Source organism: Streptomyces sp. NPDC048506, from assembly GCF_040651315.1.
Classification (GTDB): domain Bacteria; phylum Actinomycetota; class Actinomycetes; order Streptomycetales; family Streptomycetaceae; genus Streptomyces.
Genome location: NZ_JBEZIX010000051.1, coordinates 1 through 57,671, shown reverse-complemented (window position 1 = coordinate 57,671; position 57,671 = coordinate 1). Strand labels below are relative to the sequence as shown.

Sequence of the window (57,671 nt, the reverse complement as noted above, 5' to 3'; positions counted from 1 at the left end):
GCTGCGGGTGGGCGGTGAGCTTCCGCTGGATCCGGCCGCCGGCCGGATCCAGGTGGGCCAGCGCCCGCAGACCTCGCCCGCCCAGCACCTCATGGAGCAACTCAAGCGGCTGGGCCGCCCCGTGGAGTGCCACGGCGCGGTCAACTTCGTCACGCCGCTCGCCGTGGTGCTGCCCGGTATGCTCCCGCGGCGCACCCTGCTGCTGATGGGGGTGTGGCGAGCCAACCGCCGGCGCCCGGCGGACCTGTGGCTGACCGACCTCACCTCGTCAGGGCACGGTGCGCTGCTGCGGTTGGCGATGCTGACCGAGCGGGTGGACGCCGACTTCGCCACGGTCAGTGTGGACGTCGGCATCCGCGACTTCGAGGGGCGCTCGTTCGAGGGCTGGCACCGGCATGTGACGCTGGCCTCGATCGCGCACGCGCTGCGGCTGTCGCAGGACGGGCAGTGGTGCGACTACCGGGAGCCCATCGCCGGGTGACCACGGGCGGTGGCGCGGCCACCGGGCGCCGGCCGGCAGGGCACCGGCCGGCCGCCGACGGTCACTCGGGCAGCGATCCGAGCGCGGCCCGGGGCACGGGTGGCGGGTGCGAGGAGAGCGCGGCGGACGCGGAACGCGAGGAGAGCGCCGAGCGCACCTGGTACAGCCGCAGGGCCAGTTGGATGTCCAGCACCCGCTCCGGGCTCTGCCAGTCCTCCCCCAGCAACTGGCCGATGCGCTCCAGTCGGCGCGAGACGGTGTTGGGGTGCACGCACAGCGTCTCCGCCGCCCGGGTGGGGCTCCGGCCCGACTCCAGATACACCCTCAGCGTGGGGATCAGATCCGTGAATCGGTGGGTGTCGTAGTCGACCACGGGCCCGATCGTGGACCTGATGTAGCCGGGGACATCGTTCTCCTCGGCCAGGAGCATGCCGAGGAAGCCCAGGTCGGCGGCGCAGGCGGTGGCGCCGCCGCCGCCGAGCGCGCGCAGGGTCGCCAGGCACTGGGCGGCCTCGCGATAGGCGTCGGCGATGCCGTCGACGGTCGAGGCGGGACCGGCGGCCCCCACGGTGATCGGCTGCCCCACCCGGGTGGTGAGTTCCCGGCAGGCGGCCTGCGCCACGACCACGGGGTCGTCTCCGGGCAGCAGCAGGACGACGGCGCCCTCCCGTACGCTGCACAGCCCGCCCAGTTCGGGCGCGTAGTCGGCGGCGCAGGTCTCCAACCGGGCCGAGGCCCCGTGGGGTCCGCTCGCCACCAGCACGACGTGCGGGCGGCGGAAGCTGAGGGAGAACATCAGGGCGCGCTCTTTGTGGAGCGCCGGCGAGCGCGGCGCGCCCACCAGATCGTCGAAGAACTCCTGGTGGCCCTGGGCCTGGGTGGAGTCGTTGTGCTGGATGCGCAGATGCAGCGCGAGCGCACGGGCGACGACGAGAAGCAGCGGTACGACGGTGTGGTCCGCCTCGGGGCCGACATCCGCTAACAGGAAGCCGGAGTTGTACTCCCCGGGGTACAGGGGCACCGTCCAGAGCCCTGGGTGCACGAGTGTGGGGCGGCCGGTCTCGGCGGCCCGGCAGCAGGCGGCGCGCAGCTCCAAGGGGGGAACGGGGCGCAGCTGACCGTACTCGGCGAGCGGCCGGCCCAGCGAGCTACAGATGGCGGTGCCGCCGCCCAGCGCCTCGCCGGCGACGGCCAGGAGGGCGTCGACCCCGCGCCGTTCGAGGACCAGAGCGATCAGGCACGACTGGAGGTCGGCGGACCTGCGGGTGACCGCGAGGGCGGCGCGGGCCTCGGCGGCGTCGTCGCGCATCCGCCCGATGTCGTTGCGGAGCTCCTCGACCAGCAGGATGCGTTCGATCGCGGCGGCGGCCAGATCGGCGAGCGAGCACAGCAGGGTGACCTCGTTGGGGGTGAGGTGGCGGACCTGGCGTTCGGCGACGTAGAGCACTCCCACCCCCGCCTCGTCCCCGACGCGCAGCGGCACGCCCAGGACGGCGCGCAGCCCCTCCGAGCGGACGACGTCGTCGATGCTCTCGACGTGCGTGAAGCTGGTGTCCGCGAGGTAGTCGGGCGTCCAGAAGGGGGCGCGGCAGGCGCGCACCATGCCGCCCAACCCACCGCCGGCGGGCAGCCGGAAGCCGACGGAGACCGAGAACGCGTTGCCGTCGGCGCTCTGCACCTCCGTGTCGAGCTCGCCCTCCCTTTGCAGGCTGACGTAGGCGACGTCCAGCTTGAGCAGCAGCCGCGCCCTGCGGGCGACCGAGTCGAGCAGGTCCTGATAGTGCTGGGCGCCGACGAATTCGTGTGCGGCGTCGACCAACGCGGCGAGCTCCGCCTCGCGGTCGCGGCGGTACTCGATCATCGACTGTGCGGTCAGGGCGAGCCGGTTGAAGCGCTCCAGACGACGCATCCGCTCCTCGCTGGCGCCTTCGCGTTCCGCGCGCGCCATGAGCCGGTCGTATTCGCCTCGCGGGGCCGAACGGGCAACGAATTCCAGGAAGGTGAGTGCGTCATCCGCCTGGTTTTCTTTGGTCGCGTCTTCACCCGAATCCAGGCCACTCATGCCACAGACGCCCCCGTCCCTGTGCTTTACCAAAACAATGGAAGGTTATTACATTCTCACTGCAAGCGTCTAGAGATCATTAGGCCACGGAGCGGGCCACCACAAGCCCCTTCGGGCGCTTCCGCACCACCCCCGTCACCATAAGCCTTCACCCCGTTCACCCCATTCCACCGGCTTCAATGGAGCGCGGGCCCCAAACCGACCGTAGGGCCGGTAAACGAGCGACGCGGGGGGTGTGGTCGGGCCATCATCCACAGCCCGCGGGGTGTTGTCGCACCACCACCGGCCACGATTCGTGACCTCCCGGGCGGGTCGCGGTCGCGTCCTTCCGACAAGACGTCACTTTCGGCCATGGGGCCCTGACTAGTCCGATTTCATATCCCACTCCTGTGGGCCGGGGGCCGGGGGCACCGGCGGCGCCCGGCAGACAAGGTCAAGTTTCCGTGGACGCCTCCCGGAGGGCTCGGCACGCTGAGCGGCACGCAGAAGGGAGGATGTGTGAAGCTCACTACCGAGTTGCTCAACCGGTCGCACGATCCGCGTGGGCCGTTGATCACGGTGCTCGGTGCCTCGGGATTCCTCGGGTCCGCCGTGGTCACCGAACTCGCCGCGCTGCCGGTGCGGTTGCGCCTGGTGGCACGCGGCGCCAGCCGTGTGCCGGCCGGGCCGGTGGCGGACATCGAGGTGCGCCGGGCGGACCTCGCCCGGCGGGACGCCGTCGCGGCCGCCGTCGAGGACGCGGACGCCGTCGTTCATCTCGCGGCCGGGATCGGCGGCCAGCAGTCGTGGCGCGCCGCCGACGCACACGCCGAGCGGGTGAACGTCGGCATGATGCGCGATCTCGTCGACGTGCTGCGCGGCCGCGGCGGCACCGTGCCGGCCGTGGCCTTCGCCAGCACGCTCCAGGCCGGATCGCCGACCGGTGGCACCGGCCCCCTGGGCGGCTACGCGGCGCAGAAGATCGCCGCCGAGGCGATCCTGCGCGAGGCCACGGCCGAGGGCGTGGTCCGCGGCATCGTGCTGCGGCTGTCGACGCTGTTCGGCCACAGCCCGCTCTCCGGCGGCGCCGGGCGCGGCGTGCTCGCGTCGATGGCCCGCCGGGCCCTGGACGGCGAGCCCCTGACGATGTGGCACGACGGATCGGTCGAGCGCGACTTCCTCCATGTCCGGGACGCGGCGGACGCGTTCGTGGCGGCCCTGGAGCACGCGGCGGAACTCCAGGGCCGGCCCTGGATCGTCGGGACCGGCCGCCTGGAGCGGCTCGGCGACGTCTTCACCTCTCTGGCCGGCCTGGTGGCCGAGCACACCGGCGCAGCTCCGGTCCCGGTCGTCTCCGTACCGCCTCCCGCCTACGCCGAAGCAGGCGACTTCCACAGCCCGGTGTCCGACCCCGCCGCCTTCTGCGCGGTGAGCGGCTGGGCTCCCCGGGTGCCGTTCCCCGACGGGCTGCGGGCCATGGTCGCGGCGATCGCCGCCACCCGCACCGCCACATCGGCGAGTTCTTGAATGGGTCGAGTTCGAAGGGTGGGACCGCGCGTGAGCGAGGGTCAGGAGCACGCAACGCACACACAGCAGCAGACGCGCCCGCCGCGGCGGACGCACACACGGCTCGGCCGCAGCGCGACGCTGGTGAGCCGGCTGTGGCTCGGCACCGTGAACTTCAGCGGGCGCGTCGAGGACGCCGACGCGCTGCGGCTGATGGACGAGGCGCTCGACCGGGGCATCAACTGCGTCGACACGGCGAACATCTACGGCTGGCGTCTGTACAGGGGGCACACCGAGGAGCTCGTCGGGCGGTGGCTGGCCACGCACCGCTCCCGGCGCGACGACGTGGTGCTCGCGACCAAGGTCGGCGAGGAGATGAGCGAGCGGGTCAACGACTCCGGCCTGTCGGCCCGGCACATCATCTCCGCCTGCGAGCAGTCGCTGCGCCGCCTGGACGTGGAGCACATCGACCTCTACCAGATGCACCGGATGGACCATTCGGCGCGCTGGGAGGAGATCTGGCAGGCGATGGACCGGCTGGTGGCCGACGGGAAGGTCCGTTACGTCGGGTCGTCGAACTTCGCGGGCTGGAACATCGCGGCCGCCCAGGAGAACGCGGCGGGCCGGCGCTCCCTGGGGCTGGTGTCCGAGCAGTGCCTGTACAACCTGGCCGACCGGCACGTCGAGCGGGAGGTGCTCCCGGCTGCCCGCGCCTACGGGCTGGGGGTCTTCGCCTGGTCGCCGCTGCACGGCGGTCTGCTCAGCGGGGCGCTGCGCAAGCTGGCGGCCGGTACGGCGGTGAAGTCGGCACAGGGCCGGGCGCAGACGCTGCTGCCGGGGATGCGGCCCGTCATCGAGGCGTACGAGCGGTTCTGCGACCGCATCGGCGAGCACCCCGCCGAGGTGGGCCTGGCCTGGGTGTTGTCCCGGCCGGGGATCAGCGGCGCGGTGATCGGTCCGCGGACCGCCGAGCAGCTCGACTCGGCGGTGCGCGCCCTCGATCTGGTCCTCGGTGACGCCGAACTCGCCGAACTCGACGCCCTCTTCACCGCCGCCGGTGGCGGCCGGGCCCCGGACGCCTGAGCCGCCCGAAACCCGCGGGGCGCCGACCGGCCGGCGGGCCGGCCGGCGCCCCCGTGTCATACGACGCTCAGCTCGGGCAGCGGGAAGACCAGCTTGCCGCCGGCCTCCCGGTAGGCCCGCTCCCGCTCCAGGAAGCCGTCGCGGTAGATCCACGGCAGCACCAGCAGTTGATCGGGCTTGAGGGCCCTGGCGTCGTCCTCGGACACGATCGGGATGCCCGATCCGGGGGTGAAGCGGCCCGCCTTCTCCTCGCTGACCTCGCCGATGCAGGGCAGGTCCCGCTCGGTGAGACCGCAGTACTGGAGGATCACATTGCCCTTGGTGGAGGCGCCGTACCCGACGGTGAGCAGCCCGGCCTCGCGGGAGCGGTCCAGGAAGCCGATCAGGGCGTCGCGCTGGTCCTGGACCCGGCGTGCGAACGCCTCGAACGGGGCCATCGTGTCGAGCTTGGCCTCGGTCTCGCGGGCCCGGATGCGGGCCAGGCCCGCCTCGTCCTTCGGGTACCGGGTCGCGCTCCTGGCGAGGGTGACACAGAGGCTGCCGCCGTAGACGGCCGTGAGTTCGGCCTTGATCACGGTCAGCCCGACCCGCTCGGCCATCCACTCGATCTGCTGGAGGGCGTAGTACTCCAAGTGCTCGTGGCAGACGACGTCGTAGGCGTCGGCGTCGAGCATGGCGGGCATGTAGCTCTGCTCCATCACCCAGACGCCGTCCTCGGTGAGGATGTCGTGGACGTCCCGCATGAAGCGCATCGGGTCCGGCAGGTCGTAGAACATCGCGATGGAGGTGACCACCTTCGCGCGCTGCGAGCCGAAGCGGTTCACGAACGCCTCGCGCGAGAAGTAGTCGACGACCAGCTCGACGTCCGCCGGGTACAGCTCGCGGAACTTCTGGCCGGTGGGGTCGATCCCGACCCGGCGCGGGCCGTCCGCGGGGTAGCCGCGCAGCAGCGTGGCGTCGTTGCTGCCGATGTCGACGACCAGGTCCTGGGGGCCGAGGTCGACCAGCTCGCGGATGGCCGCGACCTTGCTCCGGAGGTGGTTGACCATGAACGGCCGGATGCCCGAGCGGTAGCCGTAGCCGTCCCCGTACATCAGCTGGGGGTCCGGGGTGTGGCGCAGCTGCACCAGGCCGCACCCGGCCGGGGAACACTTGACGAGTTCGAGCGGCACCGCCGGGACGGCCTCGTCGCGGCTGGCCGGGAACACCCCGGTGAGCGCCTGTTCCCCCAGGTCCAGCACGGGGAGCAGCTCACGGTTGGCGCAGATACGGCACGCAGTTGTGATCATTTGGTCCTCTCGGGAGAGACAGGGGTGAACGACGACGGCCGATCGGGGCGACCCGCGGCCGGACGCGTGGGCCCCGCGGACCGGGCGCCTCGCCGTCGGAAGCCGGGGGCCGGCCTCGGACGGGGGTCAGCCTCGGGCGGGGGCCAGCCTCGGGCGGGGGTCAGCCTCGGACCGGGGCCAGTTCGGGGGCCTTCAGGCGGAGGGTGTCGGAGGCGGGCTGGGCGGACGGCACCAGATGCAGCCGGCTGACGCCCTCCGTCCCACCCAGGGCGGACTGGCAGGCGCAGACCTCGTCGGAGAACCCGGCGAAGCGGTAGGCGACCTCCATCATCCGATTGCGCTCGGTGGCCCGGAAGTCGGCGGCCAGATGCACCCCGGCCCGGTGGGCCTGGTCGGTCAGCCAGCGCAGCAGCGCGGAGCCCGCGCCGAGCGACACCACCCGACAGGACGTGGCGAGCAGCTTGATCCGCCAGGCCTCGACGGACCGTTGGAGCAGGACGACGCCGACCGCGCCGTACGGGCCGAAGCGGTCGGTGACCGTGGTGACCAGCACCTCGTGGTCGGGGTCGTCGATCAGGGCGAGCAGATCGGACTCGGAGTAGTGCACCCCGGTCGCGTTCATCTGGCTGGTGCGCAGGGTGAGTTCCTCCACCCGGGACAGTTCCTCGGGGGTGGCGCGGGCGATCCGCATCCGGATGTCCAGCGAGCGCAGGAAGTCCTCGTCGGGACCGGCGAACTCCTCGCGCTCGGCGTCACGCCGGAACGACGCCTGGTACATCGAGCGGCGGCGGCGCGAGTCGACCGTGATCGTGGCCGGGCTGAACTCCGGCCGGGTGACGAGCTCCAGGGCCTGTTCGGCGGTGTAGGTGCGGACCTCGGGCAGCGCGTGGACGACCTCGGCGCGCTCGAACGGCTGGTCGTCGATGAAGGCGATGGTGCCCAACGCGAAGTTGAGTTCGTCGGCGGTCCGGCGGACCGACTCCGACTTCGGCCCCCATCCGATCCGCGGGAGCACGAAGTACTCGGCGAGGCCGAGCCGCTTCAGCTGTGCCCATGCGTGGTCGTGGTCGTTCTTGCTGGCCACGGAGTTGAGGATGCCGCGCGCGTCCAGCTCGGTGATCGTCTCGCGCAGCCCCGGCCGGAGCCGGACCTCACCGTCCTCCAGCAGCGTGCCCTGCCACAGGGTGTTGTCCAGGTCCCAGACCAGGCACTTGACCGTGGTCGTGGCGCCGGCGTCCGCCATGGTGTTCTCCGGGTGCACTGTCGTTCCTTCCTTCCTGTGGCCGCGGCCCCGCGGGGCCGGGCGTCATCCCGCGGTCGCCAGGGCGTGCCGGGCCAGGATGAGTTCGCAGATCTCGCTGCTGCCCTCGATGATCTCCATGAGCTTGGCGTCGCGGTGGGCCCGTGCGACGACGTGCCCGTCGCGGGACCCCGCCGAGGCCAACACCTGGAGCGCCCGTGCCGAACCGCGCGCGGCGCCGGTGGCCGCCACGTGCTTCGCCAGCACCGCGGCGGTCACCATGTCGGGGCTGCCCTCGTCCCACAGGTCGCTGGCGTGCTCGCACGCCCGGCTGGCGCCCTGCTCGTCGATCAGCAGTTCGGCGAGGTGCCGGGCCACGAGCTGGTGCTCGGCGAGCCGGGTGCCGAACTGCTCCCTGCCGTTGGCGTGCCGGGCGGCCGCGGTCAGGCAGCCGCGCAGAATGCCCACGCAGCCCCAGGCCACGGACATCCGCCCGTAGCTGAGCGCGGTGGTCACGAGCAGGGACGGGGTGCGGTCCACGCCGTCGAGCAGGGCGTCGGCCGGCAGCCGTACGCCGTCCAGCCGGATGTCGGCGTGGCCGGCCGCGCGGCAGCCGTGCGGATCGGTGATCCGCTCGATGCGCACCCCGGGTGCCGTCGCCGGCACCACGACGGCACCCGCGCCGTCCTCCGTGCGGCCGAACACGATCAGCAGGTCCGCGTAGGCGGCGTTGGTCGTCCACACCTTGGCCCCGTCGACGACGATCTCGTCGCCGTCGCGGGTGATGCGGGTACGCAGGGCGGAGAGATCGCTGCCGGCCGCCGCCTCGCTGAAGGCCACGGCCGCCAGCTCCCCGCCGGTCAGCCGGGGGACGGTCGCGGCCTGCTGCCCGGCACCGGCCAGCCGGCGCAAGGTCCAGGCGGCCATCCCCTGTGAGGTCATCACGCTCCGCAGGGAGCTGCTCAACGCACCGACGTGCGCGGTGAGTTCGCCGTTGCGTCGGCTGGAGAAACCGAGTCCGCCGTGGGCCACCGGCACCTGCGCGCAGAGCAGACCCTTGGCGCCGAGACCGCGCAGCAGCTCCACCGGGATCTCGCCGGTGCGCTCCCACTCCGCGGCCGAGTCGCCGACCAGGTCGGTGAAGAGCTGCTCCTCGGCGCCCGGCTCGGTCGCCCCGGCAACGGCGCCGCGCGACGCCCCCGCGGCGGCGTCGGCCGCTCGGCCGGCCGTCGCCTCACTCACCGCCGGTGCCACCCGTGCCGACGGCGCCGGGCGCGCTCGGGCCCAGCCTGCGCACCAGGCGGACCATCGCGTCGACCGTGCGGAAGTTGTCGAGCATCAGATCGGCGCCGCTGATGGTGACGGCGTAGGTCTTCTCCAGGTGGACGACGAGCTGCATGGCGAACAGCGACGACATGCCGCCGACGGCGAAGATGTCCTGGTCGTGCTCCAGGGTCTTCTTGGCCTTCGCCGCCAGGAACTCCAGCAGCTCGGCGGCGACGTCGTGGTCGGCCGGCGCCAGGGCGGCGGACCCCACCAGGTCGGAGGTCTCGGTCATTGCGTGCTCTCCTCGTAGTCGTAGAATCCCCGGCCGCTCTTGCGGCCGAGCTCTCCCCGCCGGACCTTCTCCAGCAGCAGTTCGCTCGGGCGGAAGGCCGCGGAACCCGTCCGCGCGTACATCACCTGGAGCGAGTCGGCGAGGTTGTCCAGGCCGATGAGGTCCGCGGTGGCCAGTGGCCCGGTGCGATGGCCGATGCAGCTGCGCATGAGCCGGTCCACGGTCTCCGGGGCGGCGCGCCCCTCATGGACCACCTCGATCGCGTCGTTGATCATCCGGTGCAGCAGACGACTGGTCACAAAGCCGGGGCCGTCGCCGACGACGATGCCCTCGCGGCCCAGCCCCGCCAGCAGCTTCTGCACCTCGGCCGCCGCCGCGTCCCCGCTGCGCGGCCCGAGGACCACCTCCACCGTGGTGATGAGGTAGGCCGGATTCATGAAGTGCGCCCCGACGAGGTCCTGGGGGCGCGGCACGGCGTCGGCCATCTCGTCGATGGGGAGCCCGGAGGTGTTGCTGACCAGCAGCGTCCCGGGGCTCACCGCGGCGGCCAGGCCGGCCAGCACCGTGGCCTTCTCCCCGGGGTCCTCGGTGACCGCCTCGATCACGGCGCACGCCCCCGCGGCGGCGTCCGTCGTGCCCGCCATGGTCAGTTCACCCAGGGGCCGTCCGACGGGCAGTGCGCCCATCATCCGGGCCGTGCGCACCTGGAGTCCGACCTTGTCGGGGGCGGCCGCGCGGGCCTCGGGGGCATGGTCGATCAGGGTCACCCGGTATCCGTGGCCGACCGCGAGCGCGGCGATGGCCGTGCCCATGACGCCCGCTCCCACCACGACGATCGGGCCATCCGCGTTGTTGTCGGACACAGAACCTCCATGTTCCCGGGGGACGAGGACGGAAATCTGGGATGCCTTCGGCCGACCTCCATCGAGGCGCCATTCACGGCAACAATTCGAGATCCTCTCCCGAGGAATGCACGCAATCCATGAATTGCGGTGGACTTTGTCATCTAGTGCACGTCGAGCACTTTGTCATCTCGCGCTTGCCCCATTCCGGAGGCCACTCCTAGTGTGCGGGGGCCTCGAACTCCCCCGGAGTTTCTTTACGTTCGCGCCAAGACACACGATGTCATATGACCCCGAGCCCCCCACGAAGGATTTCGCAATGGCTCATATCGCGTTCTTCATCCTCCCGGTCGCCGGGCATCTGAATCCGACGCTGGGGGTGGCCGAGGAACTGGTGGCCCGCGGCCACCGGGTGACCTACGCACTGCCCGAGGAGATCGCGGACCGGGCCCGCCGGGTCGGCGCCGGGGTCGTCACCTATCCGATGGACAAGGAGCAGTTCCTCGCGAAGATGGTGCCGCGGCAGGACTCCGACGAGTACACCGACGAGGGCGAGTTCGTCCGGGTGCTGGAGTGGCTGCTGGACATGACCACCGCCACCCTCCCGCTGCTGGAGCCGCACTTCGCCGCGGACCGTCCCGATGTGATCGTCAACGACCCGTCCTCGCTGTGGACCGGCCGGCTGCTCGCCGACCGGTGGGACATCCCCGTCATCCGCAGCACCCCCACCTACGCCGCCAATGAGCACTGGTCGCTGCATCCGCCGGTCGACGCGGCCGAGCCGCCGGACGACCCCGCGCTGCACGATCTGCTCGCGCGGATCGGCCGGCTGCTGGAGGAGCAGGGCGCCAAGGGCGATCTCGCCGCGTTCACCGAGGTGATCCACGGCGGCCCCGCCCTGCTCTACATGCCCCGGTCCTTCCAGTACGCGGGCGACACCTTCGACGACCGGCACCACTTCGTCGGCCCCTGCTCGCCCCGGGCCGCCTTCCACGGCACCTGGCAACCGCCGGAGGGCGACCGGCCGCTGGTCATGGTGAGCCTGGGCACCCTCTACAACGAGCGGCCGGAGTTCTTCCGCACCTGCGTCGAGGCGTTCCGCGACGAGCCGTGGCACATCGTCCTGGTGCTCGGCGGCGGGGTGACCGAGCAGGAGCTGGGCCCGCTGCCCGACAACGTCGAGGTGCACGACTTCGTCCCGCACGGCGATCTGCTGCCGCACGCCGACCTGGTGGTCAACCACGGCGGGATGAGCACGGCCATGGACACGTTCTCGCACGGCGTTCCGGTCGTGGCGGTGCCGGTGATGCCGGAGCCGCGGGCCACCGCGCGCCGGATCGCCGAACTCGGGCTGGGCGCACAGCTCCTGACGTCCGAGGTGACGGCCGAGACGCTGCGCGAGACCGCGCGGCGGGTGCTGGCCGACGAGGGCGTCAAGGAGCGGGTGGCGGGGATGCGTGCACAGATTCGCGCCGCCGGCGGCGCCGCGGCGGCCGCCTCCGCCGTCGAGGGGCTGCTGCCCTGAGCGGCGGGGCCGGCAGGAGCGACCACATCATGCGCATCGACGAAATGGCGGTCCGCGACGCGTACCGCATCGACCCCGAACCCCTGCCGGACCACCGGGGCGTGTTCTACGAGGCCCTGCGTCATGAGGCGCTGCGCGAGGCCACCGGGCACGCGATCGAGATCCGGCAGGTCAACTACACCGTCTCCGGGCGGAACGTACTGCGCGGCGTCCACAGCACCACGGTGCCGCCCGGCCAGGGAAAGATCGTCACCTGTGTGCGGGGCGCGGCGCTGACCATGGTCGTCGACCTGCGGGTGGGATCGCCCACCTTCGGCGGCTACGACACGCTCCGCCAGGACCCGCGGTCGGCCACCGCGGTGTACCTGCCCGACGGGCTCGGCCTGGCCTACCTGGCGCTGACCGACGACACCTGCATGAACTATCTGTGCACCCGGGAGTACGTGCACGGCACGATCATCGACGTCGACGCCCTCGACCCCGAGCTGGACCTGCCCTGGGACCTGACGGCACCGCCGATCCGGTCCGCACGCGACGCCGCGGCACCCACCCTCGCCGCGGTGGCGGCCCGGGGACTGCTGCCCACCTACGAGGAGCTGTGTACGCGCTAGCAACCAGGGGCGTTCACCGGTGAAGTGTGCGGCTGCCGAGTGCGGTGTCACCTCGCATTACGGCAGTGGCGCGACGATCTCTTCTGGGCGGTAGACATGAAATGCGATCTCGGGGATCTCGCGCTGTTCGGAGGGCGCGCCAGTTTCCTCCAGCCCCTTCTCGTGGGGCGCCCGAATCCGGTCGACCGCTCCCGGTTGTTCGACCGGCTGGCCTGGGCACTGGACAACCAGTGGCTCACCAACGGCGGCCCCCTGACCCGGGAGTTCGAGGAGCGGGTGGCCGATCTGGCCGGCGTCCGGCACTGCGTGGCGACCTGCAACGCGACCGCCGCACTCCAACTCCTGGTGCACGCCAGCGAGTTGTCCGGAGAAGTGATCATGCCCGCGCTGACCTTCGCGGCGACCGCGCACGCCGTGCGGTGGCTCGGCCTGGAGCCGGTCTTCTGCGATGTCGATCCGCTCACCGGATGCGTGGATCCCCAGCGGGCCAGGGCCGCCCTCACCGCCCGCACCTCCGCCATCTTCGGTGTGCATCTGTGGGGCAGACCGTGTGACGTCGACGGCTTGGAGAAGCTGGCCGCCGACGCGGACATCCGGCTGTTCTTCGACGCGGCGCACGCGATCGGCATCACCTCGGAAGGCAGGCCCGTCGGGCGGTTCGGCGACGCCGAGGTCTTCAGCTTCCACGCGACGAAAGTCGTCAATTCCTTCGAGGGCGGCGCGGTCGTCACCGACGACGACGATCTGGCCCACCGGGTCCGCGCTCTGCACAATTTCGGGCTCGGCCTGGACGGAGGCAATTCCGCTGGGGGGACGAACGCAAAGATGAGCGAGGCCTCGGCGGCCATGGGGCTCACCTCCCTCGACGCATTCGAGGAGGTTGTGCGACACAACAGGACTAATTACCGGCATTACCGCACCGAACTCTCCGGAGTTCCGGGAGTGGCCGTCATCGCCTTCGACGAGAACGAGCAGAACAACTACCAGTACGTGGTCGTGGAGATCGACGAAGAGGTCACCGGGCTCCACCGCGACCTCCTCCTCGACCTGCTGCGCGCCGAGAACGTGGTGGCCCAGCGGTACTTCTCGCCGGCCTGCCACCAGCTGGAGCCGTACCGGTCCCGCCAGAGCGCGCACCTGCCGCACACCGAACGCCTCTCGGCGCGGGTCATCGCCCTGCCGACCGGATCCACGGTCTCCGGTGAGGACATCCGCCGGGTGTGCGACATCGTGCGGCTGGCCGCCTCCCGCGGGCCCGAGCTGACCGCCCGCTGGCGCCGGGCGCGCCGTAGTGACCAGTCGACGGCCCCGCCGGTGCGGGGCAGTTCCGAACAGACGAGGGTTGGTTGATTCATGAGGCAAGGAGCCGTGGCGAACACCGTGGCGTCGTGCACGCTTCCCGACAGCGATCCGGCGGCCGCGGCCGGGGTCCTCCGACACGAACTGGTCACCGCCGGCCATCTGACGGACGGCGAGGCGAGCGGCGCCGCGGGCCATCTGGTGCGGCTGGCACGGATCTACGGCGCCGCCCCCTTCACCCCGCTGGAGAAGGCGCGTCGGGAACTCGGAGTCGACCGGCCCGCCTTCGGCCGCCTCCTGGACGTCTTCGCGCGCGTCCCTCAGCTGCGCTCGGCCGTGGAGAACGGCCCCTCCGGCAAGTACTGGACGAACACACTGCTTCCGCTGGAACGGAAGGGGGTGTTCGACGCCGCTCTGCACCGCAGGCCGGCGTTCCCGTACTCGGTGGGGCTGTATCCGGGACCGTCCTGCATGTTCCGGTGCCACTTCTGCGTACGGGTCACCGGTGCCCGCTATGCGCACTCCGCGCTGGCCGACGGCAACGAGATGTTCGCCGCGCTCATCGACGAGGTGCCGACCGACGACCCCGACGCCATGTACATGTCGGGCGGCCTGGAGCCGCTCACCAACCCCGGACTGGGCCCGCTCGTCCGCCGGGCCGCCGACCGGGGCTTCCGTCTCACCCTCTACACCAACGCCTTCGCACTCACCGAGAGGACGCTGGAACGGCAGGACGGCCTGTGGAACCTGCACGCGGTGCGGACCTCGCTGTACGGGCTGAGCGATGACGAATACGCGGCGACCACCGGGAAGAAGGCCGCGTTCGGACGGGTGAAGGCCAACCTCGAACGGTTCCAGCGGCTGCGCTCCGAACGCGACGAGACGGTGAAACTGGGCCTCAACTACATCGTCCTGCCGGGGCGGGGCCGACGCCTGCTCGACCTCGTCGACTTCATCGCCGAGTTGAACGCGGCGGCGCCGGACCGGCCCCTGGACTTCGTCACCCTCCGCGAGGACTACAGCGGCCGGCCCGACGGCCGGCTGTCCGCCGACGAGCGGGCGGAACTCCAGGAAGCGCTGACGGCCTTCCAGGAGAAGGCCGCGTCCACCGCGCCCACGCTGCACGTCGACTACGGGTACGCGCTGAACAGCCTCACGACCGGAGCCGACGCCGAGCTCGTCCGCATCCGGCCGGACACCATGCGGCCGACCGCGCACCCACAGGTGGCGGTGCAGGTCGACCTGCTCGGCGACGTCTACCTCTACCGCGAGGCCGGCTTTCCCGGTCTGCCCGGAGCGGACCGCTACAGCATCGGCAGGGTCTCCCCCGGGACGACGCTCGCCGAGGTGGTGGAGCGCTTTGTGACCAGCGGCGGGCAGGTGCCTCCGGCCGAGGGCGACGAGTACTTCATGGACGGGTTCGACCAGGTCGTCACGGCACGGCTGAACCAACTCGAAGCCGATGTGGCCGACGGCTGGGCGGACCGGCGCGGCTTCCTTCGCTGAGTCCGGCCCATCTGCCTCGGCGACCCCTTGTCCCTTCTCGCTGCTCGGAGGAAACATGACGCGACGGCGCCTGGTGCGCGACATGGTGCGCATTCGGTGTGTGGAGGAAGAACTGGGCGATGTCTACCGCGACGAACAGGAAATGCGCACGCCCGTCCACTTCTCCATCGGCCAGGAGGCGACCGCGGTGGGCGTGTGCGCGGCCCTGCGCCGTACGGACGTGATCTACGGCGGCCACCGCTGCCACGCCCAGTACCTCGCGAAGGGAGGTGATCTCACCGCCATGGTCGCGGAGCTGTACGGGAAGCAGAGCGGTTGCGCGGCGGGTCGCGGCGGATCCGTCCATCTCGTCGACAGGGCCGCCGGGTTCGGTGCCTCGTCCGCCATCCTCGGGGAAATGATCTCCGTCGCCGTCGGGGCGGCCTGGTCCTTCGCCCTGCGCGGTGAGCCCCGGGTCGCCGCCACCTTCTTCGGCGACGGGGCCTCCGAAGAGGGGGTCTTTCACGAGTCGCTGAATTTCGCCGCTCTGCACCGCCTCCCGGTCGTCTTCGTGTGCGAGAACAACCAGTACTCCCTCTCCTCGCCGCAGGCCGCTCGTCAGCCGGCGGGCACCAGCATCAGCGGGCGCGCGCGGGGCTACGGGATGCCGGCCCGCCGGGTCGACGGGAACGATGTGTTCGCGGTCTTCGAGGCGGCGGAGGAAGCCGTGCGGCACTGCCGCCAGGGGAACGGACCGTACTTCCTGGAACTCGACACCTATCGCTGGCGCGAGCACGTCGGCCCCCACTGGGACTACGACGTCAGCGGCCGCTCGAAGGCCGACGTCGACTCCTGGGTCGCCCGCTGTCCGATCCGCCGCGCCGTGGAAACCCTGAGCGATACGGATCCCGGCATCACGGAGCAACTCGCCGTGTGGCAGCGGGAGTTCCGCGCCGAACTGCACGAAGCGGTGGCCGCGGCCAGATCGAGCCCGTTCCCCGCCGTGGCGGACCTGCTCACCGGCGTATACGAGAGCTGAGCGGAGAGAACAGCGACATGCGGAAGATCACCTACTGCCAGGCGATCAGTGAAGCCACGGTGCAGTGCATGGAGGCCGACCCCGAAGTCATTCTCGCGGGGCAGGGCGTCGACGACTACAAGGGGGTGTACGGGACCACCGGAGAGGCCTTCCGGAAGTTCGGACCGTCCCGCGTGATGGACATCCCCAACGGGGAGAACGCCTTCGCGGGAATCGCCATCGGTGCCGCTTCGATGGGAATCCGGACCGTCGTCGTGCACACCCGGGACGACTTCATGTTCCTGGCCATGGACGCCATCTTCAACCTGGCCGCCAAGTGGCGCTATATGTACGGCAACGACGGCAGCGTGCCGGTCGTCATGCGCGGCATCGTGGGTCGCGGCTGGGGGCAGGGCGCCACGCACTCGCAGAGCCTCCAGTCGCTGTTCGGGCACTTCCCCGGGCTCCACGTCGCCACCCCCGCCTCGCCCGCCGACGCGAAGGGCCTCCTCGTCAGCGCCCTCCGGGCCGAGACCCCGGTCGTCCTCCTGGAGAACCGCGGTCTGTACGGAATCGAGGGAGAGGTACCCGAGGAACCCGTTGCGGTCCCGTTCGGGACCGGCAGGATCGCCCGCACGGGAGACGACGTCACCGTTGTCGCCGCGTCCCTCATGGTCCACGAGGCGGAACGCGCGTCCGACGCCCTGCGGGAACAGGGAATCGGCGTCGAGGTGATCGACGTCCGAAGCATCCGCCCTCTGGACGACGCGCTCATCTGCGCGTCGGTCGCGAAGACCGGCCGCCTCGTCGTGGCCGACACCAGCTGGGCCCGCTACGGATTCGCGGCGGAAGTCGGCGCCGTGGTGGCCGAGAACGCCCATGACGCACTCCGGGCACCGGTCCGCAGGGTGACCCTGCCCGACTGCCCCGCCCCCGTGTCCTGGCCGTTGGAGGAGGCGTTCAACCCGAAGGCGGAGACGATTGCGCACGCCTGCCTGGAAACCCTGCACGCCGGCCGACGCTCCGTGCCGAGGATGCGCGACGTCATGTCAGGTTTCACCGGCCCGTACTGAGCGGTGTCCGACGGCCTGGGCGAGGGGCTTGTGCCCCCAACACCCTGGCCCAGTCCCGCAGTTCGGGTTCGGCCAGACTGGTACCCAACCAGTCGTGGTCGAGGTCGACTCCGGGGAGGGACGGTACGACCGCGACGTAGAGCCCGGCGGCACGCGCCGAGGCGATGCCCGTGGCCGAGTCCTCGAAGGCGACGGAACGTTCCGGGGCCGCGCCGAGTGTCTCGCATGCCGTGAGGTAGAGCTCCGGTGCGGGCTTGGGGGAACGTACCTCGTCGGCGGCGAACGAGTGGCGGAAGCAGTCGGCGAGGCCGGCCGACCACAGCGCCGCGTCCAGCAGTTCCCGGGGGCTGTTGCTGGCTACGGCGATCGGTACGGCCGCCCGGCAGGCACGCACCAGTTCCGCCGCCCCGGGGAGGGCTGCGGCGCCTCGGGAGAGCTCTTCGCGGACCCCTTCGAGGAGTTCCGCGGCGAGTTCGGCACCGTCACCGGGGCGCCCGAGGTACTGGGCCATGGCCTCTCCGGCGGCCTCCACGGTGCGGCCGATGACCAGGGCCTTCTGTTCGGGACCGAAGGGATGGCCGTGCGCCGCGAAGATGGCCGTTTCCGCAACGGTCCAGCAGGCTTCGGTGTCGACCAGCAGACCGTCGCAGTCGAAGACCACGGCCTCGGTGCTGGTGGGGAGCGCATGCATGGATGGTCCTTTCGCTTCGGGTGGTGCGCGGGTCACGCGTCGGCAGCTGTCCCAGGGTGAGCGCGAGGAGTCCCACTATCAGGGCGAAAATCCCCATTGCGTCCAGGGCGATCATGAGCGATCACCCTAGGTCGGGAGCCGTGGAACGTCCATGATTTCTGCCCGACATCGGGCAGGAACGGCGATGTTCGCCTCGTACCCCGTGGAAAGGGGCGGGCTCCCGGGGGATTCCGGGAGCCCGCCCCTTCGCGTCGCCCTCGTCGGGGTCAGCGCGTGACCTCGCGGTTGAACACGGCGCGCGACCACAGGTAGCCGACCAGGCTGAGACCCGCGCACCAGGCCAGCGCGATCCAGCCGTCGTTGCCGATCGGGGTGCCGAGCAGCAGGCCGCGCAGGGTCTCGTTGATCGGCGTGAAGGGCTGGTACTCGGCGAACCACCGCAGGCCGGTCGGCATGGATTCCGGGGTGACGACCGCGCTGCCGAGGAAGGGCAGGAAGGTCAGCGGCAGCGGGGCGTTGGACGCGGCCTCGGGGGTCTTGGCACCCATACCCATCGCGGCGGACACCCAGGCCAGACCGAAGGCCAGGAAGGCCAGCAGACCGAACGCGGCGATCCACTCGACAGGTGAGGCGTCGGGCCGGAAGCCGATCGCGAGGGAGACGCCGGTGACCAGGACGAGGACCGCCGCGACCTGGATGACACTGCCGAGGACATGTCCGGTGAGCACGGAGCTGCGTGAGATCGACATCGTACGGAAGCGGTTGATGATGCCTTCCGTCATGTCGGTGCAGACGGACACGGCGGTCGCGACGGCCCCGGAGGTCGCGGACATCAGGATGATGCCGGGGACCACATAGTTGATGTAGTCGCCGCGGTCGGCGCCCGCGCCGATGCCGGTGCCGAGCGCCCCGCCGAAGACGTACACGAACAGCAGCAACATCAGGATCGGCATCACGACGATCGAGATCGTCATCGACGGGTAGCGCCGCATGTGCTTGAGGTTGCGGCGCAGCATCGTCATGGAGTCGCGCAGGGCGTACGAGCGGGTGGGTGTGGCCGGTGCGGTGGCGGTCGCGGTGCTCATCGAGCCGACTCCTTCTGCGGGTTGGGGAGGGTGGGGGCGTTCTGCCGGCCGGTGAGGGTGAGGAAGACGTCGTCGAGGTCGGGGGTGTGCACGGTGAGCGACTCGGCCTGCACGCCGGTGCTGTCGAGGACGTCGAGGACGGCACGGAGATGGGTGAGGGTGCCGTCGCTGGGGATCTTCAGGGTGAGCGACTCGTCGTCACGGGCGGCGATGCCGAAGAGGCCGGCCGCCGTGGCGAGGTGGGCCTCGTCGGCGAGCTGGAGGCGGACATGGCCACCGGGGATCTTGCGCTTCAGTTCGTCGGCGGTGCCCTCGGCGACCAGCTTGCCGTGGTCCAGCACGGCGATGCGGTCGGCGAGTTGGTCGGCCTCGTCCAGGTACTGCGTGGTGAGGAAGATGGTCACGCCCTGATCCGCCACCAGGTCCCGGATGAGCTCCCACATGACGCGGCGGCTGCGCGGATCGAGGCCGGTGGTCGGCTCGTCGAGGAAGATGATCCGTGGCCGGCCGACCAGGGTCATCGCCAGGTCGAGCTTGCGGCGCATACCGCCGGAGAAGGTGGCGACGTTCTTGCGGGCCGCCTCGGTCAGCTCGAACCGCGCCAGGAGCTCGGCGGCGCGGCGGCGCCCCTCGCGCTTGCCCAGGTGGTGCAGGTCGGCCATCAGGAGCAGGTTCTCCTCGGCGGTCAACAGCCCGTCGACGGCGGCGAACTGACCGGTGACGCCGATCCGGCGGCGTACCGAGTCGGCGTCGGAGGTCACGTCGTGGCCCGATACGTGCGCCTGGCCCGAGTCGGCGGTGATCAGCGTGGAGAGGATCTCCACGGTGGTGGTCTTGCCGGCACCGTTGGGGCCGAGCAGGGCGAAGATCGTGCCCTCGGGGATCCGCAGGTCGATGCCGTCGAGCACCACCTTGTCGCCGTACGACTTGCGCAGGCCGATCGCGGAGATCGCGGCTGCTCGCGCGGCAGTGGGCACCTGGGTCGCGGTGTGCATGGTGGGCGGGCCTTTCTTCTTCAGGTAATCCGGGGGACAGGAGGAAGCGGCCGATGGGCCGTGGTGCATGAGTGGGTGCATGAGTGGGCGCATGAGTGGCAGGTGAGCGGCGTGTGAGCGGCGCAGGTCTGACGCAGGTCACGGAGCGTCGCGCCGTGCGGCTCGGCCGGGGCGTCAGCCGACCAGGGCGTGTTCCCGCGGTGAGTGCGGCGCGGGGGCGGCGTGCCGGTCGAGCTTCTCGCCCTCGACGTCCACCCGGGGCAGGATCCGGTCCAGCCACTTCGGCAGCCACCAGGCGGACCTGCCGAGCAGGGCGAAGAGCGCGGGCACGAGCGCCATACGGACGATGAAGGCGTCGAAGAGGACGGCGATCGCGAGGGCGAAGCCGATCATCTTGATGAAGTCGTTGTCCTCCATGATGAAGCCGGAGAACACGCTCATCATGATGACCGCGGCGGCGGAGACGACCCGGCCGCCGTACCGGAAGCCGTCGACGACCGCCTCGGCGGGGCGCGCCCCGTGGACGTACGACTCACGCATCCGGCTGACCAGGAAGACCTCGTAGTCCATGGCGAGGCCGAAGACCACGCCGATCATGAAGATCGGCATCGTGCTCATGATCGGGCCGGTCTGCTCGATGCCGAGGACGTCCGCGAACCAGCCCCACTGGAAGACCGCCACGACGGCGCCGAGGGCCGCGGTCACCGAGAGCAGGAAGCCGAGGGCCGCCTTGAGCGGGACCAGGAGGGAGCGGAAGACCACCATCAGAAGCAGGAAGGCGAGGCCGACGACCAGGCCGAGGTAGGGCAGAAGCGCGTCGTTGAGGGTCTGCGAGAAGTCGATGAACATGGCCGTCTGGCCGGTCACGAGGATCCGGGACGCCGTGCGCTGCTCCAAGTCGCCCGCGGTGGCCCGCAGTTCATGGACCAGCGCCTCGGTCCTCTGCTCGGTCGGACCGGTCTTCGGGATGACGTTCAGGATCGCGGTGTCGTCCGCCTTGTTGGCGACGGCAGGGGAGACACCGGCCACGCCGTCCGTCGTGCGGAGGGCCTCGCCGACCTTGTCGCCCGCGGTCTTGGCGCCGTGCGCCTGCACGGTGACCATCAGCGGTCCGTTGAACCCGGGGCCGAAGGACTCCGAGAGCATGTCGTACGCCTTGCGCTGAGTGGTCTCCTTCGACATCGAACCCTCGCCGGGCAGCCCGAGTTCCAGGCTCGCGGCCGGTACGGCGACCGTGCCGAGGCCGACCACGCCGATGAGCAGGACGGCCACGGGGTGGCGCAGGACGTAACTCGCCCATCGGGCACCGAGGTTGGGCCTGCCGCCCTTGGTCGACTCGGCGGCGTGCTTGGCGGCCTTGCGCTGCCGGCGCTCCGACAGCGGCTTGACGGCGTACTGAAGGCGCCCCTTGCGCGCCATCACCTTGACCGGTGCGAAGCCCAGCAGGGCGGGGACCAGGGTGATCGCGACGAGCACGGCGACCGCGACGGTACCGGCCGCGGCGAGGCCCATCTTGGTGAGCATCGGGACGTTGACGACGGCCAGTCCGGCGAGGGCCACGATGACCGTCAGCCCCGCGAAGACCACCGCCGAACCCGCGGTGCCGACGGCCCGGCCCGCGGCCTCTTCGGGGGTGCGCCCCTCGACCCGCTCGGCCCGGAACCGGGACACGATGAACAGCGCGTAGTCGATGCCGACCGCGAGGCCGATCATCATCGCGAGTGTCGAGGTGGTGCCGGACAGGCCCAGGGTGGAGCCGAGCGCGGTGATGCCGGAGATTCCGATCCCGACTCCGATCAGCGCGGTGATCAGCGGCATTCCGGCCGCGATCATCGAGCCGAAGGTCAGGACGAGGACGATCGCGGAGACCAGGATGCCGACCTTCTCGCCGGTGCCGCCCATCGCCTGGTCGACCTTCACGGCGTCACCGCCGGCCTCGACGGTCAGACCCGCCCTGCGGGCCTTCTTGACGGCGGCGTCCAGCGCGTCGTGCGCCTTGTCACTGATCTTCAACGCGGGGACCTTGTACGTCACCACCGTGTAGGCGGTCGTACCGTCCTTGCTGATGCTGACCGCGGGGGTCCGGTACGGGTCGGCGGCGCCCACCACCTGCGGGGACGATGTGCCCAACTCGGCGACGAGCCGGCCGACTTCGGCCCGCTGCCCGGCGTCGGTGATCTTCTGGCCCTCGGGCGCCCGGACGACGACCCGGGAGCTGGCGCCATCGGCACGCGCGTCCGGGAACTTCTTCATCAGCAGGTCGAAGGCTTCCTGCGACTCGGTGCCCGGCATCGAGAAGGTATCGGCGGGCGGTGGCGGAGCGGAGGAGGCGGCGAAGCCCATGCCGCCGAATATCAGCAGCCAGAGCAGCAGTGTCACCCCTCGGCGGCGGAAGGCGAGGCGGCCGAGTCTGGAAAGGAACGTAGCCACGGTGGGGCTCCCGTTGGGTCGGTTCGGTCGGTGTGTGGTCGGTCGGGTCGAGCCGGGTCGACGCTTCGGACACCCGGGCAGCGCGACATGGCGCCTTGATGGCGCATGACTGACCCTTGCCTGGTGCACGAATGGCGCCGGATGAACGGTGCGGGACCTGGGGTTTTATGCCCGCGATCCCGCAATGCGAGCGCCGCACCGATGCTGCGGCGTTCGCGCACCGCCATCATGACATACACATGGCACCATGGCGAGCCAATGTGGCGCCACGTGACGCCACGGCGCCATCCCCCTCCCCTTCGGGCGCCGGAACTCCGACCTGTTACTCCGACTCGACCCGTTACTCCGGCTCGACCTGTTACTCCGACTCGACCTGTTACTCCGACTCGACCTGTTACTCCGACTCCCGCCCGCGCACGCCTCGCCGCCTTCGCCGTCTCGGGCGTCGCCGGCCGGGCTCGTCCTTCAGCAGGGCCACGTACCGGAGCACGTCGGAGCGCCTGGCCGGATCGCGGGACAGCGCGAGCACACAGAGACAGAGCGCCGTGGCCAGTGGGCGGGCGGCGACGCGGATCGCGCCGATGGCCGCGAGGGTCACCGCCACGGAACCGGTGGCGTTCGGAAGCGACAGCAAGGAGAGGAGGCCGCTCATCGGCAGACCACCTCCCTCCCCGTCCAGGTGGTCGAGTGCGTGGTGCACACCGTGCGTGGGGACCCCGGGCGGTCCCATCCCCTCTGCTTCGTCATCGCCCCAAACCTCGTGATCGTGGCCGCCGACTCATCGCCGTCGCACCCCGTGCGAACGGGCCGCTGCGCGACGGACGGTGGTAGCCGGAGAACGGGTTCGTGGTCGTACCGACCGTGCCGAGGTGCGGGCCGCCCACGTCCTCCACTGTCCGGCGGCCTGCGCGGTGGGAGTCATGAAGTGACGGAAGTCCAGGTGTTGTTGACGGAAGTTCTGGTTGCGGACCGTGCATGACTCCGTGAGACTGACGGAAGTTGACGAACCTTGACGGGGGACGGACCGGTTGGCAGAAATCCCCATGCTCGGTGTGGAGGAACTCCCCGAGAGTCCGCACCGCGATCTCGTGCACGCTCTTCAGGAGCTCCACCGCTCGGCGGGATGGCCCGGACTCCGTCTCATCAGCGACGCGATCAGGCAGGGCGATTTCCGCAGCACGCTCAGTCATGAGCGCCTGCGCGGGATCCTTCAGGGGCGTGGCGGGCTTCCCCGCTGGCTCAACCTGGAGCCCGCCGTCCGGGTTCTCGCGGCCTGGTGCCAGCCTCGACGGGACCCCGATGACGAGGCCCGGCGCATACAAGCCTGCTGGCTGGCGGCGGCAGAGCACGCCAACCGCGGCCGCGGCACCCCGACCTCGTCCGGCCCGGCAGGGAGTGCAACGCCGACCACTGTCGCGGCACCGCCGGTCACGGCACGACCGGCCGCGGCACCACGGGTCTCAGCACCACCGGCCGCGGCGACAACCGGCACCGCAGAGCGAGCCCAGCCGTCGTTCGCACCCGGGTCAGGCGCCACTGGCGCGCCTCGGGACACCGACCGGTACGAGCGCCTCGTCGGGCGTGCCGCCGCCCTGGAGCACCGGGGGCGGCACGGCGAGCTCCGCATCGAGCTGAGCAGAGCCGGTTCGCAGTGGGACCTGGAGGACGTGTGCGGGGTGGTCGGCTACCTCCGCCTCCATGAGCGCGCGGACTACCTCCACGCCCTGTTGAACTCAGCCGGCCGGTTACGCCCCGTCGCGGAGATCGCGATGCTGACGGAACGGCTCACGGAGACCGAGCAGGCCCGTGACGCCGCGATCGTGCTCAGGGCCGCCGGCCTGCGGCGACCCACCGACGTCCCGCTGGCGCTCGTGGAGCGGCTCCGCGCATCCGGCAGGCGCCACCACGTGCGGGACGTCATGGTCGGCGCCGGCGAACAGCGCCCGGTCGTCCTGTTGGCAGAGCTGCTCGCCATGCTGGAGGAACACGGCTACGGCGACGAGACCCGGATGGCTCTCAACGCCACGGTCCACAGCCGCTCACCGCACGAGTTGCGCGAGCTCGTCGACCTCCTGGACGGTGCCGGCCGAACTCCCCAACTCCAATGGCTGCTGGACCGCATCGCCCGCGAACGGCCGGCCGAGGCGATCGCGCAGTTCGTGCACGCACTCGGACCCGCCATGCGGTTCCACGAGGTGCGCACGGTCCTGGACATCGTGGCCCGGCACGCCACGGTGAACGCGCTCATCACCTTCATGGAGGCGCTGCGCGATCAGGGCCGGGGCGTCAGCGCCGACCACACCCTCGCGGCCGCCGGCCGGCACCGATCGGTCCCCGATCTGCTGCTCCTCATGCGGTGGTGCGACCGGCACGGCCGGGAGGCCTACCTCCGCGTCATGCTCGACGGCGCCGACGAGCGGGGACGCAAGCGGTTCGCCCAGGCCGCACAGCACCTTCGCGCCGCGCCCCGGTCATACGGCATCGACGTGGACGGCATGCTCCACCGGGCGGGTATCACGGGGGAAACCCTCGCCGCCCATGAGGGCCCGGAGTCGCGCACCCTGGCCACCGTCGACCGGGGCGTCCTGGCGAACGGACCGCAGATGCCGGCGCCCGGGATCGCCGGGGAGGGCGAACGGGCCGCCGACGCCGGCCCGGTGCGGACGCGGACGTTCCTCGGGCCGTCGGACCCCGGCGTCACAGCGTCCCCTCCGGAGTGAGGACCACGAACTCCGCGCCCGCAGGGTCGTTGCAGACGGCCAGCCGGCCGACGCCCTCGGCGGTCTCCGGCCCCATGGAGAGCGTGCCGCCGTTGCCGGTCGCCAGGCCGACGCTGGCATCGCAGTCCGCGGAGACGAACACCGGGTGCCAGTAAGGCTTTCCGCCCGGCCCGAGCAGGTCGGCGGGGACGCCCATGAGGCCGCCGTGCATCCGGTCCTCACCGCAGTTCGCCGGGTGGAGCAGGGTGTACGTGCCGCCACCGCCGGGGAGCGGGACGTCCTGGGTGCCCCAGCCGAAGACGCTCTTGTAGAAGGTCTGGGCGGCGGCCGGGTCGGTGGTGTAGAGCTCCGTCCAGCCCAGCGTGCCGGGGCCGTCAGCGGCCTCGATGCCCGGATACCGCGCCGGCTCCCAGACCGCGAAGGCCGCGCCCTGCGGGTCCGTGAACCGGGCGAACCGGCCGTCGTCGGCGCCGACCCGGGCCGGCGCCGAGCGGACCGCGCCGCCCGCCCGCGCCACGGCCTCGACCGTGGCGTCCGCGTCGGGGGTGTGGAAGTAGAGCGTCCAGGCGGAGCGGGCGCCGTCCTCGGTGAGCGGGCCGGCCGCGGCGACCGCCTTTCCGTCGAGCCGGAAGAGGGTGTATCCACCCGCGCCCTGGTCACCGTACGGCTCGGCCCGCCAGCCGAACACCGCTCGATAGAAGGCCGCGGCGACCTCGACGTCGGGAGCACCGAGGTCGAGCCAGCAGGGCGAGCCGGGGACGAAGTCAGTGGTGATCATGGCGTTTCCCTTCGCGGATCCTGCGTGGTTTCAGCCTGACACCCGGCACTGACAATCGCCCGTCGGTCGCCCGTCGGTCGCCCCCGGACGGCATTCGGCCGCCGCGCCGCCGCTTGCCGGCCTGACGTGCGCTCGTCAGGCCGGCATCCGGTCGGCCGTCCGAGCGGCCATGCGCCTCGGTGGGAGAGAACGAGAGTTCAGCTCCGATAGAGCTCCTTGGCGATGATCGAGCGCTGTACCTCGGTCGCGCCCTCGTAGATGCGCGGCGCCCGGACCTCCCGGTACAGGTGCTCCAGGAGGTGGCCACGGCGCAGCGCCCGGGCCCCGTGGATCTGGACGGCGGCGTCGACGACGTACTGGGCGGTCTCGGTCGCCAGCAGTTTGGCCATGGCCGAGCGGCGGGCGATGTCGGGCGCCCCGGTGTCGTAGGCCGCGGCCGCCGCGTACACCAGCAGACGGGCGGACTCGACCCGGGTGGCCATCTCGGCGAGCTGGTGGCCCACGGACTGTAGGTCCTTCAGCGGCCCGCCGAACGCGGTGCGCGCACCGGCGTGCGCCAGCGCCGCGTCCAGTGCGGCCTGCGCCATGCCGACCGCGAAGGCGCCCACGCTCGGCCGGAAGAGGTTCAGCGTGGCCATCGCGACGGCGAATCCGCGGCCCACCTCACCCAGGACGTCCGCCCTGGTCACGGGCGTGCCGTCGAACTCCAGCGTGCCGATGGGGTGCGGGCTGAGCATGTCCAGGTGTGCTCCGGTGAGCCCGGGCCGGTCGGCGGGGACGAGGAAGGCGGTGACGCCCCGCGCGCCCGCGCCCCCGGTACGGGCGAAGACGGTGGCGAAGTCGGCCTCGGGCGCGTTGGAGATCCAGCACTTCTGCCCGGTCAGCCGCCAGCCGTCCGCGCCGTCCGGCTCCGCGGCCAGGGACAGCGCGGCGGCGTCCGAGCCGGCGTCCGGCTCGCTCAGCGCGAAGGACGCGACCGCGCGCCCGGCGGCGACCTCGGGCAGCCAACGGACGCGCTGGGCCTCGGTCCCCGACTGGAGGACCGGGTAGGCGCCGAGGCCCTGGAGCGCCAGTGCGGTCTCGGCCTCGGTGCACTCCTGGGCGAGGGACTCGCGCAGCAGGCACAGGTCCAGTGCGCGCAGTGTGCCGTCGGCTGGGAACAGGCGGCGCAGCAGGCCCAGTTCGCCCAGTGCGGTGACCAGCGGCCGGTTGACCCGGCCCGGTTCGCCCTGCTCCGCCAGTGGACTCAGCCGTTCGGCCGTCATGGCGCGCAGCGCGGCGCACCACTCCCGTTCCTCCGGTCCCAGCGCGAATACGGTCACGAGGCGGCTCCCTGGTAGCGGTCCTCTATCGCGGTCTGTTGACTGCCGTCACGAACACGTTACGCTGGCGAAGGATCCGAACGGCAGTCCTCGAACCTCGTCGACCGGTCCCGGCCGGGCCGTACGAGCAGCCAACCGCGTCGGCCACCCGGCCGCCCTAGGGGGCGCATCCGCCATGGAGCTACGGTCCTCGGCCCACACCGACACTTTCGCGCGCGACCGACTGCCGCCCCGTGAGCAGTGGCCGCACCTCACCGACTTGGGCTATCCCGACCGCCTGAACTGCGGTGCCGAACTGCTCGACGGCACCATCGAGCGGCTCGGCGCGGACCGGCCCGCGCTGCGCGATGCCGGTGGACCGGTGTGGACGTACGGGCAGCTGCGCGCGCAGGTCGACGCGATCGCCCGTGCGCTCACCGAGCGGCTGGGGGTGCGGCCGGGCAACCGCGTACTGCTGCGCGGCCCCACCACCCCGTGGCTGGCCGCCTGCTGGCTCGCCGTGATGAAGGCGGGGGCGGTCGCGGTGACCGTGCTGGCCACCCAGCGGCCGAAGGAACTCACCACGATCTGCGAGATCGCCCGGGTGCGGTACGCGCTGTGCGACGTCCGCTGCGTCGACGACCTCGCCGAGGCCGACGTCCCGGGGCTGCGGATCACCCCGTACGGCGGGGCCGGCCCGGACGACCTGCGGCAGCTCGCCCGACCCGGCGGCGCACCGTACACCGCGGTGGCGACCGCGGCCGACGACGTCGCGCTGATCGCCTTCACCTCGGGCACCACCGGCCGCCCCAAGGGCTGTCTGCACTTCCACCGCGATGTGCTCGCCGTCGCGGACACCTTCTCGGCACAGGTGCTGCGGCCGGGACCTGACGACGTGTTCGCCGGCAGCCCGCCGCTGGGGTTCACCTTCGGCCTCGGCGGGCTGGTGATCTTCCCGCTGCGGGTCGGCGCCTCGACCCTGCTCACCGACTGGGGCGGTCCACAGCGGCTGCTCGACGACATCGCCACGCACCGGATCTCGGTGCTGTTCACCGCACCGACCGCCTACCGGGCGATGCTGCCCCACCTCGCCGGCCACGACCTCTCCGCACTGCGCCGGTGCGTGTCGGCCGGCGAGAACCTGCCCGCCGCCACCTGGCACGCCTGGCACGAGGCGACCGGTCTGCGGATCATCAACGGCATCGGTGCCACGGAGTTGCTGCACATCTTCATCTCGGCCGCCGACGAGGCCATCCGGCCGGGCACGACGGGGCTGCCGGTGCCGGGGTTCCAGGCGCGGGTGGTGGGCGCGGACGGCGCCCCGCTGCCGGACGGCGAGCCCGGCCTGCTGGCCGTCCGCGGGCCGACCGGCTGCCGCTACCTCGCGGACGCCCGACAGGCGCAGTACGTACGGGACGGCTGGAACCTCACCGGGGACACCTATGTCCGCGAGGCCGACGGCTACTTCCGCTATGTCGCCCGCGCGGACGACATGATCATCTCGGCCGGCTACAACATCGCCGGCCCCGAGGTGGAGGACGCGCTGCTGCGGCACCCCGACGTCACCGAGGCGGCGGTGGTCGGCCGGGCCGACGAGGAGCGGGGTCAGGTCGTCGTCGCCCATGTGGTGCTGCGGCCCGGCGTGCCCCACGACGAGGAGACCGTCGCCGCGCTGCGGGCCTTCACCAAGACCAGGATCGCTCCGTTCAAGTGCCCGCGCGCCTTCGTCTTCCACACCGCTCTGCCCCGCACCCCCACCGGCAAGCTCCAGCGCTACCGGCTGCGTGCCGCCCCTCTAGAGTGATCCGGTGCCCGACCAGCAGACACAGCGCACCCCACGGTCCCTGATCGTCACGTTCTACGGCGCCTACGGGCGCGACCAGCCCGACGGCGGGACGGCGGGACCGGTACCGGTCGCCGCGCTGGTCCGGCTGCTCGGGGTGCTCGGGGTGGACCCGCCGTCGGTGCGCTCCGCGGTCTCCCGGCTCAAGCGGCGCGGGCTGCTGGTACCCGCGCGCACCGCCTCCGGCGCGGCCGGGTACGGACTGTCCGATGCGGCCCGTCAGCTGCTGGAGGACGGTGACCGGCGGATCTTCGGCCGGCCGCCCGCCCGGCCGGCCGACGGCTGGGTGCTGGCCGTCTTCTCCGTTCCCGAGGAGGAACGGCACAAGCGGCACCTGCTCCGCTCCCGGCTGGCCCGGCTCGGCTTCGGCACCGCCGCGCCGGGCGTGTGGATCGCCCCCGCACAGCTCTACGAGGAGACCCGGCACACCCTGGAACGACTGCAACTGGCCCCGTACGTCGATCTGTTCACCGGTACGCACGCCGGCTTCGCCCCCACCTCGGACGCGGTGGCGCGCTGGTGGGACCTGGACGCCATCGCCGCGCAGCACCGCGCCTTCCTGGAGGAGCAGGAGCCGGTCCTGCGCCGCTGGTCACGACGGCGCACGGTGCCTCCCGAGGAGGCCTACCACGACTATCTGCTGGCCCTGGACGCCTGGCGCCGTCTCCCGTACGCCGATCCCGGGCTCCCCTCTCCCCTCCTGCCCGAGGACTGGCCGGGCGGTCGCGCAGCGGAGGTGTTCGCCCGACTGCACGGCAGACTCCGGGCCGCGGGCGCCCGTTACGCGCGAGAGGTGACGGCCGGTCCGTAGGACGTGCCGGCGGACGACGCGTCAGCGGCGCCGCTGGGCCCCCACCACCGCGGCGGCCGGCCGCGGCCTGGCGGCGGCGATCACCGACACCACGTCCTTGAACGAACTGCACATCCGGGTACCGGCGACTCCGGCGAGTTCGCCGAACGTGCCGACACCGTAGGTCACCGCGACCGGCTCCATCCGTGCGGTGACCGCCATCCGCATGTCCCCGACGGTGTCCCCCACATACGCGCTCTGCCACGCCGGGACGCCCAACCGGCCGGCCGCCCGCAGAACCATCTCCGGATGCGGTTTGCCGCGCCGGACCATGTCCTGGCCGATGACCGGGCCGACCAGGTCGCGGATCCCCATGACGTCGAGCAACGCTTCAGCGCTACGGGTGCTCTTGGAGGTGGCGACGGCCAGCTCGACGCCGTGCGCGCGCAGCGCGGACAACCCGGCGGACACACCGGGGAAGAGCAGCTGGGGTCCCTGGCACAGCACTTCGTAGGCGAACAGCTCGCGGTAGCGGGAGATGGCGGCCTGCACCCGGCCGTCGTCCTCGGGCTTGCCCAGCAGCCGGCCGAAGGCGGGGCCGGGCGGCTTGCCGATGGCGGCGGCCGCCTGCCGCGCGGTCACCGAACAGCCCTGCTCCGAGGCCACCTTGACCAGCAGTTTGCTGATTGCCGGCAGGGTGTTGGCGAGGGTGCCGTCCAGATCGAAGACGGCAGCCCTGATCGTCTCGGTGCCGGCGCCCCGTGCGCCTCTCACAGGACGGTCGCGGACTTCCGTTGCTACGCGCATGGCTGGAGACCTTTCCGGATTCCGATGGGGGTGCGAGGGGTTCGGATGACCTTGCTGGCTCGGCTGGTTGGGCGGCCTGCGTTCGACGACTGATGAGGGAGGAGGGCGGTCTCGCCATGGCGCACCGCTGTCCAACGCGGTACGCGACCGTCGCGGTGGCTGCAACGGAAGGGATCGTCCCGTTTACCGCCTTCGGAGATTTAAAAACCGCCTGCGCTGTTTGTCAATGTGCCTTTGTCACATCCTGACGGGTCGACAACGCTACTCCCCAAGGCCAGACTGGGGACACACGGCCCCCGCACACCGCTACAGGCCCGGCATCGCGCGGGCGAACGTCGTCTTCACGACAACGCATGCCAGTTCCGGCCATTCCCCTTGAGCATATCGAACCGCATGGTTGGTTTTCTATGTAGACTGCAATCAGCTTGCAGCCGTACTAGAGACGGGACGGACACCGTGCCCACCCAGCATCGCGCCATCCAAAGCCGCCAGGCACTCATCCGATCGGCCGCAGAGACCTTCCTGGAGAAGGGAGTTCCCGCTGCCGGCATGGTCGAGATCAGTCGGCGGGCCCGCCTGAGCAAGGGAGCCCTCTACTTCCACTTCACGTCCAAGGACGACCTCACCCTCGCGGTGCGGGACACCGCGTTGGCCACCCTCCAGGAGATCGAGGACGCCTTCACCCGCTCCCCGGAACCGCTGCCGGTCGCCGTACGGAACTTCGCCGTTGAGCTGTTCAGCCGGGTCGGGTCGGACGCGGTACTGCGCGCCGGGCTGCGGCTGCGGCCGGAGACCGCACCGGGCTTGGGAATCTACGCCCTGGAGCAGCGCTGGTACGCGCTCTTCCTCGACAAGGCGGTGACATGCGGGACCGGTGAGCCCGGTGGGCCGATCGCGGCCGCCGCCCCGGACGCCGAACCGCGGCGCACCGCCCAGCTGTTGACCTCGATCGTGGTGGGTCTGCTGCACCTGGGCGGCGAGGACGGGACGTGGTGGGACAGCGAGGCCGTGGTCGGCCTGTGGTCGCTGCTGCCGGCCGCGCCCGACCCGGTGCCGGCCGTCGGCATCCCGACGCCGGCACAGCTCCCGGCGGCCGGCTGATCCGTCGGACCGCTACGGCCGGACGCTTCCGTGCGGCGCGCCCGGCATCACAACTCCACCAGCACGGCCCCGATGTGGCACCCCTGTGTGAGCTCGCACAGCGCCCGGGGTGCCTGCTCGATGCCCTTCAGCAGAGCGTGCGGGAAGGCCAGGGACCCGTCCCGCAGGCCCCGACCGAACTCCTGCGTCCACTCCTGCGGCAGATCGGGGTGCGCATGCAGCCCGAAGCCGCGCAGCGCCACCCGCCGCGTGATGATCAGCCCCGCGTCGAGCTCCACCGGGGCGGTCGCACCGCCGTTCCCGCCCAACTGGCTGGAGAGCGCGCCGACCAGCGCGAACCGCGCGTCGGAGCGGGCGACCGTGAGCGCCGCGGCCAGCTGCTCGCCGCCCACGGTGTCCAGCAGTACGTCGATGCCGTCCGGGGCCGCCCGGCGCAGCTGTCGCTCGATCGGGCCGGCACCGCGCACGATCGTGGCGTCGTACCCCAGCTCGGCGCGGAGCCGGGCGGCCTTGTTCTCCGAACCGGTGCTGCCGATGACCCGGCCGGCCCCCAGCCTCCGGGCCAGCTGCCCGGCCAGGCTGCCCACCCCACCGGCGGCGCCGGTGACGAACACGGTGTCCCCGGGCCGGACCTCCGCGGCCCGGCGGAGCGCGCCCCAGGCGGTCGCCCCCTGCGACAGGTGCGCGGCGGGGGTCGGCAGCGCGTCCGGGTCGATCCGGCGTATCCGTGACGCCTCCACGACGGCGAACTCCCGCCATCCGTAAGGGTGATGAACGAGTTCGCCGGGGGTGAGGCCGCCGTCCGGCGCGGCCACCACCTCACCGACCGCGGAGCCCCACAGCGCCCCGCCCGGTACGAACGAGGGCATCGGCAGCGGGGCCGCGGTCATCTGCGTCCGCATCGCCGCGGTCACCGCCATCACCCGGGTCCGCACCAGGACCTGTCCGGGCCCCGGCTGCGGCACCGGGACCTCCGCGATCGTGAAGTGCCGGGTGCTCAGCTCACCCTCGACGCGGGTGGCGAGCCGGACCTCCCGCTGCATGGTGGGCAGGTCGGGCGCGGCGGTGGGGGACATGGGACTGCTCCTGGCTCGTAGTACACGCGGCGGCGACGTTCAATACCGCATGGTTGGCTTCTTTATGATGCGGAAGGAGACCGCGCGGCCACAGCAGCGGGGCGCACTCGGCTACAACTCCAAGAGAGCATACGGAGGATGATCGGTGGTCAAGCAGGAACGCGCAGTGCGCACCCGGCGCGCCGTCCTCGAAGCCGCGGCCCACGTCATCGGCCACCGCGGGTACCAGGCCGCCACGATGGCCGAGATCATCCAGCGCGCCGGGGTCACCAAGGGAGCCGTGTACTTCCACTTCACGTCGAAGGACGCGCTGGCCCGTGCGGTGATCACCGAGCAGACCGACCCCTTCGTGCCGCGGGTCAGTGATTCCCGGCTACAGGACGCCATCGACTTCACCCACCAGGTGGCGTTGGCCCTGCGCAGTGACCCGCTGTTGCAGGCCGGCACCCGTATCGCGGTGGAGACGACGTTCAGCGAGGAGCCGTTGGCGCCCTACCAGGCCTGGACCGACATCATCACCAAGCTGTTCAGCGAGGCCCGGGACAACGGTGAGTTGCTGCCCGGCGTGGCGCCGGACCGGGCCGCCGAATTCTTCGTCGCCGCGTACATGGGCGTGCAGCTGTTCTCGCGCGCCGCGAGCAATCGGGCCGATCTCCCCGAGCGGGTCACGGCGTTGTGGAAGCACACTCTGCCCGGCCTCGCCTCGGCCGGTGCGATGGGCCATCTCGACCCGCACGGCCGTGGTGTGCAGCTCTCCGTCTGACAGCGCGACCGCCCGCCGTTCCGTCCCGTCGAAGAACGACCCTTGGCACTAGTGAACAAACCACATGGTCCGTATCTTAGTGCCGCGGGGCCTCCAGCGAGGCTCGGCCCGTCGGGTCGAGGTTCGCAGATCAGAAAGGGTTGCCTATGGCCAGCGCCACCCTCATGCCGTCCTGGCGCGATCAGCGCCGAAACGGCGGAGGCCGGTTCGGCGACGGAAACCGACGGTCCGTTCTGACCACGACGGTGCAGCGTGAGTACGTGCACCGCGCCGCCGTTTCCGAGGTGTTCCTGACCAACTGGCGGCGCGGCGCGGCCGGCAGTTGGGTGGTGAGCGCGCAGTGGCCGCGTGCGCACAGCTTCTACGCTCCGGTCGGCGGGCTGCACGATCCGCTGCTGCTGATCGAGACCATGCGGCAGGCCGGGATATTACTCAGCCATGTGGCGCAACGGGTGCCACTGGACCGGCCGATCATCTGGCAGCGGATCCGTTACGACCTCGTCCCCCGGGCGCTGCGCGCGGCCGAGGAACCGGCCGAGGTGGAGCTGCACATCACCGACCATGACGTGGTCCGCCGCGGCAAGCGGCTGGCCAGCGCCCGCCAGGAGTTCCGCGTCCTGTGCGACGGCGCCCACCTGGCCTCGGCGGTGCTCGACTACTCCTGTCACAGCCCTGCGGTCTACCGCCGGCTGCGCGGCAGGTACAGCGACCTGACGTTCGCCAACGCCCGCCGGCTGCCGCTGCCGGAGGCGGTCAGCCCGCGATTGGTCGCCCGGGACCGCGACCGCGATGTAGTGCTCTCCCCCACCGGCCGGCCCGACCACTGGCAGTTGCGGGTGGACACCTCCCATCCGGTGCTCTTCGACCACCCCGTCGACCATGCGCCCGGCATGTTGATGATCGAGGCCGCCCGGCAGGCCGCGCAGGCGGCGACGCCCGGGGTCACCGTGCCGGTGGCGATGGACTGCACCTTCGAGCGGTACGCCGAACTGGACGCGCCCTGCTGGGTGCGGGCGCGGACCACGACTCCGGTGGCCAGACCGGCCGCCGACGGCCGCCGGCAGGTCGAGATCGGCGTGGAACAGCACGGCAAACCGGTGATCGCGGCGCGGATCACCAGCGTATCGACCGCCTGAAACACCACCGGGCCCCGGCCCGGACCGCCCCGGAACCGCCCCGCCCCGCTGCCCCTGCCTCCCCGTCAGTGCAGCGTGAGGCGGGGCTTCGGTGCGTCGGTGCGGCCGGTGGGCGGGGTGCGGCTGCCCGCTTGGTAGGGCAGCGGCCAGGGGGCGCCGGGCCCGGCGTACCCCTGCTCGGCGGCGGCGTGCAGCGTCCACTGCGGGTCGTACAGATGCGGCCGGGCCAGCGCGCACAGGTCCGCGCGCCCGGCCAGCACCAGGGAGTTGACGTCGTCCCAGGAGGAGATCGCACCGACCGCGACGACCGGCACGCCCAGAGTGTTGCGGATGCGGTCGGCGAACGGCGTCTGGTAGGAGCGCCCGAAGTCGGGGTGTTCCTCGGGGACGACCTGTCCGGTGGAGACGTCGATGGCGTCGGCGCCGTGCTCGACGAAGGCCGCCGCGATGGCCACCGCGTCGTCGGCGGTGGTGCCGCCGTCCGCCCAGTCGGTCGCGGAGATGCGGACGGTCATCGGCCGCCCGGTGGGCCAGGCGGCCCGGACCGCGTCGAAGACCTCCAGCGGGAAGCGGAGCCGTGCGGTGAGGTCGCCGCCGTAGGCGTCGGTGCGGTGGTTGGTGAGCGGGGAGAGGAAGCCGGAGAGCAGATAGCCGTGTGCGCAGTGCAGTTCGAGCAGATCGAAGCCGGCGCGGGCGGCGGACTCGGCGGAGCGCACGAACTGTTCGCGCACGGCGGTCAGTTCGGGGACGGTCAGGGCGTGCGGGACCTGGTTGACGCCGGGGCGGTAGGGCAGTGCGGAGGGCGCCACGACCGGCCAGTTGCCGTCCGGGAGCGGCTGGTCGATGCCCTCCCACATCAGTCGGGTGGAGCCCTTGCGACCCGAATGGCCGAGCTGTACGCCGAGGGCGGTCCCGGGCGCCGCGCGGTGGACGAAGTCGGTGATCCGGCGCCAGGCCGTCTCGTGGGCCGGCGCGTACAGCCCCGTGCAGCCGGGGGTGATCCGCCCCTCGGGGCTGACGCACACCATCTCCGTCATCACCAGCCCGGCACCGCCCAGCGCGCGGGCGCCGAGGTGGACGAGGTGGAAGTCGCCCGGGGTGCCGTCCACGGCGGAGTACATGTCCATCGGGGAGACCACGACCCGGTTGCGCAGGGTCAGTTCGCCGATGCGGAGCGGGCTGAACATCGGCGGGGTGTCGGCCGGGTGGCCCGCCTCGTCCTCGACGGCCGCGACGAACGCCGGGTCGCGCAGCCGCAGGTTGTCGTGGGTGACCCGGCGGCTGCGGGTGAGCAGGTTGAAGGCGAACTGGCGGGGCGGCTGGTCGACGTAGGTGGCCAGCTCCTCGAACCAGGCGAGGCTGGCACGGGCTGCGCGTTGGGTCGAGGCGACGACCGGGCGGCGCTCCGCCTCGTACGCGGCGAGCGCGGCGGCGGTGTCCGGCTGTTCCTCAAGGCATGCGGCGAGCGCCAGGGCGTCCTCGACGGCGAGCTTGGTGCCGGAGCCGATGGAGAAGTGCGCGGTGTGCGCGGCGTCGCCGAGCAGCACCGTGTTGCCGTACGACCAGCGGTCGTTGACGACCGTGCGGAAGGCGATCCAGCTGGAGTTGTTGGACCGCAGCGACCGGCCGCCGAGGGCTTCGGTGAAGACCTTGGCGCACCACTCGGCCGACTCCCGCTCGTCGGCGCGGTCCAGCCCGGCCGCCCGCCAGACCTCCTCGCGCATCTCGACGATGACGGTGCTGGCGTCCCAGGAATAGGGGTACGCGTGGAGCTGGGCCACCCCGTGGGCGGTCTCGGCGATCTCGAAGCGGAAGGCGTCGAAGGCGACGTCGGCGGCGAGCCAGATGTAGCGGCAGCGGTGGGTGGTCAGCTGCGGGCGGAAGGCGTCCGCGTGCGCGGTGCGGGTCGCGCTGTGCACCCCGTCGGCGGCGATCACCAGGTCGTGGGTGCGGGCCAGTTCGGCGGCAGGCGGTGCCTCGGTGCGAAAGCGCAGCTCGATGCCGAGGTCGCGGCAACGCCGGTGCAGTACGGCCAGCAGCCGTCGCCGGCCGAGAGCGGCGAAGCCGTGTCCGCCGGAGGTCAGGGTGCGGCCCCGGTGCACGACGTCGATGTCGTCCCAGCGGACGAACTCCTGCTGGAGCGCGCGGTACACCTCCGGGTCGGCGTGTTCGATGCCGCCGAGGGTCTCGTCGGAGAGGACGACACCGAAGCCGAAGGTGTCGTCGGGGGCGTTGCGCTCCCACACGGTGATCCGGCGGGTGGGGTCGAGGCGTTTGAGGAGAGCGGCGGCGTACAGTCCGCCGGGCCCGCCGCCGATGACGGCGACCCGCATGGCTACTTCCCCTGCCACTTGGGGTTCCGCTTCTCGGTGAAGGCGGCGTGGAACTCCGCGTAGTCGGCGCTGTTCATCAGCAGCGCCTGGGTGGCGGCGTCCATCTCGACGGCGGCGGCCAGCGGCATGTCGAGCTCCGCCGTCAGCAGCGCCTTGGTCTGGGCGTGTGCCAGCGCGGGTCCCTCGGCGAGCCGCCCGGCGAGTGCGGCGGCCGCCTCGTCGACCCGGCCCTCCTCCGCCAACTCGCTGATCAGGCCGAGCCGTTCGGCCTCCGGCGCCCGTACGGTGTCGCCGAGCATCAGCAGCCGGGTGGCATGGCCGAGCCCGATGACGCGGGGCAGCAGGTAGGCCGCGCCCATGTCGCCGCCGGAGAGCCCGACCCGGGTGAAGAGGAAGGCGAACCGGGCCGAGGGGTCGGCGACGCGGAAGTCCGCGGCCAGCGCGAGCACCGCGCCGGCGCCGGCCGCGACGCCGTGCACGGCCGCGATCACCGGGAACGGGCACTCCCGCACCGCCCGGACGACCTGGCCGGTCATCCGGTTGAAGTCCAGCAGCTGGGCGGTGTCCATGCCCAGGGTGGCGCCGATGATCTCGTCGACATCGCCGCCGGAGCAGAACCCGCGCCCCGCACCGGCGAGGACGAGGGCGCGTACGGAGCGCTCCCGGGAGAGCTCCGCCAGCAGGTCGCGGAGGTCGGCGTAGGCCTCGAAGGTGAGCGCATTGAGCTTCTCGGGGCGCGCCAGGGTGACGGTGGCGACGCCGTCCTCCCTGGTCACGCGGAGGTGCTGCCAGGAGTCGGTGGCTCGGGCGGATCCTGCGTACGGGCTCATCGGACTGCCTGCCCCCTTTGACGGGTCGGCCGGTGGATGTTCTCCGGATGCCTTTCGAAGTTATCACCGATCGGTGACTGTCGTCACGAGAGCGCGACACTCGGCGCGCCGGTGCGGACGGGCCCGGTACCTGCCGAAGGTCCCGGTCTGCGCATGACCTAGGTCACGGCGACGCCGGACCCTCGCCCCTGCCGCGGTCTCCCCCGCGCTCCCTACGGTGGAGCCATGCAGGAGCCGTCCGCCCCTACGACCTGGCACGTCGCGCTGCCCCACGGCGCCACCGCGGTGCCCATCGCCCGCGCCATGGTCAGGACCGCCCTTCAGGACCTGCGGGCCACCGCGGACCGGACCACGGCTCAGCTGCTGACCGCCGAGCTGGTCGCCAACGCCCTCAAGCACGCCCGCGCCACCACCCCCGTCGAGCTGGTGGTGCGGACGTCACCGGCGGGCTGCCGGGTGGAGGTGCACGACGGCGACCCGGCGCTCGTCGAGGGGCTGGGCGCGCCGGACCCGGACCCGGTGTCGCTCGACACCGGGCCGCGCCGCATCGACGGCCGCCGCGGTCTGCTGCTGGTCCGGTCCCTGAGTTCCGCCTCCGGCTGCCGCCCCACGAAGGGCGGCAAGGCGGTCTGGTTCACCCTTCCCGAGATGCCTCGGGTGCGCCGGCGCTGACGGTCACGGCGGGCCGGACGGGCGCGTCCGCGGGCTGCTCCGGGGCCGCGCCGAGCCGCGAGCGGCGCCGTCCGTAGCACGCGTAGACCAGGGCGCCGACCACCAGGAACCCGGCGAACTGAAGCCAGGTGGCCGGGCCGGTGCCGTAGATCAGGTAGCCGCAGAAGCCGATGCCGAGGACGGGGCTGATCGGGAAGAGCGGGACGCGGAAGGGGCGGCGCAGGTCGGGGCGGCTGCGGCGGAGCACCAGGACGCTGAGGTTGACCACCGCCATGACCGCCAGCGTGCCGATGGTGGTCAGGTTCATCACGACGTCCAACGGGACGACCGCGGCCGGGACCGCGAAGACGGCCGCGACGATCCAGGTGTTGGCGACCGGCGTCGACGTGCGGGGCGAGATCCGCTCGAAGACCCGCGGGACCAGCCCGTCCCGCGACATCGACATCAGGATGCGGGTCTGGCCGTACATCACCGCGAGGACGACCGAGGCGATGGCGACGACCGCGCCGAAGGCGATCACCCCGCCGCCGATCGTGGAGTGGGTGACGTGGTTGACGATCAGCGACAGCGCGGCGGGCTGGCCGGCTACCTGGTCGGCGGAGAGCGCCCCGATGGCGGAGAGCGCGACCAGGCAGTACAGGACGGTGACCACGCCGATGCACACCATGATCGCGACCGGGATGTTCCGCCGCGGGTTCTTCACCTCTTCACCGGCCGTGGTGATCGCGTCGAAGCCGATGTACGAGAAGAAGGCGACCGAGGCGCCGGAGGTGATGCCGGCGACGCTCTGCGGCGCGAACGGCGAGAGGTGTCCGGCCCGGAAGGCGCTGAAGCCGACGGCGCAGAACAGCACCAGGATCGCCAGCTTGAGCACCGCCATCGCGGCGGTCGCGCGGGCGCTCTCCCGGATGCCGCGGACCAGCAGCAGCGCGGCGAGCAGCATCACGACGACGGCCGGGACGTTGACGATGCCGCCCTCGCCGGGCGGGTTGGAGAGCGCGGCCGGCAGCTGCCAGCCGGTCAGGCTGCCCAGCAGCTCGTTGAGGTACTGGCCCCAGCCGACGGCGACCGCGGAGATCGAGATGCCGTACTCAAGCAGCAGGCACCAGCCGACGAGGAAGGCGGTGCGCTCGCCGAGGGTGGCGTACGCGTAGGAGTACGAGCTGCCGGAGACCGGGATCGCGCCGCCCAGCTCGGCGAACGAGAAGGCGGTGAAGACGCAGGTGACGGCCGCCAGGACGAAGGAGACGACGACGGCGGGGCCGGCCTCGGCGACGGTGTCGGACAGGCCGACGAAGATGCCGGTGCCGACGATGGCGCCGATGCCGAAGCAGATGAGCTGGAACAGGCCCATGCTGCGCTTCAGGCCGTGGCCTTCGAGGTCCGCCCCCGATTCGGCGACGAGTTGGTCGGGGGACTTGATGCGCAGTCCGGACGGACCTGAGCGGGTCATGCGGGTGGTTCTCTCTCTGGTGGTGCGGTGCGCGCGGCGGGGGTGGGCCACGCACGCAGCGGGGTCCGGACCGGTGGGTCCGAACCCCGCAAGCGGCTCGATGGTAGCCGCTGATGCCGCATGATCGCCCGTCGAGGCGCATGACTATGCAGCGTGACGTTCCTTACTGCGGTGCCGCGCCGCGCTCCGCCGGCCGCGGGCCGCGCCGGTCGGCGAGCGTGGCGACCAGCACCGCCTTGATCGTGTGCATCCGGTTCTCCGCCTCGTCGAAGACCACCGAGTGCGCGGACTCGAAGACCTCGTCGGTGACCTCCAGCGAGCCGAGCCCGTGTCGCGCGTGGATCTCGCGGCCGAGCGCCGTGCCCAGGTCGTGGTACGCGGGCAGGCAGTGCAGGAACCTCACCTCCGGCTTGCCGGTGGCGCGCAGCACGTCCATCGTCACCGCGTACGGGGCGAGCAGTGCGATCCGCTCGTCCCACACCTCCTTGGGCTCGCCCATGGAGACCCAGACGTCGGTGGCGACGAAGTCCGCGCCGCGGACGCCCTCGGGGACGTCCTCGGTGAGGGTGATCCGGGCGCCGCTGGTCTCCGCGAGCGCCCGCGCCCGGTCGATGACCGCCTCCTCGGGCCACAGCTGCTTCGGCGCCACGATCCGGACGTCCATGCCGAGCAGGGCGCCGGTGACCAGGTAGGAGTTGCCCATGTTGTTGCGGGCGTCGCCGAGGTAGGCGAAGGCGGTCTCCGCCAGCGGGCGCCCCCCGCCGTGTTCGATCATGGTGAGCACATCGGCGAGCATCTGGGTCGGGTGCCAGTCGTCGGTCAGCCCGTTGAAGACCGGTACGCCGGCGTGCTCGGCCAGCTCCTCGACGTCGGACTGCCGGCTGCCGCGGAACTCGATGCCGTCGAACATCCGGCCGAGCACCCGGGCGGTGTCCTTGACCGACTCCTTGTGCCCGATCTGCGAGCCGGACGGGTCCAGGTAGGTGGTCGAGGCACCCTGGTCGGCGGCCGCGACCTCGAACGAGCAGCGGGTCCTGGTCGAGGTCTTCTCGAAGATGAGGGCGATGTTCCGGCCCTTCAGGCGGGGGATCTCGGTGCCGGCGCGCTTGGCCGCCTTCAGCTCGGCCGCCAGGTCGATCAGTCGGCGGAACTCCTCGGCGCTGAAGTCCAGCTCCTTGAGGAAGTGGCGACCGGTGAGGTCTATCGCCATGGGTGGGCTCCTGGTTCGCGGCGGTCGGGACGGGGGCGTGCGGACGCATGAGAGGGTCGCACAGACCCGCACCCTGGAAGTGTATACGAGGCACCGTATCCCTATACGGACGGTGGGGCGGCCCTCCGCGGCGTCCCGCCTCAGGCTGCCCCGGGCACCGCCTCCCTCGCCACCGGGCAACTCATACAGCGCGGTCCACCGCGCCCCCGCCCCAGCTCGCTCCCCGGGATCGTGATCACCTCGATGCCACGCTTGCGCAGGAAGGTGTTCGTGGTGACGTTCCGCTCGTAGGCCACCACCACGCCCGGCTCCACCGCCAGCACATTGCACCCGTCGTCCCACTGCTCCCGCTCGGCGGAGTGCACGTCCTGCGTCGCGGTCAGCACCCGGATGTCGGACAGTCCCAACGAGGCCGCTATCGCGCGGTGCATATGCTCCGGCGGATGGTCGGTGACCTTCAGGTCCTGCTCGCCCGAGCCCGGTTCGATGGTGTACGAGCGGAGCATGCCGAGCCCCTCGTACTGGGTGAAGGTGTCCCCGTCGATCATGGTCATCACGGTGTCCAGGTGCATGAACGCCCGCCGCTTGGGCATGTCGAGCGCCACGATCGTGCGCGCCGACCCGGCCGCGAACAGCCCGCGCGCCAGCAGTTCGACGGCCTGCGGCGTGGTCCGCTCGCTCATCCCGATCAGCACCGCGCCGCTGCCCAGCACCAGCACGTCACCGCCCTCGATCGTCGAGGGGAAGTCCGCCTGTCCCTCCGACCAGACGTGGAAGTCCTCACCGCGGAAGAGCGGGTGGTGGCGGTAGATCGCCTCGTAGTGCACGGTCTCGCGCTGCCGGGCCGGCCAGCGCATCGAGTTGATCGACACCCCGTCGTAGATCCAGGCGGAGGTGTCGCGGGTGAAGAGGTGGTTGGGCAGCGGGCCGAGCAGGAAGTCGTCCAGGTCCATCACGTGGAAGCGGACCGAGGTCGGCTCCGGATGGCGTTCCAGGAACTCGCGCTTGGTCATGCCGCCGACCAGCGCCTCCACCAGCTCCGGGACCGGCAGCTCGTCGAAGGCGGCACGCAGGTGGTCGGTGGCCAGCGGCCCGTACTCCTTCTCGTCGAAGACCCGGTCCAGGACCAGCTCCCGCGCCTCGGGGATCTGGAGGCTCTCGGCCAGCAGATCCCCGAAGAGGTGCACCTGCACACCCCGGTCGCGCAGCACGTCCGCGAAACCGTCGTGCTCGGCCCGCGCCCGGCGCACCCACAGCACGTCGTCGAAGAGCAAGGCGTCCTTGTTCGACGGCGTGAGCCGCTTCAGCTCCAGATCGGGGCGATGCAGGATGACCCGGCGCAGTCGCCCGGCCTCTGAGTCGACATGGAATCCCATCTCCCCATCTTGGCCGCTTCCGGGGCCCGGTGGAGGGAGTCCGGACGATGTGGGGGTGGCGGGTCGCTGCGGGGAGCGCGGAGCGCCGGTCAGCTCCCGGCCGTCCGCCGGGCCGTCGGCCTGCCGGGGCGCAGGGCCGTCGCGGCGGTGACCGCGGCGGCCGCGGTCACCGCCGCGATGACCCACCCGACGCGCAACTCGGCCATGCCCGGGGCCCGTTGCCCTCCCGACACGGCGATCAGCACGGCCACCCCGAGCGCCGTACCGGCCTGCCGGGAGACCATCAGCACGCCCGATCCCAGCGACAGGCGGCGTGCGGGCAGCAGACCGGCGGCGGCGAACATCACCGGCTGGTAGAGGCCGGTGCCGAAGCCGGCGAGGACCAGACCGGGCAGGAAGTGCACCGCGTAGTGCGGGCCGGCGCCGTCGCCGTCCGCGAACAGCAGCCACCACAGGGCCGCCGCCACGAAGCAGAGCGCACCGATGACGCCGGTGCCGCGCTCCCCGGCCGCCCGGACGATCCGACCGGAGAGCACGGAGACGACCAGCACCGTGAGCGGCCAGGGAGCGAGCGCCAGACCGGCCGTCCGGGCCGAGTAGTGCCAGACGTCGGTGAACAGCAGGGTCGCGCCGAGCATCATGGCCGCGTACGCCACGAAGTAGCCGAGCAGTCCCAGCGTGGCGGCCGTGAACCCGGGCGTCCCGAAGAGCGCCGGATCGACCACCGGCTCCGACGCGCGACGCACATGACGCACCCCCAGCGCTCCGGCGAGCAGCCCGACGGCGAGCACCGCGAGCGTGGCCGGAGCGGTGTAGCCCCAGTCGGGGGCCTGGACGCACGCGGTCACCAGCGCGCCGATGCAGACCAGCACCAGTGCCACCCCCGGCAGGTCGAGGGCCTGCCGCTCGCCGCGCACCGACCGGGGCAGCAGCCGGACGCCCGCGCCGACCGCGAGCAGCACCACCGGCACGTTGATCAGGAAGATCAGCCGCCAGTCGGTGGCGGCGAGCAGTCCGCCGAGCACCGGGCCGGAACCCGCCGCGACGGCGCTGACCGCCGTCCAGACGCCGACCGCCGTCGCCCGCTCCCGCTGCGGGAAGGCGGGCAGGGCGAGGGAGAGCGAGGTGGGGATCAGTACGGCGGCCGCCGCGCCCTGCACCACGCGGCCCGCGACCAGCAGCGGGAGAGTGGGCGCCACCGCGCAGGCCGCCGAGGCCAGGCCGAACAGCACCATGCCGAGCAGGAAGCAACGCCGCCGCCCCGCCTCGTCGGCGATCCGGCCGGCCGGGATCAGCAGCGCGGCGAGCACCACGGTGTAGCCGTTGAGCACCCAGGACAGTGCGGAGGCGGGCGCCGGCGCGAAGTCCCGGCCGATCGCCGGGAACGCGATGGTGACGGCGAGGAGGTCGAGGACGGCGAGGAACTGCGCCGCGGACGCAATCGCCAGGACGAGCCAGCGGCGGGGGTCTGAGGCCGGGGCTGAGGCTGGGGCCGGGGCTGAGACCGGGGCCGGGGCCGGGGCCGGGGCCAGGGCTGAGGCTGGGGCGGGGGCCGCCGTGCCGGACGGATCGTCACGTTCACACAGTTCAGGGGCGGTTGCGGGCGCGCCTGTCGGTCGGTTCTCGGAGACTGGAGTGGTCATGTCGATCAAGCATCGGCGCTCCGCCCCGCCGCCACGAGTGGCAGTTCTGACAACACCCGCTACATTACTGCCGCTCGTCCTGCCATACTCGCCGGATGCCCTCCCTCGCGGTCGCCGTCACCGACGGCATGCCGTTCTTCGAACTCGCCATCCCCTGCCACATCTTCGGCTTCGACCGGATCCAGACCCCGCCCGACTGGTACGACCTGCGGGTCTGCGCGATCGGCACGGACGGCGCCGGACCGGCTCGCACCGGCCCCTGGTTCCGCGCCGACACCCCTTACGGGGCAGCGGAGTTGGTGACCGCCGACACGGTCCTGGTGCCGGGGTCGGCGGACGTGCACGGCGATCCCCCGGAGGAACTCGTCACGGCGCTGCGCGAGGCGCACCGCCGCGGTGCCCGGCTGGTCTCCCTCTGCTCGGGCGCCTTCACCCTCGCCGCGACCGGCCTCCTCGACGGGCGGACGGCCGCCACCCACTGGATGTACGCGGCGCTGCTCGCCGAGCGCTACCCGGCCGTCACCGTCGACCCGTCGGTGCTCTACGTCGACCACGGCGACGTGCTCACCGGCGCGGGCTCGACCGCCGCCGTCGACGTCTGTCTGCACCTGGTGCGCGAGGACTTCGGCACCGAGACCGCCAACTCGCTGGCCCGCCAACTGGTCGCCCCGGCGCACCGCCCCGGCGGCCAGGCCCAGTACATCGAGACGCCGCTGCCCGAACGCCGGGACGACTCGCTCGCGCCGGTCCTGCAATGGGCCGCCGAACGGCTGCGGCAACCGCTGACCGTGGCCGACCTCGCCCGCCGGGCGCACACCAGCCCCCGCACCCTGGTCCGCCGCTTCCACGCCGCCACCGGCACCACGCCGATGCAGTGGCTCCAGACCCAACGGATCGGCCGGGCAAGGGAGTTGCTCGAAGGCAGCGACCTGCCCGTGGAGCGGGTGGCGGAGCTGGCCGGCCTCGGGACGGCGGCCAACCTCCGCCGGCACTTCACCCGGGTGGTGGGCGTTCCGCCGATCGACTACCGGCGGTCCTACCGCGCGGCGCGGACGGCGTGAGGCCCGGGGGACTCCTCCCCCGGGCCTCCGCGGGGACTCCTCCCCAGGCCTCCGCTACAGCCGCGGATCCACCGGCTCCGACTCCAGCGCGAGCACCGCGAAGACCGCCTCGTGCACCCGCCACAGCGGTTCGCCGTCCGCCATCCGGTCGAGCGCCTCCAGGCCGAGCGCGTACTCGCGCAGGGCCAGTGAGCGCTTGTGCCCGAGGTGGCGGACCCGCAGCCGCGCCAAGTTCTCCGGGCGGGTGTACTCCGGACCGTAGATGATCCGCAGATACTCCCGGCCGCGACACTTCACACCCGGCTGCACCAGCCGCCCGTCGGCCCGGCGCACCAGCGCCTGCACCGGCTTGACGACCATGCCCTCACCGCCGTCCGCGGTCAGCTCCAGCCACCACCGGATGCCGGCCGCGACCGACTCCTCGTCCTCGGTGTCGACGACGATCCGGCGGGTCGTCACGAGCAGCCCCGGATGCTGCGATGCGCCCCCGGCGGGCGGCGCACCGTCCCGGGACGCCACCGCGCCCTCGGCCGCGACGATCCGGTCGATCAGGGCCAGCTGCTCGGTGTGCGGCAGCCCGGCGAGGCTGCGCCCCCGCACCGCGAGGATCTGGAACGGCGCCAGGCGGACGCCGTCCAGCCGCCCGAGCCCTTCGGCCTCCTGGGCCGCACCGGCCGCACCGGTGCCGGGGTCCTTCGGGCCCGCCGGGTCCGCACTGGTGCCGGGGTCCGCAGCGGTGACGGGGTCCGCACCGGTGCCGGGGTCCGCACTGGTGCCGGGGACCGCGGGCGCGGGCATCCCCGGGCGCGCCGGGTCCGTCCCGACGCGCCAGCAGTAGCGCCGGTACGCCTCGGTGAACGCCGCGGCGTCCGCGGCCCGGTCGCGCTGCCGGTCGAGCAGCGGCCCCACCTCGACGCCCCGCGCGGCCGCCGCCGTCAGCGCACCGAGCACACCCGGGAACGCCGCCCCGGACGCCGCGCCGACGGCCGCGTACTGCTTGCGCAGCAGCCCCGTCGCCTTCAGCGACCACGGCATCAGTTCGGCGTCCAGAAGGAGCCAGTCGGTGTCCAGCTCCTCCCACAGACCGGCCTCTTCGACACACGTCCGGACCCGCCGCAGGATCCGCTCGGTCGGCTCCGGGTCGTCGAAGAACGGCCGCCCGGTGCGGGTGTACAGGGCACCCGACACCCCCTTCGGCACGCCGAAGAGCTCGCCGGCCACCGATGTGTCACGGCAGACCAGGACCACGGCCCGGGAGCCCATGTGCTTCTCCTCGCACACGACCTCCCGCACCCCCTCGGCCCGGTAGTCGGCGAACGCCTCCGCCGGGTGCTCCAGGAAGCCCTCCTCCGACGAGGTCGCGCAGGGCGCCATCGTCGGCGGGAGGTACGGCAGCAGCCGCGGGTCGATCGCGAAGCGGCTCATCACCTCCAGCGCGGCCGCGGCGTTCTCCTCCCTGACCGCGAGCCGGCCCATCGCACGGGTCTCCACCACCCGCCGGCCGGCCACGTCGTTCAGATCGAGCGGACGGCCGTCCGCCCCACCCGGCGCCTCGGTGGCGAGCGGCCTCGCGGGCTCGTACCAGACCCGCTCCGCCGGTACGTCCACCAGCTCGCGCTCCGGCCAGCGCAGCGCGGTCATCGCGCCGCCGAAGACGCACCCGGTGTCCAGGCAGATGGTGTTGTTGAGCCACGTGGCGCGGGGGGTGGGCGTGTGACCGTAGACGACGGCGGCGCGGCCGCGGTAGTCCTCGGCCCACGGGTAGCGGACCGGCAGGCCGAACTCGTCGGTCTCACCCGTCGTGTCGCCGTACAGGGCGAACGAGCGCACCCGGCCCGACGTCCGGCCGTGGTACTTCTCCGGCAGTCCGGCGTGGCACACCACCAGCCCGCCGCCGTCCAGCACGTAGTGGCTCACCAACCCGTGCAGGAACTCCCCGACCTCGGCGCGGAAGGCGTCGTCCTCCCGGTCCAGCTGCTCGATGGTCTCGGCGAGCCCGTGGGTGTGCTGGACCTTGCGGCCCTTGAGGTACCGGCCGAGCTTGTTCTCGTGGTTGCCGGGCACGCACAGCGCATGCCCGGCCCGCACCATGCCCATCACCAGACGCAGCACTCCGGGACTGTCCGGCCCCCGGTCGACGAGGTCCCCGACGAAGACCGCGGTACGGCCCTCCGGGTGCACCGCGTCCACGGGCCGGCCGAGCGCATCGCGCGCCAGCGCGTAGCCCAGCCGGCCGAGCAGGGTCTCCAGCTCGGAACGGCAGCCGTGGATGTCGCCGACGATGTCGAACGGGCCGGTGAGGTGGCGCAGGTCGTTGAACCGCCGCTCCCGGACGACCTCGGCCGCCGCCACCTCCGCCGGACCGCGCAGGAGGTGCACCTTGCGGAAGCCCTCGCGCTCCAGATGGCGCAGCGAACGCCGCAGTTCCCGCTGGTGGCGCTGGATGACCCGCCTCGGCAGCCCGGCCCGGTCGGCGCGCGCCGCGTTGCGCTCGGCGCACAGCTGCTCGGGCACGTCCAGCACGATCGCCACCGGCAGCACGTCGTGCTCCCGGGCCAGCCGCACCAGCTGGGCGCGCGCCTCGGACTGCACGTTGGTGGCGTCGACGACGGTCAGCCGGCCGGCCGCCAGCCGCTTGCCCACGATGAAGTGCAGCACGTCGAACGCGTCGCCGCTGGCGCTCTGGTCGTTCTCGTCGTCGCTGACCAGTCCCCGGCAGAAGTCGGAGGAGATGACCTCCGTCGGCTTGAAGTGCCGGGCCGCGAACGTGGACTTGCCGGAACCGGTGGCCCCGACCAGCACCACGAGCGAGAGGTCCGGCACCGCGAGCGGACGTCGCGCCGCCTCGGACGGGCCGTCGTGCTCCCGCCGGCTCCCGTCCTCGTACTCCATACGGTCACCGCCCGTCATGCCGCGACCTCCTTCCCTCGTGCCGAACCGGTCCGGTCCGCACTGCTGTTGCTCTGCTCTTCGCCGACGTCGCTCTGCCCGTGGCCGTCATTGCTCGGCTCGTAGCCGTCATTGCGTGGCTCACCGCGGCCCGCGCCACCGTCGCCCTCGCCCGCCTTGCGGAAGTGGGCCAGCTGGGTGGGCGGGCCTATCTCGGGGTCGTCCGGGCCCACCGGGCCGAAGGCCACCTCGTAGCCGTGCCGTGCGGCGACGCCCTGCGCCCACTGCCGGAACTCCTCGCGGGTCCACTCGAAGCGGTGGTCCGCATGGCGTACGTGGCCGGCCGGCAGCGACTCCCAGCGCACGTTGTACTCGACGTTCGGCGTCGTCACCACGACGGTCCGCGGTGCGGCCGCCCCGAACACCGCGTACTCCAGCGCCGGCAGTCGCGCCGGGTCGACGTGCTCGACGACCTCGCTCAGCACCGCCGCGTCATACCCCTTCAGCCTGCTGTCGGTGTACGCCAGCGACCCCTGGACGAGCCGTACCCGCGCCGCCTGCCGCTCGGGCATCCGGTCCAGCCGCAGCCGGCGCCGGGCCTCGTGCAACGCCCGCATCGAGACGTCCACTCCCACGATCTCGGTGAACTGTCCCTCCGTAAGCAACGCGCCGACCAACTGCCCCTGGCCGCAGCCCAGATCGAGCACCCGCGCCGCCTTCTCCGCGCGCAGCACAGCCAGGATCGCCTCCCGCCGCTGGACGGCGAGCGGCACCGGCCGCTCCTCGGTGTCCACCTCCTCGTCCACCGCGTTGTCGATCTCCTCGGCGGCCACGTCGTCCGACTCGGCCAACCGCTCCAGCTCCAGCCGCTCCATGGCCCGTCGTGTCAGCGCCCAGCGCCGGGCGAGATAGCGGCCGACGATCACCCGCTGCTCCGGGTGGTCCTCCAACCAGCCCTCGCCGGCCCGCAGCAGCTTGTCGACCTCGTCCGGCGCGACCCAGTAGTGCTTGGCGTCGTCCAGCACCGGTAGCAGTACGTACAGGTGCCGCAGCGCCTCGGCGAGGGTGCGCTCCCCCTCCAGGACGAGCCGTACGTAGCGGGAGTCACCCCACTCCGGGAACGTCTCGTCCAGGGGCACCGGATCGGCCAGCACCGTCCAGCCCAACGGCTGGAACAGCTTGCGCACCAACTCCGCACCGCCCCGGGCGGGCAGTACCGGTACCTCGATGCGCAGCGGCAGCGGCCGCGCCACCAACTCGGGCCGCGCGGCGCACTGCCCCTTCATGGCACTGGCGAAGACGCTCCGCAGGGCCACCGCCAGAAGCGAGGACGCGGCATACGGCCGGTCGTTCACATACTGGCCGAGCGCCGAATCCGGCGCGCCGCCGCGGCCCTTCCCCCGGCCCCGGCGGACCAGGGCGATGGGATCGACCTCCAACAGCAGCGCCGCCGTGCAGCGTTCCGCGTCCGCCTCGGGGTAGAGGACGTGCGCGGTGCCGTGCGATGTGGAGAACTGCTGCGCCTTGTCGGGATGCTTGTGCAGCAGGAATCCGAGGTCGGTCGCAGGACGGTCGGCGCTGCCGGTGGTGGTTATCGTCAGGAACACACGTCCGAGTATCGTCGCACCGCGCCCCGATCCCCACCGGTTTTCCCCGGCAGCGCCCCGACCCCTTGGCTCGGCACACCCCGTCGGCCCAACCCAAGCCCGCGGCTCTGCTCAACCCTGCGGCTCAGCCCAGCTGTGACTGCACCTGCGCCGAGATCAGCTCAAGGTGGTCCAGGTCGTCAAGGTCCAGCACCTGAAGGTAGACGCGGGAGGAGCCGAGGGCGGCATAGCGCCCGATCTTGTCGACGACCTCGGCGGGCGACCCCGCCAGGCCGTTGGCCTTCAGTTCGTCCACGTCCCGCCCGATGACCGCGGCCCGCCGCGCCACCTCGGCGTCGTCCTTGCCGACGCAGGCCACCAGCGCGTTGGAGTACACCAGGTCGTCGCCCCTCCGACCGGCGGCTTCGGCGGCCGCACGCACCCGCCCGAACTGGCGCTCGGTGTCTTCGAGCGAGGCGAAGGGGATGTTGAACTCATCGGCGTACTGCGCCGCCAACCGCGGGGTACGCGACGCACCGTGTCCGCCGACCAGCACCGGCACCTTGCGCTGGGCCGGCTTGGGCAACGCCGGGGAATTCTCCAGCTGGTAGTGGGTTCCGTCGTAGCTGAACTCCTTTCCGGTCTCGGTGGCCCACAGGCCGGTGATGATCGCCAGCTGCTCCTCCAGCCGCGCGAACTTCTCCTTGGGGAACGGGATGCCGTACGCCCGGTGCTCCTCCTCGAACCAGCCCGCGCCAAGACCGAGTTCGACCCGCCCCCCGGACATCTGGTCGACCTGGGCCACCTGGATGGCCAGCACCCCGGGCAGCCGGAAGGTGCCCGCCGTCATGAGCGTGCCGAGCCGGATGCGCCGGGTCTCCCGGGCCAGACCGGCCAGCGTGATCCAGGCGTCCGTCGGACCGGGCAGCCCGTCGACGTTGCCCATGCTCAGGTAGTGATCGGAGCGGAAGAACGCGTCAAATCCGAGGTCCTCGGTGGCTCTGGCCACCGTCAGAAGCGTGTCGTAGGAAGCCCCCTGCTGGGGCTCGGTGAAGATGCGTAGGTCCATACCTCCATCCTGCACTCCGAGCAGCGGACCAATCCTCAGGGCGTGTCGATGCATCAGGTCGGGTCCACGGCTCGGGCGCCGGGGTGAGAAGCCACGTCGGACCGGCCCCGGCACCTGGGCCGACTGCAAGGGCACGAACCGCGACGGGCGGTGACGGATGAGACGGTGACGAGGGGACGGTGACGAGGGGACGGTGACGAGGGGACGGTGGATGCCAGGGAATGTCAGTGGGTGTCCGGGGTGCGCGCTCGTCGGCGGGCGTACCCCTCATCTCTCGCCGGACGGTGCGGCGGAGGCTGCGCTGGCGACGTTGGCAGCGGCAGTGGCAGTGGCAGTGGCAGGGCCTTGAGCGGCGATCCGTCGTGTGGTGCGCCGGTGTGGTGGGCGTGCGGTCGTTGCCGAGGCGTGGTTCCCGAGCCGTGGTTCCCGATGCGTGAGTCGGGTGCCCCGCTCGCCGTGCCGCCTCGTCGTTCCTCCTTCCTAGGCGGGGTTCGGGTGTCGCACTTCCAGCTTCTCCAATATCCCGCCCACGCGGTCCCTCGATTCGTCGACCGTGTCCATCGCCTCGACACAGGTCCAGTACATCCCCTCCTCGTCCGCGAGCAGCACCACTCCGACCAGCGCTTCGCACACTTCCCGTAGCAGCCAGCACAGGCTCGTCAAGGCCGCCCGGACATCACTCACTTCGGTCAGCTGAGCCGCTCGTAGCCCGCCGGTGGCCGATGCCGTGCACAGCGGCCCCCCGCTGAACCGCCCGCCCGCGTCGCCCAGCCCTCGGGCACGGGACCGCACTTCGTACGGCCCGAGTATCGCGAGATGGCTACCTATCGCTTCCGCCAAGGCCTGCGCTTGCCACGCCTCGACGATCACATCCTGAACGGTGGTCGCGTCCGCCAGACTGCGCCGACTGGCCGCGATGATCCGCACCGCGTCCATCCGGGCCCCTCCTTCCTCATCGCATGCATGCACCCCGCACTTCTTCCACTACCCAGAGTGAGGGTCAACAGCCAAAAAAGCCAGGGGAATTCGCAAATCTGTGGACAAGCAAGGCGCTGTGGAGAGATCAATAACTCCATAGAGTGATGAATGGCGGGTATGGACTCTCCCCATTCCTCTCACGCCACAGCAACCCCACCCCTCACGCCACCGGCACAGGTCACGGAAAAGACCGGAAAGTCCGGAACAGACCCGCCGGCGCGGCCCCGACGAGCCGGAGCCCGGCCCCGGGCCCGAGGCGCGCCAGGAGCGGGCCGGACACGGGCGGGAGCGGTTTGGACGCCAGCGGGAGCCGGTCGGATGCCCGCGGGAGCGGGAGCGGGCCGGATGCCGGCAGGAGCCGGTCGGATGCCGGCGGGAGCGGAAGAGGGTCGGACGCCGGCGGCAGCCGACCGGAGAGCCGATGCGCCGCCCGGCCGCCCCACCATCCCCACCATCCCCACCACCCCCACCGCCCCCACCATCCCCACCGCTCCCCTCCCCCACTCCGCGCCCCGCCCCGCCCCGCCCCAGCCCGGACCGCCCCGACCCCCTGTTCGTCGCCGCTACTCCCCGCCCTCCCGCGGCCGGTCCGGCGGCGCCTGGCGGACCGCCGGGAAACGCGTCTCATTGCGCTCGATCTTCGCGGCGAGCGCCGTCAGCGGATCGATCCCCAGCGCCTGGCAGAACTGCAACAGATACGCCAGCACATCCGCCACCTCGTCCTCGACCCGGCCGGCCGTCCGCGGGTCGGACATCACCTTCGCCGACTGCTCCGGCGTCAACCACTGGAAGATCTCGACGAGTTCCGCGGCCTCGACGCTGAGCGCCGCGGCCAGGTTCTTGGGGGTGTGGTACTGCTGCCAGTCCCGCGCGGCCGCGAACTCGGCCAGCCGTCGCTGCAACGCATGAAGATCCTCGCTCATGCCTCCAGGTGTAGCACCTGGACACCCGGTAGGCCCTCGGCGGCCGCCGGGTCCCGCACCGTCCCCAGCACCCTGACGTGCCCGCGCTCGGCCATCCGCACGGCCAGCGACGTCAGCTCGCGCGCCTGTCGGGGGTCCATGCAGCGGTCCATCCCGTCCGCCACCACCGTCATCTGCTGCTGGGCCGAGGGGATCTCCCCGGCCGGGTCCATGGCCAGCACTCCCGGCCCGGTCAACAGCACCAGGGCCAGCCCCAGGAACCTCAGCTCCCCGTCACCGAGCTGCTCGACGGGCAGCTCGCCCAGGACCCCCCGGTCGACCACGGCCCGCACCCCCGCCTCCCGCGCCCCCGGCCAGGCCTGCGGGCCGACCGACCCGCCGTCCCCGCCCGCCGCGGGTGCCGCTGCCAACCCCGCCGCGACCAGCTGCCGCGGCACCGCGCGCAGCCCGTCCACCGGCCCCGCACAGGCCTCCCGTACGGCCGCCACCAGCACCGCGTGCCGCCGGGCGCACTCCCGGCTGGTCCGCTCCAGCACCGCCGGCAGGTTGTCGCAGGACGACCGCAGCCGCCCCTCGTCATGCTCCGGCCCGCCGCCGCCGTCCCGGCCCCGGCAACCGGCGGCACCACCGCCGCTTCCCCTGCGCCCTCCGGCCCCCGCGGTCCCGGCAGCACCCCGGGCGGAGCCGCTCCCACCTCCCGCTTCCCCCGTCGCGACCTCGACCTCCACCCCCCGCATGACCTCCGGGCGCGGATCGCAGACGAACGCCGACCGCAGTGCGACCACCACCTGTTCGGCGGCGGCCAGGACCAGCCGCTGCCCCGCCGTCTTGCCCGCGACCCGCAGCGGCAGCAGGGACGTGCCCAGCCGGTCGTCGGGCAGCGGGGCACGGGTCACCGGGGTCGCGCCCGCGGTGTACCAGGCCGCCTGCACGGCGCGGCGGGTGGGATCGGTCAGCGCGGTGTTCAGCAGCGTCTCGCCGCCGCCGGTCAACCGCTCGCCGACGATGCGGAGTTCGGGTTCGGCCTGTACGGCGAGGTCGAGGCTGACCGGGCCGGCCGGCCCGTCCACCGTGCAGCCGATGTGGAAACCGCGCCGTCCCTGCCCGTCGGGCCGCGCCCCCGCCGGCACACACGCCGACGGGCCGCCCGCCGCCTCCCGGACGGCCCGGGCCAGCGGTTCTCCGCTGCCCAACCGGGCAAGGATCTCGTACGCCTGGAGCGCGCTGGACTTGCCGCTGCCGCTGCCGCCGCTCAGCAGGGTCACCGGGCCGAGCGGCAGGGTGACGCGACGATGACGTTTGAAGGCGGACAGCCGTAACTGGGTGAGCGCCGGCCGGACACTGTCGGTATGCATGCGTGGACGCTATGCAGTGCCCGGACGGAGAACCGTTACGCCCGACAGCTCTTCCTACGAACGGGGGACGGCCCCCGCCGCCTCTTCGGCGACCTCGGTGCCCACCGGCGCCAGCAGGAAGACATTGGTGTCCACCCGGTGCATCCCGCTGCCGAGCCCGAAGACCACACCGCTGGAGAAGTCCAGGATGCGCTTGGCCACGTCGGTGTCGGCGCTGCTGAGGTCGAGCAGGACGGGGATCTGCGCCATCAGGTACTCGGCGACCTCGCGGGCGTCCGCGAAGGTCTGTACCCGGATGACCATGAACCGGCGCTGCTCCTCGGCCGGTTCCTCCTCGGGGAGGGCCCGATGGTCGGGCCAGGAGGGCCATCCGCTGCTGCCGCGGAGCGGGACGACCTCGGCGAGCCCTTCCCACTGCTCGTCGGTGGCATCAGGGCCGTTCACCGAATCACCTCACCTGGAGGAGCACTGGCTGTCTGCGGTATCTGCATCGCACCGATACTAGAGATAAACATACAAACTTCCGCGGACGCGACACACACCCCGCCCCGTCCCCGCGCGTCTCTTCCATCCTGCACCATGCCCGCTGACCTGTGCCGACATCCTCGGCAGATATCCTGCGTCGAGCTTCTGTGTGCCTGTTCATCCCCTCTTGTGACGGAGGTCGGTTCCGCATGAGTGCTGAGCCTCCCGGCCGGTGGTCGCGCGGCCTGCGCGGCCTGCGCAAACCCGCGAAGAAGCGGCCCGCCGGCCCCCCGCCCGCCGATCCGGCCGCCGCGTCCGGCGCCGCGCCCCCGCCGGCCGAGACCCCCAGCAGCGTCATCAGCGCGGCCCTGTACCGCGACGGACACCGCATCAGCACCCACGACACCCTCGCCGACGCCTTCCGGGAGCAGCGCGCCACGGACGACACCCTGGCCTGGATCGGACTGCACCGCCCGAGCCCCTCCGAACTGGTCGCCCTGGCCTCGGAGTTCGACCTCCACCCGCTCGCCGTCGAGGACGCCCTGGAGGCCCATCAGCGCCCCAAGCTGGAGCGCTACGGCGGCACCCTCTTCGTCGTGCTGCGTGCCGCGCGCTATCTGGACGACCGCGAAGAGGTCGACTTCGGCGAGCTGCACGTCTTCGTCGGCCGGGACTTCGTGATCACCGTCCGGCACGGCGGCGCCCCGGACCTCTCGGCCGTACGCCTCCGGATGGAGGACGCCCCCGAACTCCTCAAGCGCGGCCCCGAGGCCGTCCTCTACGCGATCCTCGACGCGGTCGTCGACGGCTACGCACCGGTCGTCGACGGCGTCCAGAACGACATCGACGAGATCGAGACCGAGGTGTTCGGCGGCGATCCCCGGGTCTCCCGACGGATCTACGAACTCTCCCGCGAGGTGGTCGAGTTCCAACGCGCGACCCGCCCCCTGAACGGCATGCTGGAGGGCCTCACCGCGGGCTTCGAGAAGTACGCCATCGACGAGGAGCTGCGCCGCTACCTGCGCGACGTGGCCGATCACGCGCTGCACACCACGGAGCGCGTGGACGGCTTCCGCCAGGCCCTTCAGGACATCCTCACGGTCAACGCCACGCTGGTGAACCAACAGCAGAACGCCGAGATGCGCGCCCTGACGGAGGCCGGCTTCGAACAGAACGAGGAGATCAAGAAGATCTCCTCCTGGGCCGCCATTCTCTTCGCACCCACACTCGTGGGAACGATCTACGGCATGAACTTCGACGTCATGCCGGAGTTGCACTGGGCGGCCGGGTACCCCTTCGCGATCCTGCTGATGGGGGTGGTGTGCACAAGCCTGTACATCGTCTTCAAGAAGCGGGGCTGGCTCTAGCCTCCTCGGACCACGCTCAGCTCTCCTTCGCGCTCTGCTCTCGCATCCCTTACGGATCGAACCGGAAGCGGCAGTGGGGAAACGAATCCGGGGCGAACCGACGCAGTTGCCGGCCGGTTAGTGCTCTGACCGCATAGGTTCGCCGGGTCGGTGGTCGTGGCGGTTGGCTGTGCGCTGACGTCCGATCGTGCTGGAGGTGCCGCGGTGGCCGAGCCTGTCCGTGTGTACAGACTGGCTGACCAGGAAGGGCAGAAGCGGCAACAGATCGTGCGCCGGGGCAGCACCAGCTCGGTGCGATATCGGGGCGCGATGATGCTGCTGGCCGCCGCTGGCGGGAACCGGGTGCCGGTGATCGCCCAGCTGGTCCAGGCCGACGAGGGAACTAACCGGGACGTGATCCACCGGTTCAGCGGGATCGGCCTGGGGGGCAGTTGACCGGCAGTTCGTTGTTCTCCCGTCGGGAGGTAGTGCCGAGCAATGCACGTGCGACGTCTTCCAGTGGTCCGAGCAGCGGGTTGGGGTCGTCGGCGCGCGTGACGAGTACAACCTCGCAGGGATCGATGTCGATGACCGGCACCAGGGCGATGTCCTCGCGCACAGCGGCGCGTCGATCGCCGACAGGGAAGATCGCGACACAGTGGCCGGTGGCGATGAGTTCCAGCTTGTCCTCGTAGCTGTCGTCGATCGCGGGCGGGGGTGGTGCCGGGCGGTCGCCGACCGGCTTGGGCGTGCTCCAGACGACCGGAGTGCTGACGCAGGCCACCAGTTCCTCGGCCGACAGAGTTCGCAGGCTGACAGCTTTCTCTTTCGCCAGATGATGTCTGGCCGACGTGACGAGAACCCGCGACTCCTCATGGAGCTTGGTCACGCGGAAGCCGTCCGTGGGGAAGGCCAGCGGCCTGTACGCGACGAGGGCGTCGACCCGCCCCTCGGCGAGGGCGTGCATGTCCCGCCAGCCGAGGTGGCGGGTGCGGACCTGGCCGTCAGGGTGCCGGCGGCGCAGTTCCTGCACACAGGAGGTGATGACCAGTCCTTCGGCGTAGCCGATGGTGACGGTGTGGGGCTGGGCGGCTGCTCTGGCCGTGCGAGCGGCTTGCTCGGCCTCTTGGAGCAGTATCCGGGCCCTGGGCAGGAATGCCTGACCGGCGTCGGTGAGGCTGCTGCCCTGCGGCGAACGGTCGAAGAGCCGGACACCGAGCTGAGCCTCCAGTCGCTGGATCTGACGGCTCAGCGACGGCTGCGCCAGATGCAGCCTGGTGGCGGCCCGGCCGAAGTTGCCGTACTCCGCCACGACCGTGAAATAGCGCACGAGCCGCAGATCGACGTCCATTCGCCCAGGGTACGTCGCGTGTCGTCATACGCCTGGGACATGACGGCATACGGAACAGGTCTTGGACAGGGAGTGCGGGTGGATATTTGGGTTGGGGCATGACCACTTACGACGGCAAGAAGATCGTGATCACGGGTGGAAGCAGCGGTATCGGCCTGACCACGGCCCGGTTGTTCGCGGACGGTGGGGCCCACGTACTGATCACCGGCCGCACCCGATCCACCCTGGACGCCGCGCTGGAGCAGTTGGGGGACAAGGCGGTCGCCGTCCCCAGCGACGCCGCGTCCCTGAAGGACATCGAGGCGCTGTCCGACACGGTCAGGGAGCGATTCGGCGCGGTGGACGCGCTGTTCGTCAACGCCGGTGTCACCGCGTCCGCGCCGTTCGACTCGACGACGGAGGAGATGTACGACGCGCTTTTCGGCATCAACACCAAGGGCCCGTACTTCACGGTGCAGGCGTTGGCGCCGCTTTTGCGCGAGGGAAGCGGCGTGGTCCTCACCACGTCGGTGGTGAACGTCCTGGGCCTCGACGCGCTCAGTGTCTACTCGGCGAGCAAGGCAG

48 protein-coding genes and 1 pseudogene (1 of these 49 running past the window's edge) are annotated in these 57,671 nt (G+C 71.8%); 20 read left to right on the top strand and 29 right to left on the bottom strand.

Annotation, left to right across the window (positions count from 1 at the left end):
- A protein-coding gene (locus AB0C96_RS33390) for a transposase (RefSeq protein ID WP_362922701.1) crosses the window boundary here: on the top strand, positions 1-481 show its final stretch. The gene continues 602 nt to the left of window position 1, outside the view; the window shows 481 of its 1,083 coding nt (coding positions 603-1,083); its start codon lies beyond the left edge, outside the window; the stop codon is at positions 479-481.
- 61 nt (positions 482-542) lie between these two features.
- Here the strand turns inward: AB0C96_RS33390 and AB0C96_RS33385 are convergent, their stop codons facing one another.
- Positions 543-2,429, bottom strand: coding sequence for a helix-turn-helix domain-containing protein (locus AB0C96_RS33385; RefSeq protein ID WP_362922700.1), 1,887 nt, complete (start codon positions 2,427-2,429; stop codon positions 543-545).
- Positions 2,430-3,041: 612 nt separating this feature from the next.
- On the opposite strand from AB0C96_RS33385, the gene AB0C96_RS33380 reads away from it, so the two are divergent.
- Both AB0C96_RS33380 and AB0C96_RS33375 read left to right on the top strand, forming a co-directional pair.
- Positions 3,042-4,049 (top strand): NAD-dependent epimerase/dehydratase, encoded by a 1,008-nt coding sequence (locus AB0C96_RS33380; protein ID WP_362922698.1) that lies wholly within the window; start codon positions 3,042-3,044, stop codon positions 4,047-4,049.
- A gap of 30 nt (positions 4,050-4,079) precedes the next feature.
- The gene (locus AB0C96_RS33375) at positions 4,080-5,111 is read left to right on the top strand and encodes an aldo/keto reductase (RefSeq protein ID WP_362922696.1); all 1,032 of its coding nucleotides are present in this window, start codon (positions 4,080-4,082) and stop codon (positions 5,109-5,111) included.
- A gap of 56 nt (positions 5,112-5,167) precedes the next feature.
- Here AB0C96_RS33375 and AB0C96_RS33370 read toward each other — a convergent pair whose 3' ends face one another.
- From AB0C96_RS33370 to AB0C96_RS33350, 5 genes are all read right to left on the bottom strand, one after another.
- A complete protein-coding gene (locus AB0C96_RS33370; protein ID WP_362922694.1) occupies positions 5,168-6,400 on the bottom strand; it encodes a class I SAM-dependent methyltransferase in 1,233 nt (410 codons plus the stop codon).
- A gap of 160 nt (positions 6,401-6,560) precedes the next feature.
- On the bottom strand, positions 6,561-7,643 hold the full coding sequence (locus tag AB0C96_RS33365) for an HAD-IIIC family phosphatase (protein ID WP_362922716.1): 1,083 nt from the start codon (positions 7,641-7,643) through the stop codon (positions 6,561-6,563).
- 63 nt (positions 7,644-7,706) lie between these two features.
- The gene (locus tag AB0C96_RS33360) at positions 7,707-8,774 is read right to left on the bottom strand and encodes an acyl-CoA dehydrogenase family protein (RefSeq protein WP_362922714.1); all 1,068 of its coding nucleotides are present in this window, start codon (positions 8,772-8,774) and stop codon (positions 7,707-7,709) included.
- 100 nt (positions 8,775-8,874) lie between these two features.
- Positions 8,875-9,198, bottom strand: a complete 324-nt coding sequence (locus tag AB0C96_RS33355; RefSeq protein WP_362922692.1) for an acyl carrier protein — start codon at positions 9,196-9,198, stop codon at positions 8,875-8,877.
- Positions 9,195-10,061 (bottom strand): 3-hydroxyacyl-CoA dehydrogenase family protein, encoded by an 867-nt coding sequence (locus tag AB0C96_RS33350; RefSeq protein WP_362922690.1) that lies wholly within the window; start codon positions 10,059-10,061, stop codon positions 9,195-9,197. Before AB0C96_RS33350 ends, AB0C96_RS33355 begins: the two co-directional genes overlap by 4 nt.
- 298 nt (positions 10,062-10,359) lie before the next feature.
- Here AB0C96_RS33350 and AB0C96_RS33345 point away from each other — a divergent pair, with 298 nt between their 5' ends.
- From AB0C96_RS33345 to AB0C96_RS33320, 6 genes are all read left to right on the top strand, one after another.
- Positions 10,360-11,565: a macrolide family glycosyltransferase gene (locus AB0C96_RS33345; protein WP_362922688.1), complete on the top strand. Its 1,206-nt coding sequence runs from the start codon at positions 10,360-10,362 to the stop codon at positions 11,563-11,565.
- 29 nt (positions 11,566-11,594) lie between these two features.
- The gene (locus AB0C96_RS33340; protein WP_362922686.1) at positions 11,595-12,176 is read left to right on the top strand and encodes a dTDP-4-dehydrorhamnose 3,5-epimerase family protein; all 582 of its coding nucleotides are present in this window, start codon (positions 11,595-11,597) and stop codon (positions 12,174-12,176) included.
- Positions 12,177-12,272: 96 nt separating this feature from the next.
- Positions 12,273-13,526 carry a dTDP-4-dehydro-6-deoxyglucose aminotransferase gene (locus AB0C96_RS33335; RefSeq protein WP_362922685.1) on the top strand — a complete coding sequence of 418 codons (1,254 nt, stop codon included), beginning with the start codon at positions 12,273-12,275 and terminating at the stop codon, positions 13,524-13,526.
- 18 nt (positions 13,527-13,544) lie between these two features.
- Positions 13,545-14,981: a dTDP-4-amino-4,6-dideoxy-D-glucose ammonia-lyase gene (gene desII / locus AB0C96_RS33330; RefSeq protein ID WP_362922683.1), complete on the top strand. Its 1,437-nt coding sequence runs from the start codon at positions 13,545-13,547 to the stop codon at positions 14,979-14,981.
- Positions 14,982-15,036: 55 nt separating this feature from the next.
- Positions 15,037-15,999: a thiamine pyrophosphate-dependent dehydrogenase E1 component subunit alpha gene (locus AB0C96_RS33325; protein WP_362922682.1), complete on the top strand. Its 963-nt coding sequence runs from the start codon at positions 15,037-15,039 to the stop codon at positions 15,997-15,999.
- A gap of 17 nt (positions 16,000-16,016) precedes the next feature.
- Positions 16,017-17,051 (top strand): transketolase C-terminal domain-containing protein, encoded by a 1,035-nt coding sequence (locus AB0C96_RS33320; protein WP_362922680.1) that lies wholly within the window; start codon positions 16,017-16,019, stop codon positions 17,049-17,051.
- Here AB0C96_RS33320 and AB0C96_RS33315 read toward each other — a convergent pair.
- From AB0C96_RS33315 to AB0C96_RS33295, 5 genes are all read right to left on the bottom strand, one after another.
- On the bottom strand, positions 17,035-17,742 hold the full coding sequence (locus AB0C96_RS33315) for an HAD family phosphatase (RefSeq protein ID WP_362922678.1): 708 nt from the start codon (positions 17,740-17,742) through the stop codon (positions 17,035-17,037). The genes AB0C96_RS33320 and AB0C96_RS33315 overlap by 17 nt on opposite strands.
- 266 nt (positions 17,743-18,008) lie before the next feature.
- Positions 18,009-18,827, bottom strand: coding sequence for an ABC transporter permease (locus AB0C96_RS33310; RefSeq protein ID WP_362922677.1), 819 nt, complete (start codon positions 18,825-18,827; stop codon positions 18,009-18,011).
- Entirely contained in the window at positions 18,824-19,822 is a 999-nt protein-coding gene (locus tag AB0C96_RS33305) for an ATP-binding cassette domain-containing protein (protein ID WP_362922675.1), read from the bottom strand. Before AB0C96_RS33305 ends, AB0C96_RS33310 begins: the two co-directional genes overlap by 4 nt.
- A gap of 174 nt (positions 19,823-19,996) precedes the next feature.
- A complete protein-coding gene (locus AB0C96_RS33300; protein WP_362922674.1) occupies positions 19,997-22,252 on the bottom strand; it encodes an MMPL family transporter in 2,256 nt (751 codons plus the stop codon).
- Between the two features lie 394 nt (positions 22,253-22,646).
- Positions 22,647-22,904, bottom strand: coding sequence for a hypothetical protein (locus AB0C96_RS33295; protein ID WP_362922672.1), 258 nt, complete (start codon positions 22,902-22,904; stop codon positions 22,647-22,649).
- A gap of 376 nt (positions 22,905-23,280) precedes the next feature.
- Here AB0C96_RS33295 and AB0C96_RS33290 point away from each other — a divergent pair, with 376 nt between their 5' ends.
- Complete coding sequence (locus AB0C96_RS33290; RefSeq protein WP_362922671.1) at positions 23,281-24,972, top strand: hypothetical protein; 1,692 nt, start codon at positions 23,281-23,283, stop codon at positions 24,970-24,972.
- Here AB0C96_RS33290 and AB0C96_RS33285 read toward each other — a convergent pair.
- Together AB0C96_RS33285 and AB0C96_RS33280 are read right to left on the bottom strand one after the other, a co-directional pair.
- Positions 24,950-25,750, bottom strand: a complete 801-nt coding sequence (locus tag AB0C96_RS33285) for a VOC family protein (protein WP_362922670.1) — start codon at positions 25,748-25,750, stop codon at positions 24,950-24,952. The genes AB0C96_RS33290 and AB0C96_RS33285 overlap by 23 nt on opposite strands.
- A 197-nt stretch (positions 25,751-25,947) precedes the next feature.
- A complete protein-coding gene (locus AB0C96_RS33280) occupies positions 25,948-27,072 on the bottom strand; it encodes an acyl-CoA dehydrogenase family protein (RefSeq protein ID WP_362922668.1) in 1,125 nt (374 codons plus the stop codon).
- A gap of 175 nt (positions 27,073-27,247) precedes the next feature.
- Here AB0C96_RS33280 and AB0C96_RS33275 point away from each other — a divergent pair, with 175 nt between their 5' ends.
- A complete protein-coding gene (locus AB0C96_RS33275; protein ID WP_362922667.1) occupies positions 27,248-28,855 on the top strand; it encodes an AMP-binding protein in 1,608 nt (535 codons plus the stop codon).
- 4 nt (positions 28,856-28,859) lie between these two features.
- Positions 28,860-29,705, top strand: coding sequence for a PaaX family transcriptional regulator C-terminal domain-containing protein (locus tag AB0C96_RS33270; protein ID WP_362922665.1), 846 nt, complete (start codon positions 28,860-28,862; stop codon positions 29,703-29,705).
- 21 nt (positions 29,706-29,726) lie between these two features.
- Here the strand turns inward: AB0C96_RS33270 and AB0C96_RS33265 are convergent, their stop codons facing one another.
- Positions 29,727-30,491, bottom strand: a complete 765-nt coding sequence (locus AB0C96_RS33265) for an HAD family hydrolase (protein ID WP_362922663.1) — start codon at positions 30,489-30,491, stop codon at positions 29,727-29,729.
- A gap of 456 nt (positions 30,492-30,947) precedes the next feature.
- Here AB0C96_RS33265 and AB0C96_RS33260 point away from each other — a divergent pair, with 456 nt between their 5' ends.
- Complete coding sequence (locus tag AB0C96_RS33260) at positions 30,948-31,592, top strand: TetR/AcrR family transcriptional regulator (RefSeq protein WP_362922661.1); 645 nt, start codon at positions 30,948-30,950, stop codon at positions 31,590-31,592.
- A 47-nt stretch (positions 31,593-31,639) separates the two neighbouring features.
- On the opposite strand, the gene AB0C96_RS33255 is transcribed toward AB0C96_RS33260, so the two are convergent.
- Complete coding sequence (locus AB0C96_RS33255) at positions 31,640-32,668, bottom strand: NADP-dependent oxidoreductase (protein ID WP_362922660.1); 1,029 nt, start codon at positions 32,666-32,668, stop codon at positions 31,640-31,642.
- 145 nt (positions 32,669-32,813) lie between these two features.
- Between AB0C96_RS33255 and AB0C96_RS33250 the strand changes: the two genes are divergently transcribed.
- Both AB0C96_RS33250 and AB0C96_RS33245 read left to right on the top strand, forming a co-directional pair.
- On the top strand, positions 32,814-33,431 hold the full coding sequence (locus tag AB0C96_RS33250; protein ID WP_362922658.1) for a ScbR family autoregulator-binding transcription factor: 618 nt from the start codon (positions 32,814-32,816) through the stop codon (positions 33,429-33,431).
- Between the two features lie 146 nt (positions 33,432-33,577).
- Positions 33,578-34,567, top strand: a complete 990-nt coding sequence (locus tag AB0C96_RS33245; protein ID WP_362922656.1) for a ScbA/BarX family gamma-butyrolactone biosynthesis protein — start codon at positions 33,578-33,580, stop codon at positions 34,565-34,567.
- 65 nt (positions 34,568-34,632) lie between these two features.
- On the opposite strand, the gene AB0C96_RS33240 is transcribed toward AB0C96_RS33245, so the two are convergent.
- Complete coding sequence (locus AB0C96_RS33240) at positions 34,633-36,900, bottom strand: bifunctional salicylyl-CoA 5-hydroxylase/oxidoreductase (protein WP_362922713.1); 2,268 nt, start codon at positions 36,898-36,900, stop codon at positions 34,633-34,635.
- Positions 36,901-36,902: 2 nt separating this feature from the next.
- Positions 36,903-37,730 (bottom strand): enoyl-CoA hydratase family protein, encoded by an 828-nt coding sequence (locus AB0C96_RS33235; protein WP_362922655.1) that lies wholly within the window; start codon positions 37,728-37,730, stop codon positions 36,903-36,905.
- Positions 37,731-37,955: 225 nt separating this feature from the next.
- Between AB0C96_RS33235 and AB0C96_RS33230 the strand changes: the two genes are divergently transcribed.
- Positions 37,956-38,402, top strand: a complete 447-nt coding sequence (locus tag AB0C96_RS33230; RefSeq protein ID WP_362922654.1) for an ATP-binding protein — start codon at positions 37,956-37,958, stop codon at positions 38,400-38,402.
- Here the strand turns inward: AB0C96_RS33230 and AB0C96_RS33225 are convergent.
- From AB0C96_RS33225 to AB0C96_RS33210, 4 genes are all read right to left on the bottom strand, one after another.
- Positions 38,365-39,855 (bottom strand): amino acid permease, encoded by a 1,491-nt coding sequence (locus AB0C96_RS33225; RefSeq protein WP_362922652.1) that lies wholly within the window; start codon positions 39,853-39,855, stop codon positions 38,365-38,367. The genes AB0C96_RS33230 and AB0C96_RS33225 overlap by 38 nt on opposite strands.
- Positions 39,856-40,018: 163 nt before the next feature.
- Positions 40,019-41,065 carry an ornithine carbamoyltransferase gene (argF, locus tag AB0C96_RS33220; protein WP_362922650.1) on the bottom strand — a complete coding sequence of 349 codons (1,047 nt, stop codon included), beginning with the start codon at positions 41,063-41,065 and terminating at the stop codon, positions 40,019-40,021.
- A gap of 140 nt (positions 41,066-41,205) precedes the next feature.
- Entirely contained in the window at positions 41,206-42,441 is a 1,236-nt protein-coding gene (locus AB0C96_RS33215; protein WP_362922649.1) for an arginine deiminase, read from the bottom strand.
- Between the two features lie 89 nt (positions 42,442-42,530).
- On the bottom strand, positions 42,531-44,084 hold the full coding sequence (locus tag AB0C96_RS33210; RefSeq protein WP_362922648.1) for an MFS transporter: 1,554 nt from the start codon (positions 44,082-44,084) through the stop codon (positions 42,531-42,533).
- Between the two features lie 95 nt (positions 44,085-44,179).
- On the opposite strand from AB0C96_RS33210, the gene AB0C96_RS33205 reads away from it, so the two are divergent.
- Positions 44,180-45,145, top strand: coding sequence for a helix-turn-helix domain-containing protein (locus AB0C96_RS33205; RefSeq protein ID WP_362922646.1), 966 nt, complete (start codon positions 44,180-44,182; stop codon positions 45,143-45,145).
- 54 nt (positions 45,146-45,199) lie between these two features.
- Here the strand turns inward: AB0C96_RS33205 and AB0C96_RS33200 are convergent, their stop codons facing one another.
- From AB0C96_RS33200 to AB0C96_RS33170, 7 genes are all read right to left on the bottom strand, one after another.
- A complete protein-coding gene (locus AB0C96_RS33200; RefSeq protein ID WP_362922644.1) occupies positions 45,200-48,055 on the bottom strand; it encodes a polynucleotide kinase-phosphatase in 2,856 nt (951 codons plus the stop codon).
- The gene (locus tag AB0C96_RS33195; RefSeq protein WP_362922642.1) at positions 48,052-49,641 is read right to left on the bottom strand and encodes a 3' terminal RNA ribose 2'-O-methyltransferase Hen1; all 1,590 of its coding nucleotides are present in this window, start codon (positions 49,639-49,641) and stop codon (positions 48,052-48,054) included. Before AB0C96_RS33195 ends, AB0C96_RS33200 begins: the two co-directional genes overlap by 4 nt.
- A gap of 124 nt (positions 49,642-49,765) precedes the next feature.
- Complete coding sequence (locus AB0C96_RS33190) at positions 49,766-50,689, bottom strand: LLM class F420-dependent oxidoreductase (RefSeq protein ID WP_362922640.1); 924 nt, start codon at positions 50,687-50,689, stop codon at positions 49,766-49,768.
- A 480-nt stretch (positions 50,690-51,169) separates the two neighbouring features.
- Entirely contained in the window at positions 51,170-51,625 is a 456-nt protein-coding gene (locus AB0C96_RS33185; protein WP_362922639.1) for a DUF6099 family protein, read from the bottom strand.
- A 605-nt stretch (positions 51,626-52,230) separates the two neighbouring features.
- A complete protein-coding gene (locus tag AB0C96_RS33180) occupies positions 52,231-52,590 on the bottom strand; it encodes a nucleotide pyrophosphohydrolase (RefSeq protein ID WP_362922638.1) in 360 nt (119 codons plus the stop codon).
- Positions 52,587-53,945 (bottom strand): biotin transporter BioY, encoded by a 1,359-nt coding sequence (locus AB0C96_RS33175; RefSeq protein WP_362922637.1) that lies wholly within the window; start codon positions 53,943-53,945, stop codon positions 52,587-52,589. The genes AB0C96_RS33180 and AB0C96_RS33175 overlap by 4 nt, the downstream gene beginning before the upstream one ends.
- A gap of 54 nt (positions 53,946-53,999) precedes the next feature.
- Positions 54,000-54,389, bottom strand: a complete 390-nt coding sequence (locus AB0C96_RS33170; protein ID WP_362922635.1) for a cell division protein SepF — start codon at positions 54,387-54,389, stop codon at positions 54,000-54,002.
- 230 nt (positions 54,390-54,619) lie between these two features.
- Here AB0C96_RS33170 and AB0C96_RS33165 point away from each other — a divergent pair, with 230 nt between their 5' ends.
- Entirely contained in the window at positions 54,620-55,777 is a 1,158-nt protein-coding gene (locus AB0C96_RS33165; protein WP_362922634.1) for a magnesium and cobalt transport protein CorA, read from the top strand.
- Between the two features lie 204 nt (positions 55,778-55,981).
- Positions 55,982-56,200 (top strand): annotated as a pseudogene (locus tag AB0C96_RS33160) (IS630 family transposase); the annotation flags it as partial.
- Here the strand turns inward: AB0C96_RS33160 and AB0C96_RS33155 are convergent.
- Positions 56,184-57,107, bottom strand: a complete 924-nt coding sequence (locus tag AB0C96_RS33155) for a LysR family transcriptional regulator (protein ID WP_362922632.1) — start codon at positions 57,105-57,107, stop codon at positions 56,184-56,186. The pseudogene AB0C96_RS33160 and the gene AB0C96_RS33155 overlap by 17 nt on opposite strands.
- 98 nt (positions 57,108-57,205) lie before the next feature.
- Between AB0C96_RS33155 and AB0C96_RS33150 the strand changes: the two genes are divergently transcribed.
- Positions 57,206-57,671, top strand: a 466-nt coding sequence (locus AB0C96_RS33150; protein ID WP_362922630.1) for an SDR family NAD(P)-dependent oxidoreductase, incomplete at its 3' end; no start/stop codon positions are given.

Excerpts from the sequence above, each read along its gene's own strand:
- AB0C96_RS33175 (WP_362922637.1), bottom strand. The coding sequence starts at position 53,945 with ATGCATACCGACAGTGTCCGGCCGGCGCTCACCCAGTTACGGCTGTCC.
- AB0C96_RS33310 (WP_362922677.1), bottom strand. The coding sequence starts at position 18,827 with ATGAGCACCGCGACCGCCACCGCACCGGCCACACCCACCCGCTCGTAC.
- AB0C96_RS33225 (WP_362922652.1), bottom strand. The coding sequence starts at position 39,855 with ATGACCCGCTCAGGTCCGTCCGGACTGCGCATCAAGTCCCCCGACCAA.
- AB0C96_RS33345 (WP_362922688.1), top strand. The coding sequence starts at position 10,360 with ATGGCTCATATCGCGTTCTTCATCCTCCCGGTCGCCGGGCATCTGAAT.
- AB0C96_RS33210 (WP_362922648.1), bottom strand. The coding sequence starts at position 44,084 with ATGACCACTCCAGTCTCCGAGAACCGACCGACAGGCGCGCCCGCAACC.
- AB0C96_RS33185 (WP_362922639.1), bottom strand. The coding sequence starts at position 51,625 with ATGGACGCGGTGCGGATCATCGCGGCCAGTCGGCGCAGTCTGGCGGAC.
- AB0C96_RS33240 (WP_362922713.1), bottom strand. The coding sequence starts at position 36,900 with ATGCGGGTCGCCGTCATCGGCGGCGGGCCCGGCGGACTGTACGCCGCC.
- AB0C96_RS33340 (WP_362922686.1), top strand. The coding sequence starts at position 11,595 with ATGCGCATCGACGAAATGGCGGTCCGCGACGCGTACCGCATCGACCCC.
- AB0C96_RS33275 (WP_362922667.1), top strand. The coding sequence starts at position 27,248 with ATGGAGCTACGGTCCTCGGCCCACACCGACACTTTCGCGCGCGACCGA.
- AB0C96_RS33335 (WP_362922685.1), top strand. The coding sequence starts at position 12,273 with ATGAAATGCGATCTCGGGGATCTCGCGCTGTTCGGAGGGCGCGCCAGT.
- AB0C96_RS33165 (WP_362922634.1), top strand. The coding sequence starts at position 54,620 with ATGAGTGCTGAGCCTCCCGGCCGGTGGTCGCGCGGCCTGCGCGGCCTG.
- AB0C96_RS33295 (WP_362922672.1), bottom strand. The coding sequence starts at position 22,904 with ATGAGCGGCCTCCTCTCCTTGCTGTCGCTTCCGAACGCCACCGGTTCC.
- AB0C96_RS33320 (WP_362922680.1), top strand. The coding sequence starts at position 16,017 with ATGCGGAAGATCACCTACTGCCAGGCGATCAGTGAAGCCACGGTGCAG.
- AB0C96_RS33215 (WP_362922649.1), bottom strand. The coding sequence starts at position 42,441 with ATGGGATTCCATGTCGACTCAGAGGCCGGGCGACTGCGCCGGGTCATC.
- AB0C96_RS33370 (WP_362922694.1), bottom strand. The coding sequence starts at position 6,400 with ATGATCACAACTGCGTGCCGTATCTGCGCCAACCGTGAGCTGCTCCCC.
- AB0C96_RS33180 (WP_362922638.1), bottom strand. The coding sequence starts at position 52,590 with ATGAGCGAGGATCTTCATGCGTTGCAGCGACGGCTGGCCGAGTTCGCG.
- AB0C96_RS33255 (WP_362922660.1), bottom strand. The coding sequence starts at position 32,668 with ATGTCCCCCACCGCCGCGCCCGACCTGCCCACCATGCAGCGGGAGGTC.
- AB0C96_RS33325 (WP_362922682.1), top strand. The coding sequence starts at position 15,037 with ATGACGCGACGGCGCCTGGTGCGCGACATGGTGCGCATTCGGTGTGTG.
- argF (WP_362922650.1), bottom strand. The coding sequence starts at position 41,065 with ATGGCGATAGACCTCACCGGTCGCCACTTCCTCAAGGAGCTGGACTTC.
- AB0C96_RS33230 (WP_362922654.1), top strand. The coding sequence starts at position 37,956 with ATGCAGGAGCCGTCCGCCCCTACGACCTGGCACGTCGCGCTGCCCCAC.
- AB0C96_RS33200 (WP_362922644.1), bottom strand. The coding sequence starts at position 48,055 with ATGACGGGCGGTGACCGTATGGAGTACGAGGACGGGAGCCGGCGGGAG.
- AB0C96_RS33190 (WP_362922640.1), bottom strand. The coding sequence starts at position 50,689 with ATGGACCTACGCATCTTCACCGAGCCCCAGCAGGGGGCTTCCTACGAC.
- AB0C96_RS33205 (WP_362922646.1), top strand. The coding sequence starts at position 44,180 with ATGCCCTCCCTCGCGGTCGCCGTCACCGACGGCATGCCGTTCTTCGAA.
- AB0C96_RS33355 (WP_362922692.1), bottom strand. The coding sequence starts at position 9,198 with ATGACCGAGACCTCCGACCTGGTGGGGTCCGCCGCCCTGGCGCCGGCC.
- AB0C96_RS33305 (WP_362922675.1), bottom strand. The coding sequence starts at position 19,822 with ATGCACACCGCGACCCAGGTGCCCACTGCCGCGCGAGCAGCCGCGATC.
- AB0C96_RS33155 (WP_362922632.1), bottom strand. The coding sequence starts at position 57,107 with ATGGACGTCGATCTGCGGCTCGTGCGCTATTTCACGGTCGTGGCGGAG.
- AB0C96_RS33245 (WP_362922656.1), top strand. The coding sequence starts at position 33,578 with ATGGCCAGCGCCACCCTCATGCCGTCCTGGCGCGATCAGCGCCGAAAC.
- AB0C96_RS33235 (WP_362922655.1), bottom strand. The coding sequence starts at position 37,730 with ATGAGCCCGTACGCAGGATCCGCCCGAGCCACCGACTCCTGGCAGCAC.
- AB0C96_RS33365 (WP_362922716.1), bottom strand. The coding sequence starts at position 7,643 with ATGGCGGACGCCGGCGCCACGACCACGGTCAAGTGCCTGGTCTGGGAC.
- AB0C96_RS33265 (WP_362922663.1), bottom strand. The coding sequence starts at position 30,491 with ATGCGCGTAGCAACGGAAGTCCGCGACCGTCCTGTGAGAGGCGCACGG.
- AB0C96_RS33315 (WP_362922678.1), bottom strand. The coding sequence starts at position 17,742 with ATGCATGCGCTCCCCACCAGCACCGAGGCCGTGGTCTTCGACTGCGAC.
- AB0C96_RS33285 (WP_362922670.1), bottom strand. The coding sequence starts at position 25,750 with ATGATCACCACTGACTTCGTCCCCGGCTCGCCCTGCTGGCTCGACCTC.
- AB0C96_RS33385 (WP_362922700.1), bottom strand. The coding sequence starts at position 2,429 with ATGGCGCGCGCGGAACGCGAAGGCGCCAGCGAGGAGCGGATGCGTCGT.